The organism is Pseudomonas boreofloridensis, assembly GCF_030580795.1.
GTDB classification, from domain to species: Bacteria; Pseudomonadota; Gammaproteobacteria; order Pseudomonadales; family Pseudomonadaceae; genus Aquipseudomonas; species Aquipseudomonas boreofloridensis.
Map to the genome: position 1 here is coordinate 1 of NZ_JAUQOQ010000019.1, position 54,126 is coordinate 54,126.

56 protein-coding genes and 1 pseudogene are annotated in these 54,126 nt (G+C 65.5%); 23 read left to right on the forward strand and 34 right to left on the reverse strand.

What is annotated here, in order from left to right; translation table 11 throughout:
- Positions 1-272: 272 nt before the first annotated feature.
- Positions 273-1,172 (reverse strand): lipid A hydroxylase LpxO, encoded by a 900-nt coding sequence (gene lpxO / locus Q6A47_RS19250; protein ID WP_029614357.1) that lies wholly within the window; start codon positions 1,170-1,172, stop codon positions 273-275.
- Positions 1,173-1,376: 204 nt separating this feature from the next.
- Between lpxO and thpR the strand changes: the two genes are divergently transcribed.
- The gene (gene thpR, locus Q6A47_RS19255; RefSeq protein ID WP_304485095.1) at positions 1,377-1,925 is read left to right on the forward strand and encodes an RNA 2',3'-cyclic phosphodiesterase; all 549 of its coding nucleotides are present in this window, start codon (positions 1,377-1,379) and stop codon (positions 1,923-1,925) included.
- On the opposite strand, the gene Q6A47_RS19260 is transcribed toward thpR, so the two are convergent.
- Entirely contained in the window at positions 1,886-2,512 is a 627-nt protein-coding gene (locus tag Q6A47_RS19260) for an NAD(P)H-dependent oxidoreductase (RefSeq protein WP_029614358.1), read from the reverse strand. The genes thpR and Q6A47_RS19260 overlap by 40 nt on opposite strands.
- Positions 2,513-2,600: 88 nt before the next feature.
- On the opposite strand from Q6A47_RS19260, the gene Q6A47_RS19265 reads away from it, so the two are divergent.
- Positions 2,601-3,200, forward strand: coding sequence for a TetR/AcrR family transcriptional regulator (locus tag Q6A47_RS19265; protein WP_039577405.1), 600 nt, complete (start codon positions 2,601-2,603; stop codon positions 3,198-3,200).
- Between the two features lie 9 nt (positions 3,201-3,209).
- Here the strand turns inward: Q6A47_RS19265 and Q6A47_RS19270 are convergent, their stop codons facing one another.
- Complete coding sequence (locus Q6A47_RS19270) at positions 3,210-4,115, reverse strand: AraC family transcriptional regulator (RefSeq protein WP_039577408.1); 906 nt, start codon at positions 4,113-4,115, stop codon at positions 3,210-3,212.
- A gap of 180 nt (positions 4,116-4,295) precedes the next feature.
- Between Q6A47_RS19270 and Q6A47_RS19275 the strand changes: the two genes are divergently transcribed.
- Complete coding sequence (locus Q6A47_RS19275) at positions 4,296-5,348, forward strand: NAD(P)-dependent alcohol dehydrogenase (protein ID WP_304485096.1); 1,053 nt, start codon at positions 4,296-4,298, stop codon at positions 5,346-5,348.
- Between the two features lie 202 nt (positions 5,349-5,550).
- The gene (locus Q6A47_RS19280; protein ID WP_295485319.1) at positions 5,551-6,777 is read left to right on the forward strand and encodes a sugar transporter; all 1,227 of its coding nucleotides are present in this window, start codon (positions 5,551-5,553) and stop codon (positions 6,775-6,777) included.
- On the opposite strand, the gene Q6A47_RS19285 is transcribed toward Q6A47_RS19280, so the two are convergent.
- Both Q6A47_RS19285 and Q6A47_RS19290 read right to left on the reverse strand, forming a co-directional pair.
- Entirely contained in the window at positions 6,760-7,350 is a 591-nt protein-coding gene (locus tag Q6A47_RS19285; RefSeq protein WP_304485097.1) for a LysE family translocator, read from the reverse strand. The two genes, Q6A47_RS19280 and Q6A47_RS19285, sit on opposite strands and share 18 nt — an antisense overlap.
- Before the next feature lie 48 nt (positions 7,351-7,398).
- Positions 7,399-8,229: an AraC family transcriptional regulator gene (locus tag Q6A47_RS19290; RefSeq protein ID WP_304485098.1), complete on the reverse strand. Its 831-nt coding sequence runs from the start codon at positions 8,227-8,229 to the stop codon at positions 7,399-7,401.
- A 206-nt stretch (positions 8,230-8,435) separates the two neighbouring features.
- Between Q6A47_RS19290 and Q6A47_RS19295 the strand changes: the two genes are divergently transcribed.
- On the forward strand, positions 8,436-9,236 hold the full coding sequence (locus tag Q6A47_RS19295; protein ID WP_304485099.1) for a glycoside hydrolase family 16 protein: 801 nt from the start codon (positions 8,436-8,438) through the stop codon (positions 9,234-9,236).
- On the opposite strand, the gene Q6A47_RS19300 is transcribed toward Q6A47_RS19295, so the two are convergent.
- Positions 9,218-10,132, reverse strand: coding sequence for a LysR family transcriptional regulator (locus Q6A47_RS19300; protein ID WP_039577423.1), 915 nt, complete (start codon positions 10,130-10,132; stop codon positions 9,218-9,220). The two genes, Q6A47_RS19295 and Q6A47_RS19300, sit on opposite strands and share 19 nt — an antisense overlap.
- Positions 10,133-10,234: 102 nt before the next feature.
- Between Q6A47_RS19300 and nfsB the strand changes: the two genes are divergently transcribed.
- On the forward strand, positions 10,235-10,885 hold the full coding sequence (gene nfsB / locus Q6A47_RS19305; protein ID WP_116888110.1) for an oxygen-insensitive NAD(P)H nitroreductase: 651 nt from the start codon (positions 10,235-10,237) through the stop codon (positions 10,883-10,885).
- 45 nt (positions 10,886-10,930) lie between these two features.
- On the opposite strand, the gene Q6A47_RS19310 is transcribed toward nfsB, so the two are convergent.
- The 4 genes from Q6A47_RS19310 to Q6A47_RS19325 form a co-directional block, all read right to left on the reverse strand.
- Positions 10,931-11,476, reverse strand: a complete 546-nt coding sequence (locus Q6A47_RS19310; RefSeq protein ID WP_039577429.1) for a cupin domain-containing protein — start codon at positions 11,474-11,476, stop codon at positions 10,931-10,933.
- Between the two features lie 88 nt (positions 11,477-11,564).
- Positions 11,565-12,779 (reverse strand): MFS transporter, encoded by a 1,215-nt coding sequence (locus Q6A47_RS19315; RefSeq protein WP_304485100.1) that lies wholly within the window; start codon positions 12,777-12,779, stop codon positions 11,565-11,567.
- A 76-nt stretch (positions 12,780-12,855) separates the two neighbouring features.
- Positions 12,856-13,389: a cytochrome b gene (locus Q6A47_RS19320; RefSeq protein WP_039577434.1), complete on the reverse strand. Its 534-nt coding sequence runs from the start codon at positions 13,387-13,389 to the stop codon at positions 12,856-12,858.
- Positions 13,386-14,432, reverse strand: coding sequence for a catalase family peroxidase (locus Q6A47_RS19325; RefSeq protein WP_304485101.1), 1,047 nt, complete (start codon positions 14,430-14,432; stop codon positions 13,386-13,388). Before Q6A47_RS19325 ends, Q6A47_RS19320 begins: the two co-directional genes overlap by 4 nt.
- A gap of 129 nt (positions 14,433-14,561) precedes the next feature.
- Here Q6A47_RS19325 and Q6A47_RS19330 point away from each other — a divergent pair, with 129 nt between their 5' ends.
- Genes Q6A47_RS19330 through Q6A47_RS19340 form a run of 3 tightly spaced genes read left to right on the forward strand, consistent with a single transcriptional unit; the run spans position 14,562 to position 16,300 of the window.
- Positions 14,562-15,083 (forward strand): sigma-70 family RNA polymerase sigma factor, encoded by a 522-nt coding sequence (locus tag Q6A47_RS19330; RefSeq protein ID WP_039577439.1) that lies wholly within the window; start codon positions 14,562-14,564, stop codon positions 15,081-15,083.
- Entirely contained in the window at positions 15,080-15,832 is a 753-nt protein-coding gene (locus Q6A47_RS19335; RefSeq protein ID WP_304485102.1) for an anti-sigma factor family protein, read from the forward strand. Before Q6A47_RS19330 ends, Q6A47_RS19335 begins: the two co-directional genes overlap by 4 nt.
- A gap of 51 nt (positions 15,833-15,883) precedes the next feature.
- A complete protein-coding gene (locus tag Q6A47_RS19340; RefSeq protein WP_304485103.1) occupies positions 15,884-16,300 on the forward strand; it encodes a hypothetical protein in 417 nt (138 codons plus the stop codon).
- A gap of 3 nt (positions 16,301-16,303) precedes the next feature.
- On the opposite strand, the gene Q6A47_RS19345 is transcribed toward Q6A47_RS19340, so the two are convergent.
- From Q6A47_RS19345 to Q6A47_RS19355, 3 genes are all read right to left on the reverse strand, one after another.
- Positions 16,304-17,572: a carbohydrate porin gene (locus Q6A47_RS19345; RefSeq protein ID WP_039577444.1), complete on the reverse strand. Its 1,269-nt coding sequence runs from the start codon at positions 17,570-17,572 to the stop codon at positions 16,304-16,306.
- 107 nt (positions 17,573-17,679) lie between these two features.
- Positions 17,680-20,097 (reverse strand): glucose/quinate/shikimate family membrane-bound PQQ-dependent dehydrogenase, encoded by a 2,418-nt coding sequence (locus Q6A47_RS19350; RefSeq protein ID WP_304485104.1) that lies wholly within the window; start codon positions 20,095-20,097, stop codon positions 17,680-17,682.
- A 218-nt stretch (positions 20,098-20,315) separates the two neighbouring features.
- Positions 20,316-21,230, reverse strand: coding sequence for an AraC family transcriptional regulator (locus Q6A47_RS19355; protein WP_304485105.1), 915 nt, complete (start codon positions 21,228-21,230; stop codon positions 20,316-20,318).
- A 101-nt stretch (positions 21,231-21,331) separates the two neighbouring features.
- Here Q6A47_RS19355 and Q6A47_RS19360 point away from each other — a divergent pair, with 101 nt between their 5' ends.
- Genes Q6A47_RS19360 through Q6A47_RS19380 form a run of 5 tightly spaced genes read left to right on the forward strand, consistent with a single transcriptional unit; the run spans position 21,332 to position 25,767 of the window.
- Positions 21,332-21,892, forward strand: coding sequence for a carboxymuconolactone decarboxylase family protein (locus tag Q6A47_RS19360; RefSeq protein ID WP_029614370.1), 561 nt, complete (start codon positions 21,332-21,334; stop codon positions 21,890-21,892).
- Positions 21,893-21,937: 45 nt separating this feature from the next.
- Positions 21,938-23,002, forward strand: coding sequence for an acyl-CoA dehydrogenase family protein (locus tag Q6A47_RS19365; RefSeq protein WP_295485288.1), 1,065 nt, complete (start codon positions 21,938-21,940; stop codon positions 23,000-23,002).
- Positions 22,999-23,820 carry an ABC transporter ATP-binding protein gene (locus tag Q6A47_RS19370; protein WP_029614372.1) on the forward strand — a complete coding sequence of 274 codons (822 nt, stop codon included), beginning with the start codon at positions 22,999-23,001 and terminating at the stop codon, positions 23,818-23,820. Before Q6A47_RS19365 ends, Q6A47_RS19370 begins: the two co-directional genes overlap by 4 nt.
- On the forward strand, positions 23,807-25,012 hold the full coding sequence (locus tag Q6A47_RS19375; protein ID WP_304485106.1) for an ABC transporter substrate-binding protein: 1,206 nt from the start codon (positions 23,807-23,809) through the stop codon (positions 25,010-25,012). The genes Q6A47_RS19370 and Q6A47_RS19375 overlap by 14 nt, the downstream gene beginning before the upstream one ends.
- Entirely contained in the window at positions 25,012-25,767 is a 756-nt protein-coding gene (locus Q6A47_RS19380; protein WP_116888118.1) for an ABC transporter permease, read from the forward strand. Before Q6A47_RS19375 ends, Q6A47_RS19380 begins: the two co-directional genes overlap by 1 nt.
- A gap of 3 nt (positions 25,768-25,770) precedes the next feature.
- On the opposite strand, the gene Q6A47_RS19385 is transcribed toward Q6A47_RS19380, so the two are convergent.
- Positions 25,771-27,036, reverse strand: a complete 1,266-nt coding sequence (locus tag Q6A47_RS19385; RefSeq protein ID WP_304485107.1) for a D-amino acid dehydrogenase — start codon at positions 27,034-27,036, stop codon at positions 25,771-25,773.
- A gap of 47 nt (positions 27,037-27,083) precedes the next feature.
- Positions 27,084-27,938 (reverse strand): EcsC family protein, encoded by an 855-nt coding sequence (locus Q6A47_RS19390; protein WP_116888120.1) that lies wholly within the window; start codon positions 27,936-27,938, stop codon positions 27,084-27,086.
- Between the two features lie 201 nt (positions 27,939-28,139).
- On the opposite strand from Q6A47_RS19390, the gene Q6A47_RS19395 reads away from it, so the two are divergent.
- The 4 genes from Q6A47_RS19395 to Q6A47_RS19410 are packed head-to-tail and all read left to right on the forward strand — an operon-like array spanning position 28,140 to position 30,775.
- The gene (locus tag Q6A47_RS19395; RefSeq protein WP_029614377.1) at positions 28,140-28,361 is read left to right on the forward strand and encodes an MbtH family protein; all 222 of its coding nucleotides are present in this window, start codon (positions 28,140-28,142) and stop codon (positions 28,359-28,361) included.
- Between the two features lie 3 nt (positions 28,362-28,364).
- On the forward strand, positions 28,365-29,084 hold the full coding sequence (locus Q6A47_RS19400; protein ID WP_304485108.1) for a thioesterase II family protein: 720 nt from the start codon (positions 28,365-28,367) through the stop codon (positions 29,082-29,084).
- A gap of 60 nt (positions 29,085-29,144) precedes the next feature.
- Complete coding sequence (locus Q6A47_RS19405) at positions 29,145-29,696, forward strand: hydrolase (RefSeq protein ID WP_304485109.1); 552 nt, start codon at positions 29,145-29,147, stop codon at positions 29,694-29,696.
- Positions 29,693-30,775: a DUF1615 domain-containing protein gene (locus Q6A47_RS19410; RefSeq protein ID WP_304485145.1), complete on the forward strand. Its 1,083-nt coding sequence runs from the start codon at positions 29,693-29,695 to the stop codon at positions 30,773-30,775. Before Q6A47_RS19405 ends, Q6A47_RS19410 begins: the two co-directional genes overlap by 4 nt.
- Positions 30,776-30,877: 102 nt before the next feature.
- On the opposite strand, the gene Q6A47_RS19415 is transcribed toward Q6A47_RS19410, so the two are convergent.
- The 6 genes from Q6A47_RS19415 to Q6A47_RS19440 all read right to left on the reverse strand — a co-directional run bounded on the left by Q6A47_RS19415 (position 30,878) and on the right by Q6A47_RS19440 (position 37,792).
- Positions 30,878-32,392 carry a DHA2 family efflux MFS transporter permease subunit gene (locus Q6A47_RS19415; protein WP_304485110.1) on the reverse strand — a complete coding sequence of 505 codons (1,515 nt, stop codon included), beginning with the start codon at positions 32,390-32,392 and terminating at the stop codon, positions 30,878-30,880.
- The gene (locus Q6A47_RS19420; RefSeq protein ID WP_304485111.1) at positions 32,382-33,524 is read right to left on the reverse strand and encodes an HlyD family secretion protein; all 1,143 of its coding nucleotides are present in this window, start codon (positions 33,522-33,524) and stop codon (positions 32,382-32,384) included. Before Q6A47_RS19420 ends, Q6A47_RS19415 begins: the two co-directional genes overlap by 11 nt.
- Positions 33,521-34,966, reverse strand: a complete 1,446-nt coding sequence (locus Q6A47_RS19425) for an efflux transporter outer membrane subunit (protein ID WP_304485112.1) — start codon at positions 34,964-34,966, stop codon at positions 33,521-33,523. The genes Q6A47_RS19420 and Q6A47_RS19425 overlap by 4 nt, the downstream gene beginning before the upstream one ends.
- A 104-nt stretch (positions 34,967-35,070) precedes the next feature.
- Complete coding sequence (locus Q6A47_RS19430; RefSeq protein ID WP_116888125.1) at positions 35,071-35,796, reverse strand: AraC family transcriptional regulator; 726 nt, start codon at positions 35,794-35,796, stop codon at positions 35,071-35,073.
- Positions 35,797-35,941: 145 nt separating this feature from the next.
- A complete protein-coding gene (locus Q6A47_RS19435) occupies positions 35,942-37,165 on the reverse strand; it encodes an MFS transporter (RefSeq protein ID WP_304485113.1) in 1,224 nt (407 codons plus the stop codon).
- 186 nt (positions 37,166-37,351) lie between these two features.
- Positions 37,352-37,792 (reverse strand): hypothetical protein, encoded by a 441-nt coding sequence (locus tag Q6A47_RS19440; RefSeq protein ID WP_304485114.1) that lies wholly within the window; start codon positions 37,790-37,792, stop codon positions 37,352-37,354.
- Positions 37,793-38,142: 350 nt separating this feature from the next.
- On the opposite strand from Q6A47_RS19440, the gene Q6A47_RS19445 reads away from it, so the two are divergent.
- On the forward strand, positions 38,143-38,343 hold the full coding sequence (locus tag Q6A47_RS19445; RefSeq protein WP_304485115.1) for a hypothetical protein: 201 nt from the start codon (positions 38,143-38,145) through the stop codon (positions 38,341-38,343).
- A gap of 837 nt (positions 38,344-39,180) precedes the next feature.
- Here Q6A47_RS19445 and fapF read toward each other — a convergent pair.
- The 8 genes from fapF to pnuC form a co-directional block, all read right to left on the reverse strand.
- Positions 39,181-40,473 carry a fibril amyloid transporter FapF gene (gene fapF / locus Q6A47_RS19450; RefSeq protein WP_295485262.1) on the reverse strand — a complete coding sequence of 431 codons (1,293 nt, stop codon included), beginning with the start codon at positions 40,471-40,473 and terminating at the stop codon, positions 39,181-39,183.
- A gap of 46 nt (positions 40,474-40,519) precedes the next feature.
- On the reverse strand, positions 40,520-41,266 hold the full coding sequence (gene fapE / locus Q6A47_RS19455; protein WP_304485116.1) for a fibril amyloid subunit FapE: 747 nt from the start codon (positions 41,264-41,266) through the stop codon (positions 40,520-40,522).
- Between the two features lie 38 nt (positions 41,267-41,304).
- A complete protein-coding gene (gene fapD, locus Q6A47_RS19460; protein WP_029614381.1) occupies positions 41,305-41,985 on the reverse strand; it encodes a fibril amyloid maturation endopeptidase FapD in 681 nt (226 codons plus the stop codon).
- Between the two features lie 60 nt (positions 41,986-42,045).
- The gene (fapC, locus tag Q6A47_RS19465; protein WP_304485117.1) at positions 42,046-42,981 is read right to left on the reverse strand and encodes an amyloid-like fimbrin subunit FapC; all 936 of its coding nucleotides are present in this window, start codon (positions 42,979-42,981) and stop codon (positions 42,046-42,048) included.
- 51 nt (positions 42,982-43,032) lie between these two features.
- Positions 43,033-43,605: a fibril amyloid subunit FapB gene (fapB, locus tag Q6A47_RS19470; protein ID WP_369811562.1), complete on the reverse strand. Its 573-nt coding sequence runs from the start codon at positions 43,603-43,605 to the stop codon at positions 43,033-43,035.
- A 10-nt stretch (positions 43,606-43,615) separates the two neighbouring features.
- The gene (gene fapA / locus Q6A47_RS19475; RefSeq protein WP_304485119.1) at positions 43,616-44,065 is read right to left on the reverse strand and encodes a functional amyloid chaperone FapA; all 450 of its coding nucleotides are present in this window, start codon (positions 44,063-44,065) and stop codon (positions 43,616-43,618) included.
- Between the two features lie 295 nt (positions 44,066-44,360).
- Entirely contained in the window at positions 44,361-44,885 is a 525-nt protein-coding gene (locus tag Q6A47_RS19480; protein WP_304485120.1) for an AAA family ATPase, read from the reverse strand.
- Positions 44,882-45,448, reverse strand: a complete 567-nt coding sequence (gene pnuC / locus Q6A47_RS19485; protein WP_304485121.1) for a nicotinamide riboside transporter PnuC — start codon at positions 45,446-45,448, stop codon at positions 44,882-44,884. The genes Q6A47_RS19480 and pnuC overlap by 4 nt, the downstream gene beginning before the upstream one ends.
- A gap of 161 nt (positions 45,449-45,609) precedes the next feature.
- On the opposite strand from pnuC, the gene Q6A47_RS19490 reads away from it, so the two are divergent.
- The gene (locus Q6A47_RS19490) at positions 45,610-46,893 is read left to right on the forward strand and encodes a DUF2599 domain-containing protein (protein WP_304485122.1); all 1,284 of its coding nucleotides are present in this window, start codon (positions 45,610-45,612) and stop codon (positions 46,891-46,893) included.
- Positions 46,894-46,944: 51 nt separating this feature from the next.
- Here the strand turns inward: Q6A47_RS19490 and Q6A47_RS19495 are convergent, their stop codons facing one another.
- The 3 genes and pseudogenes from Q6A47_RS19495 to Q6A47_RS23105 form a co-directional block, all read right to left on the reverse strand.
- Positions 46,945-48,690: a DUF2599 domain-containing protein gene (locus Q6A47_RS19495; RefSeq protein ID WP_304485123.1), complete on the reverse strand. Its 1,746-nt coding sequence runs from the start codon at positions 48,688-48,690 to the stop codon at positions 46,945-46,947.
- A 91-nt stretch (positions 48,691-48,781) separates the two neighbouring features.
- Complete coding sequence (locus Q6A47_RS23100; protein WP_369811563.1) at positions 48,782-49,516, reverse strand: methyl-accepting chemotaxis protein; 735 nt, start codon at positions 49,514-49,516, stop codon at positions 48,782-48,784.
- Positions 49,517-49,654: 138 nt separating this feature from the next.
- A pseudogene (locus Q6A47_RS23105) lies at positions 49,655-50,704 on the reverse strand (cache domain-containing protein); the annotation flags it as partial.
- A gap of 12 nt (positions 50,705-50,716) precedes the next feature.
- Between Q6A47_RS23105 and Q6A47_RS19505 the strand changes: the two are divergent.
- Together Q6A47_RS19505 and Q6A47_RS19510 are read left to right on the forward strand one after the other, a co-directional pair.
- Positions 50,717-51,550, forward strand: a complete 834-nt coding sequence (locus tag Q6A47_RS19505; protein ID WP_304485124.1) for an undecaprenyl-diphosphate phosphatase — start codon at positions 50,717-50,719, stop codon at positions 51,548-51,550.
- Positions 51,547-51,972 carry a DUF1294 domain-containing protein gene (locus tag Q6A47_RS19510; RefSeq protein WP_304485125.1) on the forward strand — a complete coding sequence of 142 codons (426 nt, stop codon included), beginning with the start codon at positions 51,547-51,549 and terminating at the stop codon, positions 51,970-51,972. The genes Q6A47_RS19505 and Q6A47_RS19510 overlap by 4 nt, the downstream gene beginning before the upstream one ends.
- 25 nt (positions 51,973-51,997) lie before the next feature.
- Here the strand turns inward: Q6A47_RS19510 and Q6A47_RS19515 are convergent, their stop codons facing one another.
- Positions 51,998-52,360: an MmcQ/YjbR family DNA-binding protein gene (locus Q6A47_RS19515; RefSeq protein ID WP_304485126.1), complete on the reverse strand. Its 363-nt coding sequence runs from the start codon at positions 52,358-52,360 to the stop codon at positions 51,998-52,000.
- Positions 52,353-53,255: a LysR substrate-binding domain-containing protein gene (locus Q6A47_RS19520; RefSeq protein ID WP_039577497.1), complete on the reverse strand. Its 903-nt coding sequence runs from the start codon at positions 53,253-53,255 to the stop codon at positions 52,353-52,355. Before Q6A47_RS19520 ends, Q6A47_RS19515 begins: the two co-directional genes overlap by 8 nt.
- A gap of 132 nt (positions 53,256-53,387) precedes the next feature.
- Here Q6A47_RS19520 and Q6A47_RS19525 point away from each other — a divergent pair, with 132 nt between their 5' ends.
- A complete protein-coding gene (locus tag Q6A47_RS19525) occupies positions 53,388-53,996 on the forward strand; it encodes an FMN-dependent NADH-azoreductase (protein ID WP_039577502.1) in 609 nt (202 codons plus the stop codon).
- Positions 53,997-54,126: the final 130 nt, after the last annotated feature.

Here is a 54,126-nt window from a genome sequence, read left to right on the forward strand (position 1 = left end):
CAGGAGGCCGAGCATAGGCGTTGCGCAGGGAGGTGACGGGCATGGATGCCCGTCAAGCGCTTGGGGCCAGGACGGCCCCTAAGCGCGGTCCTCCCGGAGCGACGCCGGCGCGAGGGAACCCCTGCGCGCAGCGCAGGGGCCGTATGCGGGAGCAAGCGGTTTTTGCCCCTCTTTTTTCCAAGAAAAAAAGAGGGTCGCCGTAAGGGCGAAAAGGTGACTAAGCATCACCCCAAAATCCGGATAATCCCCCAGTCCCCCAATCCCCCAACAAGTCAAATATAAATAAACACCAAAACCAACCCAGCCACCACCGCCCACTTCTCCAGGTAATACCGCGTCCGATTCCGCTTCTTCAGCGCCTTCCCCCGCTCCCGAATCCTGTAAATCCGAGTAAAGAGCCGGTTGATCCCCCCAGTCTTGTCATTCGCATCATTAGGCGCCGCCGCCGCCGCCATGACATTACGACTGAACCACCGGTTGAACGCGCCGGCCCAGCGATACTTCAGAGGCCGCTCCACATCACAGAACAGAATGATCCGATTCTGTTCGGTGGTATTGGCCGCATAGTGGATATAGGTCTCGTCGAACACCACCGCCTCACCATCGCGCCAGGAATACTTCTCCCCGTCGACGTCGATGTAACAGCCATCGTCGTTAGGCGTTTGCAGCCCCAGGTGATAACGGTACGACCCCGCATAAGGATCGCGATGACGCACCAGCTTGGCCCCAGGGGGCAGGGTGGCGAACATCGCTGCCTTCACCGTGCCGATGCCTTGCAGCAACTCGGTAGTACGCGGGCACAGACTCATCGCCGACGGATGACTTTCGCCATACCACTTCAAGTAAAAGCGCTTCCAGCCCGTCTTGAAGAACGAATTGAAGCCAACATCGTCATAGTTATCGGACTTCTTGATCTCCCCCGCCTGCAGCAGTTGCACCGCCTCTTCACGGATTTCCTGCCAGTGGTCCTTCAACGGTTGCAGTTCCGGGAACGACTCGACCGGCAAATAGGGCTTGGCTGGTAGCTTGGAGAACAGGTAGAGAAAGCTGTTCACCGGCGCCAGGAAGCTGGAGTGATCGCCCAACTGACGGGTCAGCTTGTGACGGACCCGGCCGCGCAAGTGAACATAGGCGATCGAGAGGACGAAGATCAGTACGAGAGCAATTTTCATGGACGGTTACTTGTCGAATAAAAATGGCCATGCGCCATGGCCGTAGCCTGCCAGCATAAACAATCGTGCAGACGGTTTGTACCTATTGTTGTTGCGTGACGTGGCTGCCTGGCACGATTCGCCACTGTCAGCGCAAACGATTCAACCTCGCGCGTTTCTCCCTGTTAGTCAGCCGAAGCGCTTCGAGCCAGGAGGCCATTGTCAATGATTCAGGATATCCGGTCGGGGGGCGAGCCCTTCAAACGACTGTTTTTCGCATTCTCCTTGGCTGAGCCGCAACGCCGTGCCATAGCCCAATGGCGGCGTGCGCTCGGACTGCGGGCCGGTAAACCGGTGCCCGTTGAGAACTTCCATGTCACGCTGCTGTTTTTGGGCGATGTACCGGCCGCCCAGGTGCCGGCACTGTGCGCGGTGGTCGACGGTCTGAAACGCCCGGCAGCGCCTGTGCGTCTACTGCTCGACCGCCTCCAGACCTGGCGACGCCCAAGCGTGCTGGTACTCGAGCCGAGTGACACGCCCGTTGCACTGCGCCAATGGGTCTACGCCCTGCACCAGGCATTGCTGCCGCTGGGCATCGCCGACCAGGCCCGCGATTACCGTGCACACCTGACCCTTTCCCGCGACTACCCAGGCGAGCCGCCCGAAGCAGGCGTCGCGCCCGACTTCCACCTCAATGTACGCCAGTTCGGCTTGTACGAGTCGCGCAAAGGGCGCTATCTGCCGCTGGCCGAATGGCCGCTGAGCGGCGCTTGAGCCCCGAGGTCGAACAGCGAGCGACCCAACTGATGGGCCTGCTGCTGATGCCGCGCGGCCTCGGGGCCTTCACTGTCATCGAGCAGCAGCGAAGTCGAGACCTGCGCGCCGCACCAGTCGAAGATGCCGTGCTCGATTTGCGTGCGCATGGCGCGGTCATAGCCGTGCCGCGCGAACAGGCCCTGATCGGCGCCACCGAGGGCGAGCAGATGCACGTTGAGGTGCCCGAGTCGCTTGGTGGTTCTGCCCTCGGCATCGTAGTCGAAGGCCCAGCCGTTGCTGAACACACGGTCGATCCAGCCCTTGAGCAAGGCCGGAAACGACCACCAGTAGACCGGGTACACCAGTACCAAGGCGTCCGCGCCTTCGATGCGCCGTTGCTCGGCGACCACTGCAGCGCTGGGTGGGCCCAGGCGACGATGTACGGCCAGGTCGGCGGGGGTGAAACGAGGATCGAAGCGTTCGGCGGCGAGATCGGCGATCTCGCTGCTGTGACCTGCGTAGGTCAGGCCCTCGGCGACCTGTCGGGCGAGGGTGTGGGTCAGCGCGTCGGGTTCTGGATGAGCGACGACGATCAGAGCGTGCATGGCAGAATTCCTGAACGGATGAAGAACGAGGGCGAGTGCGGTACACTCGTTAAGTTACGATTGGTAAGTTACTTTTGGTAGGTAATCGATGTCAAGCGAAGAACAGGCTCGCCCGCGCAAGCGATTGAGCCGCTCCGAACGCCGACGCCAACTGATAGCCGTGGCGTGGCAGATGGTTCGAGAGGAAGGCACCGACGCCCTGAGTCTGGGGCGATTGGCTGAACTGGCGGGCGTTACGAAACCGGTGGTGTACGACCACTTCGATACCCGAAACGGCTTGCTGGTCGCGCTCTACGAGGAGTACGACACGCGTCAGAGTGCGCTGCTCGACAGGCTGCTGGCCGACTGTGAAGCGACGCTCCAAGCGCGTGCGGCAGTGATTGCCGCCGCCTACGTCGATTGTGTGATGACCCAGGGCCAGGAGATGCCCGGGGTGGTGGCGGCACTCGCCGGCTCACCCGAGTTGGAGGCGCTCAAGCGCGGCTATGAAGATCCTTTTCTGGACAAGTGCCGCCAGGCGCTGGCGCCGTTCGCGCCGACTGGCGATATTGGCGTTGCGGGCCTGCGCCTGCTGGTCGGAGCCGGCGATGCCTTGGCTCAGGCAGCGGCCAGCGCAGAGGTCGAGCCGGGGCTGGCGAAGGAGGAACTGAGTGCGGCGATCAGCGCGATGGTGCTTCGCCAGAAATGACCAGGGTCGTTACACCGGCAGACTCTGATAAGGCAGTTCATCGCCCGGGCTGCGGGCGAACTGGCGCTTGTACTCGCGGCTGAACTGCGAGGTGCTCTGGTAGCCCACACGATGCGCCACCTGGGCCACGCCCAGGCGCTCGCCGATCAGCATCTGCTGCGCCTTGAGCAGGCGCAGGCGCTTGAGGTACTGCATCGGTGCAAGCTCCGTGCAGCGCTTGAAGTGGTCGTGGAAGGTCGACACGCTCATGTTGGCGCGGCTGGCCAGCGCCTCCACGCTCAAGGGCTCGGCATAATGTTCACGCAGGTAGGCCAGCGCCGAGCCGATGCGGGCGAAATGGCCCTGCTGTTCCACCAGCGCCCTCAGCACGCCCGCCTGGGGACCGCGCAGGGCGGTATAGAGCACTTCGCGCACCCGGGTCGGGCCCAGCACCTTGGCATCCATCGGGTCTTGCAGGCATTCGAGCAGGCGCTCCACGCTGGCGCGCATGGCGGCGTCCAATGCCGCCGAGCTCATCGACTGTGGCGTCTGCACCTGCACCGCCGGATCCGGCGGCAGCGCCATGCTTTGCACCAGTTCGCCAAGCACCGCGCGGTCGATGTCCACCGCCACGCCGAGCATCGGCGCCTGCGCGGTGGCGAAGGTCTCGCACATGAACGGCACCGACAGCGCCTGGATCAGGTAATGCCCTGCGCCGTATTCCAGCGTGCGCGGGCCCAGGCGCGCCAGCTTGCTGCCCTGGGCGAGGATGATCAGGCTTGGCTCGTAGATCTGCGGGCTGCTGGCCACGTAATGGTCCCAGGACAGGACCTGCACCTGCGGCAAGTGGGTGGCAACGAAGCCGGGGCGCGAGGCGAGGGCGCGAATCAGTGCGCACAGGGGCGCATTGGCATCAACGTGGTGGGTCAGGTGCATGGCAAACCGCAGGCAGAGGATCAGACAGTTGGATGATCGCAGATTGACAGTCTAGCGCCAGATCGCGGTGAGCAGGTTCGGAGAATCAGGCACGAATCCCGGAGGATCGACCGTGGCCCGCGCGGTCTGAGGTGCGCAAAATGGCACGCCTGAATCGTTTCAATCTGCGAGGTCCAGAGCATGTACACCGCCATCGGCTACGCCGCCCAATCCTCCACTGCGCCCTTGGCGCCCATGACCTTCCAACGCCGCGCCCTGCGCGCCGACGACGTCGCCATCGACATCCTTTACTGCGGCGTGTGTCACTCCGACCTGCACCAGGCCCGCAACGAGTGGGGTATCGCTGTGTATCCGCTGATGCCGGGCCATGAAATCGTCGGCCGCGTCACGGCGGTGGGCGACAAAGTGGGCAACTATCAAGTCGGCGATCTGGTCGGCGTCGGCTGCATGGTCGACTCTTGCCGTCAGTGCGAAGCGTGCCACAAGGATCTCGAACAGTATTGCCTTGAAGGCCCGACCATGACCTACGCCACGCCCGACCGCGTGGACGGCAGCAACACCATGGGCGGCTACTCCAGCAGCATCGTGGTCAGCGAGCACTTCGTCCTGCGCATGCCACAGGGCCTCGACCTGCCGAGCGCAGCACCGTTCCTCTGCGCTGGCATCACCACCTATTCGCCGCTCAAGCACCACGGCGTCGGCCCTGGCCACAAAGTGGGTGTGCTGGGCATGGGCGGTCTGGGCCACATGGGCATCAAGTTCGCCAAGGCCCTGGGCGCTGAAGTCACCGTGTTCACCCGTTCCCAGGCCAAGGCCGAAGAGGCGCGTCGTCAGGGTGCCGACCAGGTGATCGTGTCCACCGACGAGGCGCAGATGTGCGCGGCAGCCGGGCGTTTCGACTTCCTGCTCGACACCATTCCGGTGCAGCATGACCTCAACCCCTACCTGGAAACCCTGAAGTTCGACGGCGTGCACATCCTGGTCGGGCTGATCGAGCCGATCGACCCGCCGGTGCACGCGGCCAACCTGGTGCTCAAGCGTCGCGTGGTCGCAGGTTCCTTGATCGGCGGCATCGCCGAAACCCAGGAAGTGCTGGATTTCTGCGCCGAGCACGGCATTACCTGCGACATCGAGATGCTCGACATCCGCAACATCAACGAAGCCTTCGAGCGCATGCACAAGGGTGACGTGAAGTACCGCTTCGTGATCGACATGGCCACGTTGCACGCCTGATCCGGGCTGTCCGACCGGCCTTCGGCGCTACGCCACTGCCCTGTGTGGCGCCGCAGTAGACTCCCGCGGTTGTGGCGCCTGGCCACGCCGCGTACCATGGCCGTCATTCCCCCTAACAAGAAAAACCGTGCAGCCGCCGCCCTGAACCTCGGGCGGCGCTGTGCGTCCTATCGCTTTGCCTGCGGAGAATGCAGTGGCCTCCATGAATGCACCCCTACCCGAATCCCTGCCTGCTCCAGCAGGCGGCGGCAGCTGGCTGAGCGTGATCGCGCTGGCGCTGGCGGCCTTCATCTTCAACACCACCGAGTTCGTTCCGGTGGCACTGCTCAGTGACATCGGCCGCAGCTTCGACATGACCACCGCGCAGGTCGGCTTGATGTTGACCATCTATGCCTGGGTGGTGGCCCTGGCCTCGTTGCCGCTGATGCTGCTCACCCGCAACATCGAACGGCGGCGCCTGCTGCTGCTGGTGTTCCTGGTGTTCATCGTCAGCCACTTGATGTCATGGCTGGCGCAGAGTTTTGCCATGCTGTTGCTGAGCCGCATCGGCATTGCCCTGTCGCATGCCGTGTTCTGGGCCATCACCGCCTCGCTGGCGGTGCGTGTGGCGCCGGCCGGCAAGCAGGCCAAAGCGCTCGGGCTGCTGGCGACCGGTACGACTCTGGCCATGGTGCTGGGCATTCCACTGGGGCGGGTGGTAGGCGAAGCGCTGGGTTGGCGCGTGACCTTCCTCAGCATCGCCGGCGTGGCCCTGGCCACCATGTTGTGCCTGATGAAGTCGCTGCCGCTGCTGCCGAGCCAGAACTCCGGCTCGTTGCGCAGCTTACCTGTCCTGTTCCGGCGTCCGGCACTGGTCATCACCTACCTGCTGGTCACCTTGGTGATCACCGCGCAGTTCACCGCCTACAGCTACATCGAGCCGTTCGCCCTGCACGTGGCGCAGATCAGTGGCGACCACACCACGCTGGTCCTGCTGCTGTTCGGCGGCGCCGGTGTGTTCGGCTCGGTGCTGTTCAGCCGCTACAGCGATCGCTTCCCCCAGGGCTTCCTGCTGGGTTCGATCGCCTGCCTGGCGCTGTGCCTGCTGTTGTTGCTGCCGCTGGCCGGCAGCTTCACGGCGTTCGCCGTGCTCAGCATGTTCTGGGGTGTGGCGATTCTCAGTTTCAGTCTGGCGCTGCAATCGAAGACGCTGAAACTGGCGTCCGATGCCACCGATGTGGCCATGGCGCTGTTCTCCGGGATCTACAACATCGGTATCGGCGGCGGCGCACTGCTGGGCAGCATCGTCAGCAGCCAAGTGGGCGTGGCCTATATCGGCCTGACCGGCGGCGCGGTGGCGTTGATCGGCCTGGTGATCGCGGTGACCAGCGCCCAGCGGTTTCGCCAGGCCTTGGCGGCGCCTACGGCGGCGTCAGGCTCCGCTCAGTAGTGCCGACCACGCCGACACCAGCAGCACGAGCGCCAGCAGCTGGTTGAACCGCCGCCATTGCGGCGCTGCACCCAGCCAGCGGGCGCTGCCAACGCCGAGCAGCGCCCAGGCGCCCATGCAGGGCAGGGCGACCAGCAGAAACACCAGCGCCAATTGCCATACCGGCCACTGCGGTGCGGCGAACACCCCGATCACCGCCACCGCCATCAGCCAGACCTTGGGATTGACCAGTTGCAGCGATGCCGCGCTGCCCGCGCCGAAGCGCCGGGTAGTCGAAGCCCGAACCGGCTCGCCGGCAGCGCGAAACAACTGCCAGGCCAGCAGACTCAGCCACAGCGCACCGCCCCCACTCATCACGTGCTGCGCCAGTGGATGACGCAGCAGCACCTCACCCAAGCCCAGCCCGACCAGCCAGACGATACCGGCCGCCGCCGCACAGGCCGAGACGATCGGTGCCAGGCTGGCGCGCAGGCCATGTTGCGCGCCGTGGGCGAGGATCAACAGGTTGGTCGGGCCAGGGCTGATGCTGGCGACCAGGGCGAAGAGTATGAAAGGCAGCAACGAGGGCGACATGAGTGAACTCCAGAAAGACCAGTCGCCAGGGTGCAGGGTGAGCGCGGTTCAGTCTGGAAGGTTTGAGCAGCGTCGGCGGTAGTCGGCCGGGGTCAGCCGGTAGGCGCGGCGGAACCAGCGCCCCAGGTGGCTCTGGTCGGCGAAGCCCAAGGCCATGGCCACCTCGCTGGGCGTGTCGCCTCGGGCCAGCAGGCGCCGGGCGCGGGTCAGGCGCAACTGGATCAGGTAGGCGTGCGGGGCCAGGCCGAACGCCGCCTTGAACGCGCGCGTCAGGCGGAAGCGGTCGACACCACAGGCCTGCGCCAGGTCGCTCAGGCCGACGTCGCTGTCCATATGAGCGTGCAGGTAGTCCCGCGCGCGCTGGGCGCTCAGCGGCAACCGTGGGTCGGGGTTGAGCCGCTTGCGCCAGTGCAGGTGGCGCGTCAGGCAGGCCAGTAGATCGTCCAGGGCAGTCTGGCGCACGATGCGCAGTTCCCCGCCGTGCAGGGCCTGAAAGGCGCGGCTGGTCGCCCCGGCCAGGCGCGGGTCGGTGCACAGAGTGTCGGCAAACGAGGGCAGGCACCCGGCCGGTGTGCTGTCGAACAGCGCATGCACCTGGTTTTCCAGCCAATGGCCGTCCAGGTACAAGGTGCAGTAGGTGAACCCCTCGTGCGTGGGCGCCTCGCCGTCATGCAGATCACCGGGTTCGAGCAGGAACACCTGTCCCGGTGTGCTGCAGTGCCGCACCCGGCGGCAGTTGAACTGTTGCACGCCTTGTTCGGTGACGCCCACCAGAAAACTGTCGTGCCAGTGCGGGTCGTAGGCGTGGCCGGTGAAATGCGCGCGGACCGACTCGATGCCCGTGTCGGCGTCCTGCTTGAGGTCGATCCAGTTGCTCATGGCTGTGGCTGTCCGGAGGCGTGGTGAACTAGCGTAACTCAGCGCCGAGGGCGGCGCTTAGAACGCCTGTGCAGCGCGGCGACCTGTGGGCCTTTGCAGATTTTGTACGGGCTGTCATCTGGTAATTCTGTCAGTTTCCAACGCCTCGGTCCGGTACATAGATTTCCGCTACGGCCTTGCATCTTCAAGGCAGTCAGGGGAATCGCATGAAAAAGCTCGTTTCGCTAGGCGTTGGTGCAGCCTTCGTCCTGCATCTGGACGTTGGATCGGCCCAGGATTATTTCGTCCCACCGGGCGTGTCGCCGACACCGATCTTCGTCGAAGATTTCGAGGGTGTCGAACTGGACGCGCAGCGTTGGAGTCAGCGCGTGCCAGGCCGAAAAGACCAGTGCATCAACGAGCCTTCGGCGGTGACCGTTGACAGCGGCTACTTGACCATCCGCACCTATTCGCTGACACACGCCGACGGCGAGGTCCGACACCACTGCGGCATGATCAGCACCCAAGACGAGTTCATGGCCACTTACGGCTACTGGGAGGCAGCGGTGAGGTTCAAGCACGCCCCGGGCGTGAGGGTGGCGTTCTCGGTGCAATCGCCAACGATGGGCAGCGTGATCGGTGAGGCCGAGAAATCCGGCGTAGAGATGGGTGTCTTCGAGCATCTTTCCGACGTCGAGCAGAGTCAGTACGCGCATGCGCTGCAGTGGGATGGCTACGGCGCCGAACATAAGGCCTGGTCGCACCTCGACCAACTCCCGACCCTGGCAGACGGTGAGTTTCACACCTTCGGCCTGTTGTGGGCCCCGGACCGCTATGAGTTCTACGTCGACGGTCAACTGAGCCAGCGCGTTTCCGCCAACGTGCCTATTTCACGCACCCCGCAGGCTATCAGGTTGAGTTCGGACATTGCGCGAGCCGATGCCCCGCAAGCCGGCTACGGCGACCGGCACACCGCACAGACCGACTTCGACGTCGACTACGTCCGGGTCTATCCGTTGCTGCGCTGATCTGCGTTGCACGGGCGCATCTGCGCGAACCTGTCATAGAGCCACTGGTGCAGCCTCGTCACTGCCGCAGACAACTGCTTGCGGTGGGGGCAGACCAGCACCAGCGGCCGCAGATCCCCCGGAAAGTCCGGCATCAGCACGTCGAGTTCGCCAGCCGCCACATTGGCACTGACATCCAGCCAGGACTTGAAGGCGATGCCTTCGCCGGCCACCGCCCAGCGCCGGACCACGTCGGCATCGTCACAGAACAGCGGCCCACTGACCTGCACGGTCTGCTCGCCCAACTGCCACCGATCGAACACCCGCGACTGCTGCAGGTACAGCAGGCAGTCGTGGCGCTTGAGGTCCTCCGGGGTGTGCGGGCGGCCGCGCCGCGCCAGGTAGGCTGGCGAGGCCACCACCACCCGGCGATTCCACGGCACCAGCGGCAGGGCGATGTAGTTGGCGTCTTCCTCGACGCCGTAGCGGATACCGACATCCACCGGGTCGCGGAAAAAGTCGGCCAGTTCATCGGAGAGAAAGAAGCGCAGGTTCAGGGCTGGGTGCTCGCGGCGAAAGGCGCTGAGCCAGGGCAGCAGCAGGTTGCGCCCGACGTCCGAGGGCGCCGACACCTGCAGCACCCCGCGCAGTTCGCTGTGGTCGCCATGCAGGCTTTCGCGGCCCTGGCGCAGGGTTTCCAGCACGCTGTGCGCGGTCGGCAGGTACAGCTCGCCCTCGGCAGTCAGGCGCAGGCTGCGGGTGGTGCGCGCGAACAGACGCACGTCCAGTTCGCGCTCCAGGCGCTTGATCGCCGCCGCCACCTGGCCAGGCAGCACACCCGCCTCCTGGGCGGCCGCGGTGAAACTGCCGAGCACGCTGGAGCGAATGAACAGATGGAGGTCGTCGAGGCGCAGCATTTTCACTCCAGTGATGAAAGTGTTGCTGCATTCTGCCGGTTTTTCTGGCTGACAGAAAAGATAAGATACACACCATCACTCTCCCAGACTGGAGCCGTACCGATGGATACCGTCACCCTGGCCAAGCGCCGCTACACCACCAAGGCCTATGACGCCAGCCGCATCATCCCCCAGGCCACCCTCGATGCCTTGCTCGAACAACTGCGCCATAGCCCGTCTTCGGTCAACTCACAACCCTGGCACTTCATCGTCGCCGGCAGCGCCGAAGGCAAGGCGCGCCTGGCCAAGGCCACTGAGGCGTTTGGCTACAACACCGGGAAGATTCTCAACGCCTCGCACGTGATCGTGTTCGCCACCCGCACCTCGATGAGCGAAGCGCATCTGAACGCCGTGCTGGACCAAGAGGCTGCCGATGGTCGTTTCCGCGATGACCAGGCGCGTGTCGGTCAGGACCAGACCCGCCGTGGCTACGTGAACCTGCACCGCTACGACCTCAAGGACGAGCAGCACTGGATGGAGAAGCAAACCTATCTGGCCCTGGGCACCGCCTTGCTCGGCGCTGCGGCCCATGGTCTGGATGCCACGCCGATCGAGGGCTTCGACAGCAAGGCGCTGGATGCCGAGCTGGGCCTGCGCGAACAAGGCTTCACCAGCGTGGTGCTGCTGGCGCTGGGTTATCACAGCGAAGACGACTTCAACGCCGGCCTGAGCAAGTCGCGCCTGCCGGCCGAGACCGTGTTCACGTACCTCTGATCGACCGCGCCGGGCCCGGTGTGCCAGGGCCCGGCGCCGCATCGATCAGAAGTTGGCCGGGGTATTGGCGCTGATGATTTCCGCCTCGTCCGGGCCGATGTTCTTGAAGCTGTGGGGCAGGGTGGTGGGAATGTAGTACCCATCGCCGGCGTTGAGCACACTGACCTGGCCATCGACCCACAGCTCGACCGTCCCGCGCGTCACCAACCCGCATTCCTCGCCTTCGGCGTGCACGATCGGTTCGCCCGAATCGGCGCCCGGTGCGTACAGCTCGCGCAACATGCGCATCTGCCGGCCTTCGACGCTGGCGCCCACCAACAGCATGCGCAGCCCATTGCGGCCCAGATCGGGCTGTTCACTGCCGCGAAATACATAGCGTTCTTCGCGCGCCGGCTCATCGAAGCTGAAAAACTCGGCGAGGCTCATGGGGATGCCTTCGAGGAGTTTTTTCAGGGAACTGACCGAAGGACTGACGCGGTTCTGTTCGATCTGCGAGATCGTCGAGTTGGTCAGGCCACTGCGGCGGGCCAGCTCGCGCTGGGAGAGGTTGTTGCGTTCACGCACCAGTTTGAGTCGTGTCCCCGTGTCCATAGCCGCCTTGTGAAGTGAGTGATCGGAGGTGTCAAAAATAATGGGCAGCGCATTAGAACACACTCTGATCCGCCGCGCGCTTGGCGCGTCAATCGCTGCGCGCAGCGGGTGCTGGCCAGAGCCCGACCAACAGCAACAACGCCGCCACGGCCAGGAACGGCAGGCGTGGATCGAGGGCGTAGACCAGCGTGCCGGCCAGCGGGCCGATCACCGCGCCCATGCCTTGCGCGGCGCTGATCGAGCCTGCCGTGGCGCCTTGCTCGCTCGGCCCCATGGCGTTGGCCGCCAGCGCTGAGAACGCTGGGAAAACGAAGCCCATGCCGCCTGCGGCGATGAAGAAGCAGGCCCACAGGGTCGGCGCGCTATTGGCCAAGGCGGCTGCCGCAAAGCCGATGGCGCTGACGCTGGCGCCGACACGAATCATGCGCAGCGGCGGCCACTGCAAACGACGCAGCAGCAATTGCGCGCCGATCAGCGCCACGCCGACCATCGTCAGCGCGATACCGGCGGCCTGGGCGGCATCGGTGCTGTTCAGTTGCAGGCGGTCGAGGGCGAAGAACCCTACGGTGATCTGCGACACGGTCACGCTCAGCATCGCGCTGAAGGCCACCAACAAGGGGCGACGCAAGCGTGGATCGCCCAGGCGCACCGCACTGGACACGTGGTTGTGCGGCAGCGGCCGAGGCTTGAGCTTGAGCAGCAGGACCACGAAGGCGCAGGCTGGCAGCAGCGACAGGGCGAAGAACGGCAGGCTCAGACTGTAGCGGGCGAGCAGGGCGGCGAGCGCTGGGCCGAGCACCAGGCCGACTGCGTTGGCAGCGCCCAGCAGGGCCATGGCTCGAGCCCGCTGCTGCGGCTCGACATGGTCGGCGATCAAGGCATTGCCGCCCACCGGCAAGGCGGCGTAGAAGGCGCCGATCAAGCCCCGGGCGAGCATCAGCCCGATGAACGCCAGGGTCGCGCCGGGCAGCAGGCGCAGGGCGCTGTCGATGAATAGGCACAGCAACCAGTAGGCCACCGTGAAGCCGGCACTGCCCAGCAACAGGATGCGCCGTCGGCCCAGGCGGTCGGCTGCCCGGCCCCAGGGGCGGGCGAGCAGCACCCAGACCACGCCGGACACGGTGACCGCCGCGCCGGCCTGCCAGGTGGCCATGCCCAGCAGGCGGGCAATGGGGCCGATCAGCACGACGAAGGCCATCATCGCCATGGTGCAACCCATGTTCGCCAGCAGTAGCGGTCGAAGGTCGAGCGTCTCCCCTGCGCTGTGCGGTGAAGCGGAGGCGGTATCCTGTGCAGTTGTCATCGGTACAGTCCATTGGCAAGTGAAAAAGTCGGCAATGGTAGTAAGAACGAATTAGCCACGCCGACCGTCACATGCGTCAGTCGCCGCGACGCAAAGGCCCAGGCCACATGCTGCGCATCACCCCGTCGCGGCGCACCAGCGCGTGCATCAGCGCTGCAGCGATATGCACCAGGACGGTGGCGAACAGCAGATAACCGGCCCAGCCATGGGCCTGCCGCAGCACGGCATACAGTTGCAGGTCATGCGGTGCGATGGCCGGCAGTTGCAGTGGCCGGGGATAGCCGCCCGCCGAGAGCATCGCCCAGCCCAGCAGCGGCATGGCCAGCATCAGGCCGTACAGCGCCAGGTGCGAGGCCGCCGCAGCGAAACGCTGAAGCGGCGGCAGATCCGCCGGTAAGGGTGGGTGCGGCAGGCTCAGGCGCAGGGCAATACGCAGCACCACCAGCACCAACAGCGCCAGGCCGGTGGCCTTGTGCAGTTCGATCAGCAGCGGGTGGCGGGTGGACAGGTCGCCGACCATGCTCACACCGATGAACAGCATGGCCAGGATCAGCACGGCCATGAGCCAGTGCAACGTGCGCGCCAAGGGGTGAAAGGCAGCGGGTTTCATGGGCGGGCTCCTGCGCCGAGGGTTTCCCGGCTGCGACGGTTGAACGATTCCGAGTAGGCGGCCGAGCGTGCGGCCAGGATCGGGTCGGCGGAGGGCTGAATGCCGTCGGGCAGGATCAGCGGGTCGAAATTCAGGTCGCGGCAGGCACCCTGTTCGGGCGCATCGACCTGGTCGATCACCAAGGTGCCAGCGTCCACGCTGCGTCGTGTCTCCGGCCACTGACTGGCCGGGTCGTCCACCGCATCGCCGGGCTCGGCAAGGGTCAGGCGCAAGGTCCAGCGCAGCGGTGCCCGGCTCAGACGGTGTTGCAGGTCGTGCTGCAGGTAGAGGTTGTCCTCGACCTTTGCCGGCAGTGGGCTGAAGGGCGTCTGCGCGACCATGCGCCAGCGTACGGCCTGGCGCTTGCCCTGGGCATCGACCAGGTAGAACGCGTTGAGGCTGTTGTAGTCGGTGTTGGCGAAGCTGTCGCTCGGTTTGGCGCTGCCGGCCCATTGGCGGAATGCCGCGCTTTCCGGGTGGGCGGCAAAGAACGCCTGGAGCTTGGCCGGGTCCGGCTTGCCGGTGCCGGGTGCCGGACCGCTGGCCAGCACCAGGTCGTAGAACCCCTGTGGATCGCTGACCGCCAGTACTGGCGGGTTGTTCATGCCGGTTCGCCACACCTGGCCATCATCGCTGCTGAACTGCACCGCCAGGCTGCGCGTCGGCACGCCGGCGTCGGGGCTGTAGGGGTTGGCGCCGCCGATGGCGAAGCGCCCGATCACCGGCACCCGCGCCTGGCTGAACACCCGTGCCGTGGACAGTGCCTGGGCCTGACCGCTGCTTTCGAACCAGCCGCTGACGCACAGGCCTTTGGCGTGGTTCTTGCGATAGCCGGGGTGATGACCGGCTTGGGCTTCAAAGGTGTCGATGATGCGCTGTGGCGTCAGGCCGGGGCGGCCGATCCAGCCGGCGGCATAGGCGAAACCTGCGCCCAGCGCGGCCACCGTGGCGGCGATGGCCGCCAGGCGCAGGGCCTTGGCCGAACCTTGCAGGGGAGTGTTCATGGTGACGTTCCGGGTCAGTGAATGAGCCGGTATGACGCAGGGCGCGAAAATTTATTCCCGCGACGGGAATAGATTCGTTCCAGCCCCGTCTGATCCTTACACTGACAGCCCGCGGGCCCGGAATCCGATATGCACGACCTGGACGAACGACAATGGCGCGATCTGCTGCAGCGTTTGCGGCGCTTCGCCCTGTGGTTGACCCGCGACAGCGCGGCGGCCGACGATCTGGTCCAGGCCACCGTCGAGCGCGCCCTGGCCCGCAGCGGGCAGCGGCGCGCGGATGAAAACCGCCGGGCCTGGCTGTTCACCATCCTCTATCGGCTGTTTCTCGACGGCAAACGTCGCGAACGTCTGCACGCGCGCTGGCTGGGTTGGTTCGGCCGTGGCGCCCAGGCTGACGAGCCGCTGGGCTACGACACCGAAAGCATCGTACTGGCCCAGGCCGACCTGCAGGCCTTCGCGCGGCTGCCCAGCGAGCAGCGCGCGCTGTTGCTGCTGGTCAGCGTGGAGGGCCTGAGTTACAAGGAAGTCGCCCAGGCCCTGGCCATTCCCATCGGCACGGTGATGTCGCGCCTGTCGCGCGCCCGCGCCGCGTTGCGCGAACTGACCGAGGGCACGCCTGCATCCCCGGCCTTGCGGAGACTCAAATGACCGACCTGATTCCCACCGAGCACGAGTTGCACGCCTATGTCGATGATCGTCTGACACCTGCACGGCGGGTCGAGGTCGAGGCGTGGCTGACGGCCCACCCGGACCAGGCGGCACGCATCGAAGCCTGGCGCCAGGACGCCCGGCGCTTGCGTGCGGCCTTGGCAGGCTTCAGCGACCTGCCGCCTAACCCGCACCTGGAGCTGGCGCCCTTGCGCCGACGCCTGGCTCGGCGCCGCCGTCAGCGTCTGGCCTCGGCGGCGGTGCTGGTGCTGGCGTTGGGGCTGGGTGGGTTCGGCGGATGGCAAGCCCGAGAGTCGACCTTGTTCGCCGGCCTGCTGCCGATGGCTGATGCGGTCGAGGCGCACAAATTGTTCGCCCAGACCGCGCAGTTGGATATCGCCGCCAAGGACCCGGCGCAGTTGCAAGCCTGGCTGGGTCGCCATTTCGCCCGCGTCGGTCAACTGCCGGACCTGAGCAGCTACGGCTTGCAGCCAGTGGGGGCACGGCTGCTGGCCAATGAGGACGGTCCGGCGGCATTGCTGGTGTTCCAGGATGCCGGTGGGCAGCGCATCAGCCTGTTCCTGCGCTCGCCGGGCGCGCACTACGGGCAGATGCCCAGTGGGCAGCGCGTGGATGGCCAGCTCGAAGCGCGGTACTGGTCCCATGGCGCCTACAACTTTGCCTTGGTCAGCGCCGCCGACGACAGTCGCGGCGAGCCTGTGCGTCAGGCGCTCGGCGTGAGCCTTTGAATGCGCGTAGGGGTGGGTGACGCCAGCGCTGAAAGCGCTATGCTTGCCGGCATGTCCAGCACACCACCCCTGCGTCAGCCCTGTCCTCCCGGCGCCTGCGATTGCGGCCGCGAGCAACTGCACGGGCAATCGCCCAAGGCCCAGCGCATCCTCTTGCTGACGCGGCAGGAGGAAAAGCGCCTGCTCGAACGCCTGGAGAATCTCAAGAGTCTCGAAGACCTGCAGCACTTGCAGACCAAGCTGTACGAGCAGTTGGGCATTCGTGTGCAGGTGGCGCCAGGCTACAACGAAGTGCGCACCATGCGCGGCTTCGTCATCGAGCTGCAGGACCAGCCGGGCCTGTGTCGCAAGACCCGGCAGGCGATTCCCGCCGCTATTCGCCGGGGCCTGGAGCGCAACCCGCAGGTTGCTTACCGCCTGCTCGATGCCCATGACTTGCTCGGCGGTGGCGGGGACAGTCCGGTCTGAGCCTCAGAAGCTCGCTTTGACCTGCAAGCCGACGATCAGCGCGTTATCGATCGCTTTGCCGGAGAAGGCGCCCGGCTCGATGATGTATTGCACATCGGGGCGCAGGTTCAGCCAGGGCGTGGCCTGGTAGCCATAGCTCAACTCGATCAACTGCTCGGCGCTGTCCAGGTCCGGGAAGTCGCGACCGGCCTCGAACGCCGAGGCCTCCAGCACCTCACGGCTTCGCGGGTTGGGCACGGCACGGCCGTAGCCCAGCGCCAAGGTGTCGCGTGGGCGACCCTCGAAGGGCTTGTATAGCACCACGCCCGCGCCGTACCAGCGGGTGAAGGGCGAGGCCGCCTTGCTCGACGCCGAATACTGCCCGAAGGCATGCAGGCTGCGCCCGGCCGAGGTTGAATCGTTCCACAGGGCCTGGTCGATCAACAAGTAATGGCCACCGCGCCCGGCCACTTCGCGGTCGCTGCCGATGCGCCGCACATTCGAGCTGTCGTAGTAGTAGCCCAGTTTGTATTCGCCCGGCAGTTCGCCCTGGAGCTTGTACACCAGTTCCACCGGTAGCACGGTACCGGTGGTGTGCTTGGGCCCCAGGTGCCAGGCGCGGCTGGAATTGCCATTGCTCTGCGGGTCGACGTTGAAGGCGGCCACGCGCAGTTGCCAGGACGGCGAGAAGTCGTACTTCAGGCGTGCCCCCAAATGTGCGTTGGGGTAGTTGGTCCAGCCGCTGCCGCCGGACATGTTCAGCGGGTGACCGCAGAAACCGGCGTTCATGAAGTTGCACAGGATGCCGCTGTCCAGGCCGCCCAGGTCGTTGCCCATGGCCATGTAGCCGAGTTTCACGTTCAGTGCCGGGGTGAACAGGCTGCGTTCGTAGCTCAGTTCGGTCAGGCGGGTGTACAGACCACCGTAGTTTTCCTGGATCGGCAGGCGGTTGCCCACCAGGTCCGCGGAGGCGCTGTTGCCGCGACGGTCATTGATCGTCAGTTGGACCTTGCCGCCATTGTCCAGGCCGTACAGCTTCGACAGGTCGAACTGCACGCCGAGCTTGACGTTTTGCGAGTAACGCGCCGAGCGGCGCAGGCCGCCATGGGCGTTGTAGGCGGTTTCGCCGCTGTAGTCGCCCGTGAAGCGGATGCCGTCGGCTTCGAGCTGGGAGCGCAGGCCGCCCCAGTCGCCGCTCAGGGTGGTGCGCTGCATCAGGTCGCCGTCGGCCAGGACGGCAGTGCTGGCCAGGGCCAGCAGCAGGGTAGGGGTCATGCGGGTTGCGGATGGCATTGCGGGGTCTCGGGTAGTCTTTCAGGGCCTGTCTGCGGATAAACCCACACCTACAGCAGTTGCGCGACTGCAGGTGCGGGTTCACCCGCGAAACAGGCGACGCGGTCTCAAGGCAAGGCGTAGGAAATCACATAGTCGCCACGGTCAGTGGACTGCCGCGCCCCACCGGCGGTGATCACCACGTACTGCTTGCCGGTCTTGGGCGAAACGTAGGTCATCGGCCCGCCCTGGCTGCCGACCGGCAGACGCGCCTTCCAGATTTCCGCGCCGTTGCTGCTGTCGTAGGCGCGCAGGTAGAAGTCCTGGGTGCCGGCGATGAACACCAGCCCGCCCTGGGTGGACAGGGTGCCGCCCAGGGTCGGCAGGCCGATCTTGATCGGCAGGTGCATGCGGATACCCAGGGGACCGGTGTCCTCGACGGTGCCCACCGGCACCTGCCAGGCGATCTTCTGGGTCTTCATGTCGATGGCGGTGAGGGTGCCGTAGGGCGGAGCCTGGCACGGAATGCCGGCCACCGACAGGAAGCGGTTCTTGTTCACCGCATACGGCGTGCCCTTGAGCGGCACCGCGCCCATGCCGGTGTTCAGTGCTTCGCCGCCGGAGGTGGCCTGGCCTTTGTTCTGCGACGGGATCATCTGGATCCACAGGCCCAGGCGCATGTCGTTGACGAAGATGAAACCGTGCACCGGGTCGGTGGACAGGCTGCCCCAGTTCATGCCGCCCAGCGAGCCGGGGAAGCTCAGCGACAGGTCGGTGCCTGGCGCGGTGTACAGGCCGTCGTAGCGCATCTTCTTGAAGTCGATGCGGCACAGCAGTTGGTCATACGGGGTGGCCCCCCACATGTCCGACTCGGTGAGGGTCTGCGCGCCGATCTGCGGCATGCCGACCGATTTGGGCTGGGTCGGCGAGTACGGCTCGTTGGGGATGTTGCTCGGCTTGACCGGTACTTCGTCGACCTGGGTCAGCGGTTTGCCGGTGGCGCGGTCGAGCACGTAGATCTGCCCGGCCTTGGTGCCGATCACCACGGCGGGTACGGTGCTGCCGTCGGGCTTGGTGAAGTCGATCAGGCTGGGCTGCATCGGCAGGTCGAAGTCCCAGAGGTCGTTGTGCACGGTCTGGTACACCCACTTCTCGTTGCCCGTGGTGGCGTCCAGGGCCAGCACCGAGGCGCCGTAGGTGTGGTCGAGCTTGCTGCGTTCTACGCCGTAGATGTCGGTGGACGAGGAACCCATCGGCAGGAACACGGTGTTCATCGCCGGGTCGTAGGACATCGGCGCCCAGCTGTTGGGTGTGCTGCGCACGTAGGTGCTGCCGTCGGCCGGGGCCTGGCGGTCTTGTGGGTTGCCCGGGTCGAAGGCCCAGCGCATCTGCCCGCTGATCACGTCGAAGCCACGGATCACGCCGCCGGGCATGTCGGTCTGGACGTTGTCGGCCACGCGGCCGCCGACCACCACGGTGGTGCCGGCCATCAGGGGCGCCGAAGAGAGCTGATAGTAGGAGTCCGGCACGTCGCCCAGGCCGGCCTTGAGGTCCACTTGGCCGTTGTTGCCGAAGCCCTGGCAGAAGGCGCCGGTGTCGGCATCCACCGCGATCAGGCGGCCGTCGATGGTGTTGGTCAGCAGGCGGCGCTGGCAGTTGGCGCCCGCCGGTACGCTGGCGACAGTGACCGGCGTGCTGTTGGGCTGGCTCGGCTGGGCGGTCGGCACGGTGGCGTCGAAGTAGGCCATGCCACGGCAACGCTGCCAGACTTTGGACTGGGCGTTGATTTCGTTCTTCCACAGCTGTTTGCCGGTGTCGGCATCCAGCGCGATCAGGTTGTTGTGCGGGGTGCAGATGAACACCTTGTCACCGACCTGCAGCGGGGTGAGCTGGTCTTCGGCGCCGTTGCCGTCGCTCACGGCCACGTCACCGGTGTGATAGGTCCAGGCGACCTTGAGCTGGTCGACGTTGCTGCGGTTGATCTGGTCCAGCGCTGCGAAGCGGCTGCCGCCTTCGGTGTTGCCATAGTGCGCCCAGTCTTTCTGCTCGGTGCCTGGCTTGACGGCGGTCAGGCCCGGACCGTTACCGGTGGGGGCGACACTGGGGTGAGCGACGAACATGTTGCCGGCAGCGATGACCACCACCACCGCCAGCACCGCCGCCACGCCGAACGCGCCACGGCCGGCGCGGGCGCCAGCGGCGCTCACCAGCAGCGGGTAGATCAGCGCCACCACGACGCCGATCACGGCGAACATGAACAGACGCGAGAACAGCGGCCAGAACACCAGGCCGACGTCAGCCAGCGCCCAGATCAGGGTGCCGATCAGGAACGCCGCGTACAGCCAGGCGCCCGCGGTCTTGCGGCGGGCGATCAGCAGCCCGGACAGGGTCATGGCCGCGCCGCCGATCAGGAAGTACCAGGAACCGCCCAGGCCGGCCAGCTTGATGCCGCCGGCGGCCAGCAACAGGCCGAGCAGGGCGATGATCACGCCCAGTCCTAGAAGGATGAAGGTTGAGGCGCCGGAGGCGCGGGGTGAGTTGTTCATGCCAGGGATCTCGCAGGTGGAATGTGCGAAGTCTAAGCCCTTAGCAAGCTAATTAACAAGTTGGTACATTTTGTTTTGTGACGGATTGTCGCAGGGCTGGCAGGCGTCATTTGAGAGAGTGTGTCGACATCGAGTCGATAAAAGAGGCGAAATACGGGTAAACGCCTCAGCAGCAGGATTCGACCAAAGTCGAGGCGCAGATCCCTCTCGGCGGCTATTCAACCTTTGAGTTCATGCTGCTTTCGATAGGCACCCGGTTGCACCCCGACCGCCTTGGCGAAGGCTCGGGTAAAGGCCGCGACCGACTGATAGCCGGCCTGCGCGCCGACCTGTTCCACGGTATTGCCCGCGCGCAGCAACTGGCAGGCATGGCGCATGCGCAGCGCCAGCAACACTTGGCCTGGCGACTGTCCGGCCAGTTCGTTGAAACGCTTGAAAAAGGCCGAGCGCGACAGACCGGCGCAGGCCGCCATGCTTTCCAGGGTCCAGGCCTGGCCCGGCGCATCGATCAGGCGTTCGAGCAGTCCGGCGAAGGCCGGCTGGCGGGCGAGGGCGATCAGGCCGCCCAGCGAGTCTGCACCTTGGCCATGCTGGCGCAGCACGTAGAGGAACAACAGGTGAGTGAGGCGTTCGAGCAAGGTCTGCGACGGCGCGGGTACCCGTCGGCACTCTTGCAGGATCAACTCGAACAGCGCCCGCCCAGCGCTTCCGGCAGGGTCTTCGGCGCGCAGCACGATCCAGTCGGCCAGCCCCTCGACGATCAGCGACGACAGCCCGGACTGGAACTGGAAGAAGCCGCACACCAGGCCCACACCGTCGCCGGCCTCCAGGTCCAGGGGCTGCATGCTGCGTCGCGGCTGGGCGCAGGCGTCGTGCGCATCGGCGTCGCTGGACAGCCGGTAGGGCAAGTCGCGCAGCAGGAACACCGCATCGCCGCTGTCCAGGCGCAGCGGCTCGGGCTGGCCGTCCAGGTGCAGCCAGCAATGCCCCTGGACCACCAGGTGGAAGCTGGCGCGGCCCATCCCCTGCGTGCTGGCGTGCCAGCCGCCGCAGTAACGGCCCACGTGGAACAGGCTGGCATCGAACTCCAGGCCCTCTAATAACCAATCGACGAGATGGCAAGACGAAATCATCTAATGCAAAGACTCAGGAGCAAGGAAAGGCGACTGATGAATATGGATGCGGCTTCTTATAACCAACAGACTGTAGGGACACTGTCAAAGGAGACCCCTCCATGTCCTCGCGCATTACTCTACACACTCTGCAGAGCGCCCCGGAAGCGGCGCGCCCGTTCCTCGAGAGCGCGCAGAAGAATTCCGGCTTCATCCCCAACCTGCTGGGCATCCTGGCCAACGCCCCTGCGGCGCTGGAAACCTATGTGACCGTGTCGGCACTCAATGGCAAGTCCGAACTGACCTTGGCCGAGCGTGAAGTGGTGCAGTTGATCGCCGCGACCAATCACGGCTGCGATTTCTGCGTGGCCGGCCATACCGCCGTGGCCCTGAACAAGGCCAAGCTGCCGCCCGCCGTGGTCGATGCCCTGCGCGCCCGTGGCGAGCTGCCCGATGCGCGCTATGAAACCCTGGCCGCATTCACCCGCGAAGTGATCGCCACCCGTGGCAACGTCAGCGACGCCACCTACCAGGCCCTGCGCGACGCCGGCTTCACCGAGGGCAACGCACTGGAAGTCATCTTGGGCGTGAGCCTGGCGACGCTGTGCAACTTTGCTAATGTGTTCGCCCAAACACCGCTCAACGACCAACTGAGCCAATACCGCTGGCAGCCCGAGGCGTAATCCGCGCCCGTTGCCGGCACCCGGCGTGATCAAAGGAGTAGGGACATGCTTGATACTGCATTTCGTCACTGGCTGGATGCCAATGCCGAGGCAATCGACCAAGGCCAGTGCGACCCGCACCGGGTCCTGGCGCACATCGCCGAATCGCAGGTGCTGCGTGTCGGCATCGCGCCGGCGCTGGGCGGCAGCGGTGGCGATGTCACTGATGCGGTGGAGGCCATCGCCGCCATCGCCAGCCGTTCGCTGGCCTCGGCGTTCGTCTGCTGGGGGCAACGCGCCTTCATCGAATACCTGTTGCACAGCCCCAACGAGGCGCTGCGCGAGCGTCTGCTGGCCGACCTGCTGAGCGGTGAATTGGCCGGTGCCACCGGCTTGTCCAACGCCATGAAGTTCCTCTCGGGCATCGAGGCCCTGCAGGTGCAGGCGCGTGCCCAGGCCGATGGCTGGACGCTCGAGGGCCGCCTGCACTGGGTCACCAACCTGCGCCAGAGCGGTTTCGTGGTGGCCGCCGCGATCGAGGCCGAGCAGGGCCAGGCACCCTTCGTCATGGCCATTCCCTCCGCCAGCGTGGGCCTGGAGCGCTCCGACGACCTGCAACTGATGGGCCTGCAATCGAGCAGCACGGCTGCGCTGGCGTTCCATCAAGTGCAACTGGACCGCAGTTGGCTGCTGCACGACAACGCCCGCGAGTTCCTGCCGCGCGTGCGCCCGGCGTTCCTGGCGCTGCAATGCGGCATGTCCATCGGCCTGGCGCGACGTGCCCTGGATGAGGTGCGCGAGCACCTGCAGGGGCGTGGCTCGTTCCTCGCCGAGGCCGAGCAGGTGCTGCGCGAGCGCCTGGAAAATACCGTCGGCGAGCTCAAGCAAGGCCTGCTCGATGGGCGTTTCCTGGCCCAGCCCGCGGCGCTGTTCAAACTGCGCATCACCTTGGCCGAAAGCGCCGCCGATGCTGTGCAGATGGAGCTGCAGGCCAGCGGCGGCAAGGCTTACCTGACCGCCTATGGCGAAGGCTTCGCCCGCCGCTGGCGCGAGTCGGCGTTCGTGCCGATCGTCACCCCGAGCCTGGTGCAACTGCGCGCCGAGCTGCAGCGCCAGGCGGCCAGTGTATGACCGACGTGCTGCTCGAAGCCCGCGCCATCAGCCTGGGCTACCCGCGCGACGGCGGCTGGCAGGCGGTGCTGGAACATTTCGACCTGCGCCTGGCGCCTGGCGAGGTGGTGACTATCCTGGGGCCCAGCGGCGTTGGCAAATCCAGTCTGTTGCGGGTGCTAGCGGGGCTGCAGCAGCCTGGCGGCGGCAGCGTGTCGCTGCATGGCCAGCCGCTGCAAGGACCGCACCCGCGCCTGGCCGTGGCCTTTCAGGACCCGAGCCTGCTGCCCTGGCTGAGCTTGGAGAAGAACGTCGCCTTTGGCCTGGATTTCGCCCGCCAACCGAAGCTGGCCGCTGATCAGCGCCGGGCGCGGATCGACCATGCCATCGAGGCGGTGGGCCTGAGCCATGCGCGCAACCAGTACCCGGCGCAACTCTCCGGCGGCATGGCCCAGCGCACTGCGTTGGCCCGCTGCCTGGCGCGTCAGCCCGAAGTGCTGCTGCTCGACGAACCCTTCGGGGCGCTCGACGAAGTCACCCGTGCCGACATGCAGCAACTGCTGCTGCAATTGATCGCCACGCACAATACCGCGGCGGTGCTGATCACCCACGACATCGACGAAGCGCTGCTGCTGTCGGACCGCGTGCTGCTACTGGGCAATCACCCGGCGCGCACCTTGGGCCAATGGCACATCGACCTGCCGCAGCCGCGTGCACAGCGGGTCGAGGAACTGGGCGCGCTGCGCATCGACATACTGAAAACCCTACGGCAGGCGAGCCGCCCCACCTCACATCCTTCCTCACCCCTGTCGTCGGAGTCCGTTCATGTGCATGGATGATTGCTGCTCTTCCTCTTCGCGTCGCGATTTCATCAAGCTCAGCGCCATGCTCACTGCCGCCGGCGCCCTGCCGATGCTGGCGAGCCTGCAGGCGCGCGCCGCCGCCGAGCCCGATGCGCCGGTGCGCATCGGCTATTTGCCGATCACCGACGCTACCCCGCTGCTGGTGGCACACAACAACGGCCTGTTCGAGGCCGAGGGCATCAAGGCCGAGCGTCCGGTGTTGCTGCGCAGTTGGGCGCAGGTGATCGAGGCGTTCATCTCCGGGCAGGTCAACGTGATTCACCTGCTGTCGCCGATGACCGTGTGGGCGCGCTACGGCAGCAAGGTGCCGGCCAAGGTGGTGGCCTGGAACCATGTCGGCGGCTCGGGCCTGACCGTGGCACCGGACATCACCGACATGAAGCAACTGGGCGGCAAGACCGTGGCGATTCCGTTCTGGTACTCGATCCACAACGTGGTGCTGCAGCAGATGCTCGCCGACAGCGGCCTTACCGCGGTCTCCAAGCCGGCCACTGCGGCGTTGGCGGCCAACGAAGTGAACCTGCTGGTGCTGCCGCCGTCGGACATGCCACCGGCCCTGGCCAGCAAGCGCATCGCCGGCTACATCGTTGCCGAACCGTTCAACGCCCTGGCCGAGAACCTCAAGGTCGGGCGCGTGCAGCGCTTCACCGGTGATGTCTGGCGCAACCATGCCTGCTGCGTGGTGTTCATGCACGAGCACGACCTGAACAACCGTCCCGAGTGGTCGCAGAAAGTGGTCAACGCCATCGTCAAGGCCCAGCAGTGGACCCGCGAGCACCGCGCCGAGGCGGCTGCGCTGCTGTCCAAGGCCGGCCCGAACAAGTACACCCCGCACGAACCGGCCGTGCTGACCAAGGTCCTGGCACCCTCGGCAGAGGACCGCGCCGCCTACCTGGCCAGCGGCGCCATTCGCCATGCGCAGTGGGATGAACGGCGCATCGACTTCCAGCCGTACCCGTTCCCCAGCTACACCGAGGAACTGGTCAAGCGCCTGAAAAACACCCTGATCGAGGGCCAGAGCGATTTCCTCGCAGCGCTCGATCCTGCGCAGACGGCCCGTGACCTGGTCGACGACCGCTTCGTGCGCAACGCCATCGCCGCAGTGGGCGGGCCCTCGGTGTTCGGCATCGCCGACAGCTTCGAGCGCAGCGAGGAGTTCGCGGACTGATGCGCAAGCCTGTGATCCATGCTGCCCTGGGCCTGGCCGGACTGGTGGCGTTGTTGCTGTTGTGGTGGGCCGGGGTGCGGGTGTTCGGCGAGGCCGATGGTTTGTCGGCGCGTTTCTCACCCCAGGCCACCTTGGCCAGCCTTGCCGAGTTGCTGGCGCACGGGGAGGTCTACGGGCACATCTGGGTGAGCCTCAAGCGCATCCTCATCGGCCTGCTGCTGGCGTTATTGATCGGCGTGCCGCTGGGGCTGCTGGTGGGCAGCTACCGGCACCTGGAGGCGGCGACCACGCCGGCCTTCCAGTTCCTGCGCATGATCTCGCCGCTGTCGTGGATGCCGGTGGTGGTGATGCTGATGGGGGTGGGCGATCAACCGATCTACTTCCTGCTGGCCTTCGCCGCGCTGTGGCCGATCCTGCTCAACACGGCGGCGGGGGTGCGTCAGCTCGACCCGCGTTGGCTGCAACTGTCGCGCAGCCTCAGCGCCACGCGCTGGGAAACCCTGTGCAAGGTGATCGTCCCCGGCGTGATCGGCCATGTGCTGACGGGCGTGCGCTTGGCCATCGGCATCCTGTGGATCGTGCTGGTGCCGTGCGAGATGCTCGGCGTCAGCGCCGGGCTGGGCTATTTCATCCTCGACACCCGCGACCGCCTGGCCTATTCGGAACTGATGGCGATGGTGCTGTTGATCGGTGCGCTGGGCTTTTTACTCGACGCCCTGGCACGTGGGCTGCATCGGCGCTGGGTGCATGCCTGAGCGTCAGTTACCCGCGCCATGGGCTGCCAGGCTGAAGGGCGCCAGGTCCACTGGCGGCTGCGTCTGGACGATCAGTCGAGCGAGGCCCTCGCCGCTGGCGCAGGCCAGGGTGAAACCCAGTGGGCCGTGACCGACATTGAGCCACAGGTTGTCCAGGCCCGGCGCCCGGTCGATGATCGGCTTGCCCAGCGCAGTGGCCGGGCGCAGGCCCGCCCAGGCTTGGATCTGGCGCAAGTCCAGGGCGGGAAACACTTCGCCGACCTGCCGCTTGAGCAGGGCGATGCGGCGCTCGGGGGCGTGCGCTGTGCGTGCGCCCAGATCCACCATCGCAGCGATGCGCAACGAATCCCCGAGCGGCGCGTAGAGGATCTTGCGGCTGGCATCGGTGATGCTGATTTTCGGCAGGCTGAGGTTCTCGTTCAGCTGCACGCTCAAGGTGTAACCGCGCAGGGGGTAGAGCGGCAGGTCGATGCCCAGCGGCTTGACCAACGGGACGCTGGCGATACCGCAGGCGATCACGAAACCATCGGCCGGCAGGCGATCCTCGCCCAACCTCAATGCGGCAAGCCGCGAACCGCGCCGCTCGAAGCCGCTGACCGCTTCACCCAAGTGCAAACGCACGTTGCGCATCCCCTGTAATTGCCGTTTCACACCCTCGCAGAACAGACGGCAGTTACCGACCGCATCCCCTGGCGTGAAGATCCCGCCCGCCAGACGTTCAGCCACCGCGGCCAATGCCGGCTCCAGTACGGTGCACTCGCTCGCGCTGAGCACCTGGTGACGGGCGCCGGCTGCCTGCTGACGTTCGAGCAGTCTCGCGGCAGCGCTCAATGAGGCGGCGCTGCGATGGATGATCAGCTTGCCGCTGTGGCGCAGGTCGAAGTCGATGGGGGTGTGCTGCAGCAGCTCGGTCATCAGCGTCTGGCTGCGCAACGACAGGCTGAGCATTTCGCCGAAGGTCTGCTCGACCCGCGATGCTCGGCACGCTCGCAGGAACGCCAGGCACCAACGCCACTGCCGAGGGTCCAGGCGCGGTCGCAGGTGCAGGGGGGCTTCGCGCGACAACAGCCAGCGGGGCAGGTGGCCCAGCACCGACGGGTCGGCCAGGGGCGCGACGTTGTTGTAGCTCAACTGCCCGCCATTGGCGAAGCTGGTTTCCAGCGCCACGTCCTGGTTACGCTCGACCAGCGTGACCTCGAGCCCGGCCCGCGCCAGGTACAGCGCGCTCGATAGGCCAATGACGCCTGCCCCCACTACCACGACGTGCATGCCATGCCCCCTGATCCGTGATCCGCTCCCGAGTATGGCCGGGAATCTCAATGGGTGCGTGGTCGGCTCTGACTCAACGCGGTATACGCCGCCCTGACCTCATCGAACCCGTAGCGCGCCTCCAGCCGCTTGACGATGAAATGGCCGCGCGCCATGTCCTGGTAGAAACGGGTGAACAGGGTATTGATCGTTGCCCCGGTCACCGCGCCGATGACCGGCACGGCCTGGGCGGCGAACTTGCTGGAAATGGTCACTCCGAAGCGCGTGGCGACTTTCTCGATCAGCAGCGCCAGCCACTTGCCGGCCTGCGCCGGATTGAGGTTCTTGACCGCCGAGGCGCCCTGGCGGGCGGCGATTTCAGCCAACTCGCGGGACACATGCTGCAAGGTGCGGCTGGTGAAACTGCGGGTCAGGTAGTAGCCGGTTTCGGCGGCGTCGTCGCTGTCGCCGGGACCGCCCAAGGCGAACACTTCGATGCACGCCTGCTTGGTGCTCAGCTCGCTCAGGTCGAAGCCTTCGCTGCGTGCCACGTCCGCGACGGCGCGCATCATCAAGGTGGTGGACACCGGCAGTTCGACGAACAGCGCCGGAGCACCGAAAGCGCCGCCAAGCGCGCCGCAGGTGGCGGCGTAGAATTTATGCAGGCGTGTCGAGGCGGCCGTGTGCGGACGATTGTCCAGGCTCCACAGCGCCGCCTCGGCCGACGTGTGCAGCGCGGCCTTGACCGCGCCGTTGATGCGCTTGGCCACCGGGCCGGGCAGGGCCTTGACCGCGCCTTCGATGGGCGAGCCGATCAAGGCCGAGAGCTTGGCGGTGAGCGAAGGCGACTCGAGCAGGGCGACGGCGCGCTTGAGGTCGTTGTAGTCTTCGGGGTGGTCTTGGATAGGCACCAGAGTCTCCAGGGCGTGTCGGGCATTAGGTCGGCGGGATAGTCTTCTGACCCTCGCGTGGCGCTGATTTCACCCGCAGCGGACAGATGGATTATTTTTGCCGCAGACCGTGGCGGTCAACACGGCATAATTTTCTGCGCGCGGCTTTCGTTACCCTCAAAGCTGCCCTGGGTCCAGAAGGACCGGGCCACCATCATCCCAAGGAGATTGCCAATGACTTCCGTATTCGACCGCGACGACATCGTGTTCCAGGTTGTGATGAACCATGAGGAGCAGTACTCGATCTGGCCGGACTACAAGGCGATTCCCGCCGGCTGGCACGCTGTGGGCAAGAGCGGGCTGAAAAAAGAGTGCCTGGCCTACATCGACGAGGTATGGACCGACATGCGTCCGCTGAGCCTGCGCCAGAAGATGGCCGAAGCGGCGGCGCAGTAAGCGGTGAGCGCACTCAACCTGCTGTGCCTGCCGTACTCCGGTGCCAGCGCCATGGTCTACAGCCGCTGGCGGCGCAAGCTGCCGGCCTGGCTGCAGGTGCGTCCGGTCGAGCTGCCGGGGCGTGGTGCGCGACTGGCCGAGCCTTTGCACACCGACATGCAGGGCCTGGCCCGGCAACTGGCCAACGAGCAGCGCCTGGCCGCCAGCACGCCCTACGCGTTGCTCGGCCATAGCCTCGGTGCGCTGCTGGCCTTCGAGCTGGCCCATGAGCTGCAAGCCCTGGGCTGTCCGCCACCGGTGGCGCTGTTCGCCTGCGGCACGGCCGCGCCCACGCGCCGCGAAGGCTATGACGGTGCCAACTGGCGCGAGCCCAGAAGCGACGCCGAGCTGATTGACGAACTGCGTGAGCTGCAAGGCACGCCCGAAGACGTGCTGGCCAACCAGGAGCTGATGAGCCTGACCTTGCCGGTGCTCAGGGCCGATTTCCTGCTGTGCGGGCGCTACGCCTACCGCCAGCGCACGCCGCTGCGTTGCCCGCTGCACGTGCTCGGCGGCACGGACGACCGCGCCACCGAGGAGCAACTGCTGGCCTGGAGCCGGGAAAGCCTGGGCGAGTTCTCGCTGGAGCGATTCCCCGGTGGGCACTTCTTCATCCATGAGCATGAGGACCGCGTGCTGGCCACGCTGACCGCAGCCTTGGAGCCCCATCGCCTGACCGCGTGATTGACGCGGCCGTTGTCCTGCGGGAGGCTGGGCGCTTTCTTCAGGACAAGGGCCGTCCCCATGCTCATCGATCCCCGCCAGGCCACGCTGCTCGTGGTCGATATCCAGGAACGCCTGATCGGCGCCATGAGCGACCCGCAGGGTATGCGTGAGCGCGCCCGCTGGCTGCTGGCCGCCAGCGCCGAGCTCGAGGTGCCGACCGTCATCTCCGAGCAGTACCCCAAGGGCCTTGGCCCGACCCTGAGTGAGCTCAAGGCCGCTACCCCCCAGGCCGAGGTGGTGCAGAAGCTGCATTTCTCGTGCGTGGCTGCCGACTGCCTGCCGCCCAGCCTGCTGGCGCGCGAGCAGGTGATCGTCTGTGGCATGGAAACCCATGTCTGCGTGCTGCAGACCGTCTTGGGCCTGCTGGCGCTGGGCAAGCAGGTGTTCGTGGTCGAGGATGTCTGCGACAGCCGCACGCCGGCGAGCAAGGCGGCGGGTCTGGCGCGCATGCGCGATGCCGGGGCGCAGATCGTCACCGGCGAGATGGTGCTGTTCGAGCTGTTGGGCAGTGCCAGTCATCCGCTATTCCGCCATATCAGCAAAACCTACCTGGTGGGAGAGCGCTCCTGAACCGCGTGTGGTTGGCCAGCGCGGTACTGCTGCTGGCCGTGCTCCAGGGCTGCGCCGGGCGTCGGGAGCAGGCGCCGAGCGCCGACCCGGCCCAGGTGCGCGCCGAGCTTCTGCGTCTGTTGCCCACCACGCTCAAGGATCGCCAGGGCTGGGCCGAGGATATTCAGGTGGCTTTCGCCGCCCAGCGCCTGGAGCCCAGCCGCAGCAACCTGTGCGCGGTGCTGGCGGTGACCGAGCAGGAGTCGACGTTCAGCGCCGATCCGCAGGTGCCGAACCTGGGGCGCATTGCCCGTGAGGAAATCGACCGCCGCGCCGCACGCTTGCACATTCCCGGTCTGCTGGTCGACGGTGCGCTCAATACCCGTTCGGCCAATGGCCAGACGTACCAGCAACGCTTGCAGGCAGTGCGCAGCGAAGGGCAGCTCAGCGCCCTGTTCGACGACTTCCTCGCCGGCCTGCCGTTGGGCGAGTCGCTGCTCGGCGGTTTCAACCCGGTGCGCACCGGCGGGCCGATGCAGGTCAGCGTCGATTTCGCCCAACGTCATGCCCAGGACTACCCCTATGCGCACGAGGGCAGCCTGCGTCAGGAGGTGTTCACCCGCCGTGGCGGCCTGTACTTCGGCATCGCCCATCTGCTGGGCTACCCGGCCCATTACGAGCGGCCGCTGTATCGCTTCGCCGACTACAACGCCGGCTGGTATGCCAGCCGCAACGCGGCGTTTCAGGCGGCGCTGAGCCGGGTGACGGGCACTGCGCTGGCGCTGGACGGCGACTTGATCGCCCCGGGCGCGTTGCTGCCGGGCACCACGGAGCGCGCCGCACGCCGCCTCGGCACGAAGCTGGGGCTGCGCAACCCGCAGATCCGCAGCCAGTTGGCGCTGGAAAACAGCCTGGCGCTGGAAGACAGCGCGCTGTATCGCGGCGTGTTCGCCCTGGCCGATGCCCAGGCCGGTAAGCCGCTGCCGCGCGCGGTGTTGCCTGGGATCGTACTGCAGAGCCCGAAGATCACCCGCACGCTGACCACCGCATGGTTCGCCGAACGGGTGGATGGGCGCTACCAGCGCTGTTTGCAGCGCTGAGGGGCAGGGGCGGACTTGGCCTTGTACGCGTGTGATCCATGAGCGGGCTTGATGGGTACGAGCAACGCAGGGCGCTGAACGTTGAGCCCTGAGCGCAACCTTTCAGGCGCCCCCAGCCCGTCTACCGCGCAGCAGCAGCGAAGCCAGCGCGCAGCCGGTGAGCGCCAGGCACGCCAGGAAGAACGCGTCGCTGTAGGCCATCAGGTAGGCCTCGCGACGGACCGTCGTCGCCAGCATTTCAAGCATCTGCTGCGGATGGGCCAGCCAGGTCTGCTGGCCGATCCGCTCTTGGACGCCTGCGGAAAACACCGTCACATGCTCATGAATACGCTCGCTGTGCACCCGCTCGCGGGTGGCGACGATCTGCGTCAGCACCGCCGTGCCAATGGCGCCGCCGAGGTTGCGCAGCATGGAGAACACCGCCGAAGCCGAGCCCGCCTCGCGTTTGTCCAGCCCGGCGACCGCCAGCACCGACAGCGCGACCATGATGAACGGCTGGCCAATGCCGCGCACCACGGTCGAGGGGATGATCACGTTGTCGGCGCTGTCGGCCGTGAGGCTCGCACCCAGCCAGCAGCCCAGCGCCATGATCAGAAACCCGCTGGCGACCATGAACTTGGCGCTGGTCCACTGCATCAGCCTGGGCATCAGCGGCGCCAGCAGCAGTTGCACCAGGCCATAGGCGATCAGCGCCACGCCCACGTCGCGGGCGCTGAAGCCCTGCAACTGCGACAGGTAGTTGGGCACCAGGAACACCAGCCCGAAGGTGGCCGCGCCGAAGATGAACATCGCCACGCTGGCCACGCCGAAGTTGTAGTGCCCCAGCAGGCGCAGGTTGATGAAGGCGCGCTTGCCCAATAGCTGGCTGAGCACGAACACCACCAGGGCGATACCCGCCATCAGGCTCATGCCGAGGATGTAGGACGAACTGAACCAGTCCAGACGGCCACCTTCCTCCAGCACGATCTGCAGCCCGCCCAGGCCCAGCACCATCGCCGCGATGCCCAGCCAGTCGCCCTTGCGCAGCAGTTCCAGGCGCAGCGCACGGGCGTCGATGGACCAGGCGATGGCTGCCAGCAGCGCCACCCCGGGAATCAGTTGCAGGTAGAAGATCCAGCGCCACGAGTAGGCGTCCGTCAGCCAGCCGCCCAGCGACGGACCGGCGGCCTGGGCCACGCTGTTGGCCAGGCTGAACAGCGCCATGCCCATGGGCATGCGGCTGGGCGGCAGCTCGGTGATGATCAACTGGAACGACAGCGGGATCAGCACCGCCCCCGCGGCGCCCTGGATCACGCGCAGGAGGATCATCGCCTCCAGGTTCGGTGCCCAGGAGCAGGCCACCGAGGCCAGCAGGAAAATGAACGAGCCGGTCCACATCACGCGGCGCAGGGCGAACACCTCCACCAGCCAGGCCGTCAGCGGAATCATGACGATTTCCGCCACCAGGTAGGCCGTGGAGATCCACGAGCCTTCCTCGAAGCTGGCGCCCAGCGAGCCGCGGATTTCCGGCAGCGCCGCGCTGGTGACGTGCACGTTCATCCCGGCCATGAAGCAGCCCAGCAGCCCGCCCAGTACCGCCACCCAGGCGCGCAGCGAGACCGTGCGTTCAGTGCTCATCGCCAGGCTCCGCGCGGGTGTCGACGCTGGTCAGCACCGACATGCCGGGCAACAGGGTGATGCCCTCGGCGGGATTGTCGAGCAGGATACGCACGGGAAAGCGCTGGACGATCTTGGTGAAGTTGCCGGTGGCGTTGTCCGACGGCAGCAGGGCGAAGACATTGCCCGAGGCCGGCGATAAGCTGGCGACCCGGCCATGCAGGCGCGCCTCGGAAAAGCTGTCGACGCGGATCTGCACCGGTTGTCCGGGGCGCATGCGCGCCAATTGGGTTTCCTTGTAGTTGGCCACCACGTAGGCCTGCTGCACCGGCACCACTGCCAGCAGCGGTTGGCCCGGCACCACGTATTGACCGGCACGCACGCGGCGCTGGCCGACCACCCCGGCGATGGGCGCGCGGATCAGCGTGTCCTGCGCGTCCTGCTCGGCCAGCGTCTGCCGCGCCTGGGCCTGGACCAGCGCCGCCTGCTGCTGCTCGAGCACTGCGCCCGCCTCGGTGGCGCGCGCCTGGACCATGGCCAGGGTCGAGCGCGCCTCGCGCCACGCCGCCTGTGCGCCTTGCCAGTTGGCCTCGGCCTGGTCCGCACTGGCACGGGCGCTTTCCAGGCGCTGGGCGGTCGCGGCGTGGTCGCGCACCAAGCCACGATAGCGCGTGAGGTCCAACGCACTGCGGCGACGTTCGGCGGCGGCACTGCGTTGCGTGGCCTCGGCCTTGAGGATCGCCTCGCGCTGCTGATGGATGCCCTCGGCGGCGATCTGCTGTCTGGCCTTGGCGACGTTCAGCGCGGCCTGCGCTTGCGTCACCGCCGCCTGCGCCTGGTCGAGACGGGCGCGGTAATCGTCGCTGCGCAGCTTGACCAGCACGTCGCCGGCGTGCACCGGCTGGTCGTCTTCGACCATGACCTCGGCCACATAGCCGGCCACCCGTGGGCTCAGGGCCACCCAATCGGCGCGCACGTAGGCATCGTCGGTGGTTTCCAGATAACGCCCGGTGCTCCACCAGTGGCCACCGTAGGCCAGCACGGCGAGGCCCGCCAGGCCGGCCGCACCGACCCAGAACAGGCGGCGACGGGCGGCCTGACGCTTGGCATGGGCGGTGGCAAGCGCATCGTCAGGGGTTACGGCAGTGTTCATGGTCGCACGTCCATTTCGGTGGTTTGCCAGCGCCCGCCAAGGGCGCGGAACAGGTTGACCTGGGCCTGGGCCAGGCGACCGCGCGCCAGCACTTGCGTGGCGCGCAGGGTGATCAGCTCGCGTTCGCTGTCGAGCAGGGCGAGGCCGTCCAGGCTGCCGGCGCGGTAACCGGCGTCAGCCAGGGCGTAGCCGCGCTGGCTGTGCTGCAGCGCCGCATCCAGGCCCTGCACGTGGCGTCGTTCGCCGTCGTAGCGAGCCAGCGCCTCACGCACGTCCTTGAGGGCGGCCAACGCCACGCTGCGGTAGTGCGCCACTTGGCCGTCGGCCAGCGCCCGGGCCTTGTCGAGGCGGGCGCGGTTGGCCTTGAGGTTGGGAAACTGCCAACTGATCAGCGGGCCGATGGCGAAGGTCATGGCGCGGCTGCTGCCGAGCCGATGCGGGTGTGAGTCGGCGGCGGTGAATGCGGCGCCGAAGCTCACCTGCGGATACAGGTCGGCCTGGGCGATGTCGATCTGCAGCCTGGCAGCGCGCAGTTCGCGCTCGGCCTGACGCACGTCGGGGCGACGTTGCAACAGGTGCCAGCCATCGCCCACGGGCAAGGGTGCGGACAGCGTGGGAATGACCGTGCAGCGATCGAGCGGGCGGGCATTGGCCTGGCCGCTGAGCAAGGCCAGCTCGAAGCGGGCGATCTGCTGCCGGGCTTCGAGCATCGGCATGCGCGCGCGCACCTGCTCGCGCAGGCCCAGCAGCCGCTCGCTGTCCAGTTGGGTGGTCACGCCGGCCTGCACTTGGCGCTCGCTCAGGCGCACGCTGCGTTCGAGCGAGTCCAGGGACTGCCGGGCCTGGACCAGGCTGGCGCTGGCCACGCAGTGGTCGAGGTAGGCGCGGGTCGTCTGGGTGGCCACTTGCAAGCGCACCTGTTCGAGGGCGGCGCGGCCGGCCTGGGCCTGGGCGCGTGCCCGTTGCAGGCTGGCCTGCACTTGGCCCCACAGGTCGAGCTGGTAAGCCAGTTCGATGCCGGGGCTGAACTGCCACTGGCTCGGCGCGTGGCGGTCGTTGACCTCGGCCAGGGTCTGCTCGTCGCTGCGCTTGCCGTAGGTGGCGCCCAGGGTCAGCTCGGTCGACGGCCAGCGCCTTGAGTCGATTTCGCCAATGCCGGCCAGCAGGGCCTGGACGTTGGCTTCGGCCTGGGCCAGGTCCTGGTTGTGCGCCAGGGCCTGCTCGACCCAGCGGTTGAGCTGCGCATCGTCGAACAGCGCCCACCAGCGTTCGGGCAACGGGCGTTGCTCAAGACCGGCTGGCAGATCACGCAATGGCCCGTCTGGTATCACGGCAGGCGGGTCTTGCGGCGCAGGTGGCCCGGCGCAGGCGGCGAGCAGGACGAGCGCGCCAAGGGTCAGCCCGCAGCGGGCAGGGTGGCGCAAGGGAAAAGGTGGAAACATCGCATCGTTCGCTTGAAAGGTCGTGCTGCAAGCTTAAGGAGCCCGACCCCCAGGGTGCTGTCGCCAACGGGACAAGTCCGCGCGCGCTAAGGCCAACCTGGGGCTCAGCGATCCTGCGCCTGCGCACCGCCCAGCACGCCAAGCTGCCAGTCGCTGGGTGCATGCCCGAGAATGCGTTTGAACATGGCGGCAAAGGCGCTGGCGCTCTGATAGCCATGCTCCAGCGCCACGGCCAGGATCGGCCTGCCAGCGGCCAGGTGCTGCTGACTGAGCATGACCCGCGCCCGCGCGCGCCATTCGCCGCAGGACATGCCCAACTCGCGCTGAAACAGCCGCGCCACGTTACGGGCGCTCATGTTCAACTGCGCACCACAAGCCTCGAGGCTCAGTTCCTGGGAAGGCTCTTCGAGGAAGCGCTCGCACCAAGCGCGCAGACGGGCATGCTCGGGCATCGCCACGAACCCTTCGACGCGCCGGGCATGGGCCAGTTCACGGCGGATCAGCGCCCGCACATGTTCGCCTTCCTGCGCGCCGAGCATGCGCGAAGCGGCGAGGATCAGCTCGCGCAGCAGCCCCGATACCACGATCAGTTGGCAGCGCTCGGCCTGGCCGTCGAGCAGCAAGGTCCGCAGGCACACCGCACCTTGCATGTGCAGGGCGTGGCTGACCCCGGCCGGCACCCACAAGGCGTGGCCGCCGGGAATCACCCAGTTGCCGCGTTCACTGCTCACGCGCATCACGCCGCAGGCGGCGTAGAGCAGTTGATCTTCGGCGTGACAGTGGCTGGCGATGTGTTCGCCAGATCGATAGTCCATCTCCAAGGCTTGCATGCACGAGGCTCCAATTGATTGGATCCAATCATACGTGGGCGCAGCGCGCATGGCTTGCTAAGAGTGGCGTGGATTTGAGATCAATTACCTTTGTATGCCGTCCATGGCGCATAGAAAGGTGAATTATTGCGTGATAGAGGCAAGTTCAAGCAGATTGCGTGGCAGCGCTATTGCTCACGTGGCGCCCAAGCACCAGCACGGTGACGAAGCCGCAGCCGACCAGAGCCGTGGCCAGGCTCAGCAGCATCGGGCTGCCGAACTGATCGACGATGCGCCCACCGAAGAACGAACCCAGGGCGATGATGACCTGGAACATCGCCACGAACAGCGGCATGCCGCGCTCCACGTCCTTGGGCGCGACCACGAACATCCAGATGTTGGCGCAGGCTGGAAACGCGCCGAAGGCGAACCCCCACAAGGCAATCAGCATCAGCGCACCGGTCAGACTGGTGGCAAAGGCGGGGAACAGCGCGGTACTGGTGCCGATCAGCAGGGCCACCAGCAGCAGGGTGTAGCGCACGCTGCGACTGGCAGCATAGCCGGCGAACAGGTTGCCGATCACTCCGGCCACACCGTAGAGCAGCAGCAGCGAGCCGATGGTCGGCCCGTCGAAGCCGGCGCGTTCCTTGAAGAACGGTGCGACGTAAGTGTAGGCGGCGAAATGTGCCAGGCCGATCAGCAGCACGGCGATCAGGCCCACCCGGGCCAAAGGATTGAGGAACAGGGCCGGCAGGTCGCTGACCCGAATGGCCTTTTCCGGGGTCAGCCGTGGCAGCAGGAACACCTGGGCCAGCAGCACCGGTACGCCCACCAGCGCCGTGACCAGGAAGGTCATGCGCCAGCCCATGAGGCCGCTGAGCCAGGTGCCCACCGGCACCCCCAGCACGGTGGCGAGGGTCACGCCGGCCATGATGATCGAGTTCGCCTGGCCGACGCCGACGCCCCGTGGCGCCAGGCGCCCGCTCAAGGCGATGGCGGTGGCCCAGAAGCCGCCGATGCTGATGCCCAGCAGCACGCGGCCGAGCAGCAGCAGATTGAAGTCGCTGGCGTACGCCACCACGGCGTTGGCCACGATCATGTTGAACGTCAGGCCTACCAGCAGGTAGCGGCGATCCAGCGCGCCGATGCTCACCGACAGCAGCGGCGCAGCGAGGGCCGCCATGATGCCGGGCAGGGTCACCATCAGCCCGGCGTGACCGGCGCTGATACCCAGGTCGGCGGCGACATCGTTGAGCACACCGACCGGGAGGAATTCGCTGGTCACCAGGGCAAAGGCGCCGACGGCCACCGAGAGGATCGCCAGCCATTGCTGGAGCAGGCTTTGTTGCGCATGTTCGGGACGGCCCTGATGGGCCGGGTTCGGCGGCATGATACAGATTCCAAGAAGAGGTCGCCTGGGGCAGGCGAGTGAGGCGGGGAAAAATGGAAGGCGATTATAGGAGGGCCTGCGGCCTGCTCCATAAGCAGGCCGTTCGATAGTGATCATCAGTCAGATCGATGGTGCGTGCCGCGCTTCAGCGCGTTGAGACGACAGGCGTCGGCCGACAGGAGGCGTTCAGTGGGTGAGGACTTTGGCCAGGATACGCCAACCCTTGTGCAAGGTTCTGCCGCATGTGGGTGATGCCAAGGATAGAGGGTCGCAGCAGACGGTGGCATGAACTGCGGGATTCGACCTGACCGTGAGTTGTCTTGGAGGCATGGCGGGTTCGCAGGTCATGGCCGGCCACTGGGGCGTCGGCTGATCGATGTGCAGCACTTTGAATGAAGCCCTGCCGTGCTCCACGTTGGGGATGGCAAGTTCGACGGTCATTCCAGTCAATGTAGTGAGGGTAATTCGGACATCGATAACTTCGTCATGAACGCCGTTGCACAGCAAACGAGTGATTTCATTACCGAACAAACCGGCGCCCTCGTTTTGCCCCCAGACATCGCCGTTATGTAGAGATGCCGTGACCTTGATAGTGCCTCTCGTATCCTTGAGTTTCAATGCAGACATACTCCTGTCAATGGCAAGGGACCCAGTGGCTCGTCTCGATGACCCCGGTAAGGTATCAGTTAAAAAAGGTCGAATGACTCCAACTCTGGAGCATTGGGTCAAAGGGGAGAGTCATTCGACCAAAGCACAGTTGGGAGCAACTGAGGATGGAACCGTCACAATTATGGCGGTAGCGCTTTCACGGGCCAATTGAAATTAATAACCGCGCTATTGGAAAAAACTATAGGGTTGCGAGCGTGCGATGCTCAGTTCTATAGTGACTGCCACTTGACGTTCTGTCGGGTGAGTGCTGAAGTCAGGTGAAAATGTGCCGTATTCCCACGGTACCCTAATTGAGAGGCGGTGATGAAATGAGTAAATATACGGTGACCTGTTTGCACTTGCACAGTCTGGCCCTTGGGCAGTTTGGTAAATTGACTGCCGAGATTCAATTGCCAGCGGGTTCGACGACCAACTATTCAATCCCCGCACCGGTCAAGTTGGAGCACATGAGTATCGCCGAACTGAAAGCGTACATCCTCAGGGATTTCGAGATGGCTAATCAGGATTGACCGCCCCCCTGATCGGCCTCTGAAGAGCGAACGTCATGCGCATACTCGGGCTATCTGCAGCAAGGGATTTGGCACAAGATTGTGTTCATAGATGCGTATCTTGGCGCCTGTCGGTGCGGCACAGACATCGATCACTTCACCGGCATGCACAGCACTCGGCACGATATTTTTTCGTGTCGAGAAGCCTGTGAACGTTGCGCCAACTATTATTGTTGAGTGTAACTTCGACATCAGGCAGGTGCTGTAAGTGCGTGGTGTTTTGTCCATGTTCAATGCCAGTGATGGTGTGTGCGGTGTTCACGAAAAGTCCGTCAGAATTGCTATGATCATGCCGGCGCTTAAAGGGGGCTAATTTGATTCGCTTGTTCATGGTCGGCTTGCGCTGAAGTACTATGGGTTTGGCAATGATTATTCCCTTCGGTGCTGATTTTGAAGCGGTTAGAGATGATGTTCATCATTGCCGTGAGCCATAGAATTGGTCTAATGCTCCTACTGCAGTGCCATGTATGGGCCTGCTGAGCGTCGCTCGGGGTTGTCAGCCCGCTGTGCGCCTCGGCATTAAGTGCGTTGTATCGAAATAGGTGATAGTTGCTAGCACTCGATTGAATTTTCCGGTGCTGTGCGTGGCGCGTAGTGTGAGCCCAAGACCCCGAAACTTGACGAGACGGGGAGGTCATCAAGGTGAACATCATGGGACTTATGGATGCGCTTCACGGTCTGGCTGCCATTGGTTTGGCCGGAGCGGTCATTCTGGCATTGGACTTTCCGTGGTTGGGCTTTCTGCCATTCTGAAAAGGATTGAAAAGCCTCGTCTGAGACGAGGCGAGGTGACAGTCATCAGAAGTAGTACGGGAATTTCAGGCTGAAGGTGAAGTCCGGCGCGTCCTCGGTGAGGCCGATCGAAAGGTTGGGCACGATGGTCAGGTGATCGCTGGCCGCCAGGGTCATGCCGACGTTGAAGTAGGCCGCGTTGGCGTCGCTGCTCTTGACGTCGGCCCAACTGTCGCCGGTTTCCGCGGATTTGATCCGCGAGCGCTTGGCGATCAGGTCCGAGACCGAGAACGACATCGACATCTTCTCGTTCAGCGCAAAGGCCACACCGGCCCCGACCTGGAAACTGTCGCCGATCTTCACCTTGCCCGGCACTTTCTGGTTGAGTGTGGAACTGACGTCGCCGAACGATTCCTCGAAGGTATGGGTATACGACAGGCTGCCGAACAGCACCGCCGGGTCGAAGGTCTTGACCAGCGAAATGCCTGGGCTGATCGACCACACGCCGTTGCCAGTGGGCAGGTCTTCGGGGTAGCTGAGGCTGTCGTTGGCAGTGTCGCGGCGCAGCTTGATGCCGAACGGGTCTTTGCCGGTCGGCGCCTTGACCCGCAGGCTGAACACCGCATCCGGGGTGTTCTCGGACTCGTCGAGGAACTTGTAGGCGACCCCGAAGTTGACGTCGCCCAGGGTCGGGTCGCGGGTCACGCTGCGTTCGGAAATGCCCTGGGCATTGTTGCCGACGCCGCCGGACTGGTAGGTCGATTCGCGGTAGATGATCGGGGCGTTGACGTCGAACTGCCAACGGTTGTCCAGGTTGTAGCGGGCGGTGAGGTCCAAGGTCCAGTTGTCGGCCTTGATCCGGTCCAGGTTGATGTTGCCCAGGAAGATCGAGTCCAGCGCCAGGAAGCCGTTGAGGATCAGTTGGCGGGTGTCGTAGCGGGCATAGCTGATGCCGGTCTCGACGCTGAAGCGGCCGCCGCCGAAGAATCCGCTGGCTTCGTCGTAGAGGTTGGAGACGCTTTGCGCCGGCGCCGAATCGTCCTTGAGCGATTCGCCATAGGACGCGCCACTGGCGCTGCCGGTGCTGCCTGCAGCGGCGATCGCCTGGTTGTTGCGCGGCGCTGAAGCCGGTGAGCGGGTCAGGCGCTTGGGAGGCGGCGCTGCCGGTTGCTCCTCGACCTGGCGCACGCGCTGCTCCAACACCATCAGCGCTTGTTGCTGCGCGTCGTAACGCTGCTTGAGCGCGGCCAATTCAGCCTTGAGCGCTTCCACCTGGGGATCGTTCGCTGCATACAGCAGCGACACCGGCAGCAAGGTTCCCAGGCACACAACTGCCCCCAACGACAACGATCGATGCATATGTCAGCCGTCCCTTCCAACCCCGTTGATTGAAGCGAAGCGTAGATCAGTATCCGGTGACTCGAAGGCCTTTGAGTTGGTCGAGATTGCAGTTCAAAGCGCCCGAGGACGGCAGGTTGTCGCGCAGCACCACATTGAGCTGGGTCAGGTTGCTGACGGCGTTGTTGCCACCGAGCAAGGTGGTGGCCTGGAGCATGCCGCCATTGGCCAGGCGTTGCAGGCTCTGGCCCTGGTTGTCATTGGCCTGGATGGCCATCTGGATGCCGTTGCCGCTGTTGGAGACGCTGAGCGTGCCGGCCGCATTGCTGTTGCTCAGCGTGGTGCCGGCAGGCAGCGGCTGGCCTTGGGGCAGGGCGGCGTCGCCCACCTGGCTGGCTTCGCGGACAGTGATCGCCACGTCGTTGTAGGCACTGTTGTTGTCCCCGGCGGCGCGCACCGACTGGGTCACGCCCTGGGTGCCGTTGAGCAGCCCGGCGCCACCTTCCACCAGACCGTTGCCGTGGGTGGGCAACTGCCCGGTGCCTTTCTCGCCGGTCATGGACACGTAGAACTGCGGCTTGATCACGCTTTGCTGCACCTGCAGACTGGTGGTCGCGCCGATGCGGTCACCCGCGGCGTTCTGCCAGGTGCTGCTCATGACGATGCCGAAGCTGATGATGCGCCCCGGCATCACGTATTTGCCCCGCAACTGCGCCAGTTCCTGGTCCTTGACCTCGACGGGCTTGAACACCTGTGCGTGGACGGGAAGGCTGGTCGCCAGGCAGGCGGCGACCAGCCAGTTGATCGTCTTCATCGCTGCTCCCGGGGACTTGGCGCCCCTTGTGTTGATGGTCAGAAGAAATCGCTCTGGATGAAACCGAACTCCATCAGTTGCGCGTCCTCGACCGGGTAGAAACCGTCGATGCGCCGCTTGGCGGTCAACGGCGCCGGAGGGTCGAGCAGGGCATTGGCCTTGTCGTAGCCGGGGCCGATCACGGCGAAGATGATGCCGTTCCAGCCTTTGCGGAAATCCTCGAGGGTGTAGCGCTTGTGGCCCAGCACCGGATCGCCGATGTAGACCCAGCCCCTGTCGATGCGCTGTAGCACCACGAAGTGCTTGTAGCCGCGAATGTCCATCAGCACGATCACCGGGATACTGAGTTTATCCAGGGTGTCGGCTTCGATTCGGTAGCCACGGGCACGCATGCCGATGCTTTCGACGTAGCGCTTCATGTCGAGCATGGAAAAGCCCTGGACCTTGACCGTGTCCTGGTCGGAGTGGGCAAGCATGCCCTCGATCACCTGGTGTTCATCGACATCGAGCCAGTAGGCCTGCTTGAGCACCGTGGCCAGGGCGGCGGCGCCGCAACTGAAGTCGGTCTTCTGCTGCACCAGGTCGGCGAAGCGGCGTTCGCGCAGGCTCTGCACCGGCTTGTAGACCAGCGTGCCGCCGGGTAGGGCAGCGATGGGCATCTGCGTCGCTTCGGCGTGGCCGGCAAGCAACAGCAGTGTGGCAATCAGCACAACGCGCATGACGTTCTCCACCGCATCCACACACGCAAAGGGGCCCCGCAGGGCCCCGTACCACAGGCGTTACATGCAGGCTTTGCACCCTGCGGCGATGGACAGCGAGTTGGTCTGCTGGTTGCCGACACCCGCCGAGACGTTGGCGCCGACGTTGCCCGAGACGTTGTTCAGCGAGTTGTTCAGGTTGGCGTTGTTGGTGACCGGGTTGCGCCAGCCGGTGGGGGTCAGCACTTGGTAGGAGGCGACGCCGGCCAGGTCGAACGTGCCTTCTTCGTGGAGTTTGACCGGGCTCTTCTCGACGCGGGTGTTGCCATACCAGTCGCGGCTGCTCTGCTCCACATAACCGGAACCGGTGCCTTTGTAGGTGCCGGTGGACGAGTAGCTGGAGTTGAGGGTTTCGGTGCTGTAGGTACGGTCGGCCTTGTTGTCGACGCTCAGGCCGCCGACGTTCTGGTTGGCCGCGCCGGTGGCGGCGGCGACCCGACCGCCGGACACGGCGATGGCCAGGTTGTTCTTCTGCTGGTTGAAGTCGCCGGCACTGACGTTGACGCCGATGTTGCCGGAGCTGCCGTTGGCCGAACCGTAGAGGTTGGCGTTGTTGGTCGCGGAAAGGTTCTTGACGGTATTGCCGGTGTTGCTCTGGGTGGCCTGGGACATGGCCACAGCACTGCCGAAGATGAACTTCTCATCGGCGGTGGCGATGGCGGCGACGTTGTCCTGCTGGTTGCCGGTACCGGCCGCGACGTTGGCACCCAGGTTGCCTTGGGAGCCGTTGGCCGAGTTGTCCATGCGCGCGTCGTTGCGAGTGCCCTGATTGAGCGACCGGTTGCCGGCGTTGCTCTGGGTGTCGAGTACGGTGGCGGCAGAACCGGCATTGGTCAGCAGTGAGCGCAGGCTTTCCTGGCCGGCGTTGCCAGTCGCGCTTTCGTCTGCCTGCGCCGCCACTGCCATGACCGCAGCGAGGGCGAATACCAGAGGCTTGAGTGCCATTTTAGGTTTCATGGTGTTTCTCCGCTTGTCGTTTGGTTGTCGAGTGTTGGGCTGTATCGAGGGTCAATCCGCGACCCGGACGCTCAGGGTGTTGGCCATTCGGTTGCCCACCCCGGCGCTCTGATTCAACTGGACCACGCCACGGCTGCCGGTGAAGGCCTGGTCACTGGTCGTGACCAGGCGACTGCCGGGTGTGCGATCCGTTGCCTCGGAGCTGTTGGCCAGCGCGACGTTCTGCTGGCTGAGAATGCTGTCGTCGATGCCTTGCGGTGCGGCGCTGATGCTGATGCGCACGGCGTTGGCCTGTTGCGTGGCGGCGCCGGCCGCCTGGTTGATGCCGAGCATGCCGTTGCCTTGGCTGAAGGCAGCGCCGTCGATCCGTACCTGGGCATCGTGGCCGGCATCGGCGCGCGCATTGCTGCGCTGGTCGATCTGCGTGCGCGCCTGGCCCTGGGTGCCGATGGCGATGGCTTTCACCGTGGCCTGCTGCAGGGCATGTCCGGCGGCCTGGTTGATGTCGAGGTTGCCCTGGTAAGCGCGCCCGCTGCTGTCGAGGGTGGCGTTGTCGATCACCGGCGAGGCCGCCAGCGCAGCGCCGCTCACGGCCAGGCCGAGACACACAAGGCACAAGCTGATGCTGCCCATGTCATTGGCCTCGGGTCAGGATTTGCAGGGGCGCCAGGCCACGCTGGACGTTCTGGTTCACCGTGCCGGCCAGGCTGCCGGTCGCCGATGCGCCGGCACTGGAGCCGCCGGCCATGCCCGGCAAGGGCGATGAATGGCCACCCAGGCCGCGCAGGTTGTTGCTGTTGTTGGGCAGCAGTTCGCGGCTGACGCGGGTGCCACTGGCCACCTGGGCGAAGTCGCCGTCGGACAGCTCGTTGGTCTGCGCTTGTACGCGCGCCGAGGGGTTGGTGTTGACGGTGGTCGGGTAGGGGTCTGGGGTGACGGTGCGGCGGTCCGCCTGGCGGGGCTGGACATCGCGAGTCAGCACCACCACGCCGTTGCCCGCCGCGAAGGCGGGGAGCGTACAGGGGATGGCCAGGAGTCCGGCCAGCGCGAGCAGTGCAGGTATTGTTGTGTGCTTGATCCCCACGGCATCACTCCTTTGCTATGCGCTGGCCTTTGGGCGTTGCGCGAACAGAGGGAGCGAAAGCTGTGCCGCTTTTGGCTTTACCCGCGAAATCAGGTACTTGAGCGGTGCGTTCGATGACAAGGCAGTGACGCTGTCTCACGGTCGAGACAGGGAGGGCGGCAGCAGAGCTTGTAACGCGCTCAGCAGCGCCAGGTGGCAGGGCGCTGCATGTGTATCACCACTGATACAACTGCCGTGGGCGCGTCGAAAGGCCTTGAACGGTGCGGATTTGCGAGGAAGGAGATGTATCGCCGACTTAACAGTCGAGCAGTGCCGCAACCGCCGTGAAGGCTTCCTCGCGGCGGTGCGACCAGTCGCCGCCGATCACTTTGAAGGGCTGGTTGTGCGAGCGCAGCCAGAGCAGGCTGTCGTCGAAGAACGCCTGGCGCTCTTCGAGCCGCGGTTGGCAGCGCTGACCGTCGGCGATCCACTCCACGCCTTCGGGGCTCAGTAGCAGGTGCAGGTCGTAGTGGCGTTGCAGCAACGCCTGCTCCAGCCAAGTCGGGCAGTCACCGAACAGCGCGCGGCTCCAGAGTATGTTGCTCAGCAGGTGGGTATCGAGGATCAGCAGCCGCGGGGCCAGGGCGCGCGCCTGATCTTCCCAGGCCAATTGCCCCTGGGCGATGGGCGCAATGTCGGCGTAGCAAGTATCGCGCTGCTCGACATCGATGAAATGGCGCACGTACTCGCCCACCGTCACGCCGCCGAAGCGTCGTTGGATCTCGCCGCTCAGCCAGCTCTTGCCGCTGGACTCCGGGCCGCACAACACCAGAACCTTCATGCGCTCGCCAGCGCCGGGTCGCGCCGCCACTCCACCCAGCCGCGCACGGCGATCAGGGTGAACAGGGCATAGAGTGCCGCCGTCAGGTACAGGCCCTTGTACAGGAACAGGCCGACGAAGATCACATCGACCACGAACCACAGCGCCCAGCACTGCAAACGCTTCTGCGCCATCCACACTTGCGCCACCAGGCTGAAGCCGGTGAGCGCCGCATCCAGCCAGGGTTGCGCGGCATCGGTCCAGTGCGCCATGGCGGCCCCCAGGGCGATGCTGGCCAGCAGTCCCACGCCCAGGCCGCGCATGAGTGTCGGTGTATCCAGGCGCGAGACCTGACGCGCCTCTTCGACTCGATCAGGGCGTGTCCACTGCCACCAGCCGTACAGGTTGAGCACGGCGTAGACCAGTTGCAGGAGCATGTCCGAGTAGAGCTTCACGTCGTAGAAGATCCAGCTGTAGAGCACCACCATCACCAGGCCGATCGGCCAGCACCAGATGTTCTGCCGGACGGTGAGCCAGACAGCGATGACGCCGAGCACGGCGGCGAACAGTTCGAGGCCGGACATCGGCGCTCCTTGGGGAGGGGAAAGGGCGCGATTGTAACCTGCAAATGCGTGGCCGGTAACGGGCGCGTCAGGTCGGGCAAAACTGGTATTTCTGCCAGTAGTGAGGCGTGCAGGTGGGCCATAGGATGACTTGACACCTGATCAACCGAGGGTTGTCACCCATGAAACGATCACGATTTCCCTTCATCCTCGTCTGCGCATTACCCCTGTGCGTGTCTACCGGTGCGATATCGGCCGACCAGTGCGAGACCGTCGCCAGCGAGGTGACCCAGTGGTACAACAAGACGGTCGATGCCTGCGGGCGCAACCCGGCCGTCGATTGTTCCGGCGTGATGATCCGCGGCACCAAGCGTGCCGATGCCCACAAGGGCGAGCGCTACGATGTGTGGAATCCCAGCCCGGCCTCCGAAAAGTCGGGAGGCGTGTCGGTGTCGTGGATGCGTGCCGACAAGATCGGCTACGAGGATCCCGGCCTGGGCTATACCGATGGCATGATCTTCACGCCACGCGATTATGTGGGCAAAGGACAGAAGAAACTCGACGTCTACTGTGCCTTTCCGGTCGATGCCTGGACCGATGACCGCGACAGTCGGGGTTGCGGCGACAACCGCACCACTCGACGGACCGAGGCCAGTTGTCAGTCGGCCAAGCTGATGAATGCCCAGGATTGGCGCAAATACTTCGACGCGCTGTACGAAGACAAGGGCGGTCGGCATCGTCGCCAACGCCAGTGCTCGTTCGACATGAACGGACGCCTTGATGCCAGCGCCCGGCGCGATGCGTTCGCCTCCTTCATCAAGGCGCGCCAGTCGATCGCCGATACTCGGACCGGGCGTGAAGTGCAGACCGAATTGCGTCTGGTGAGCTGGAAGGCCGATGAACCCGTACCGATCGCCGCCTTCTTCTACAGCGAGTCGCGAGGATTGGGCGCAGCGCAGCGCAACCAGCAGGACTATTACGCGAAGACCGGCAACTGGGTGCCGGTGATGCGGATGGACTTTCCCAAGGACGCTTCAGCCAAGACGCGGTTCGCCTGTGAGTCCAATGCCCAGTTCCTCAAGGCCGACGGCAGCCGCGCTAACGCTACGTGCAGCCAGTACGTGGAAAGTGCCGAGTGGATCCGCCGCTACGATCCGGGTTTCCGCAAGAATGTCTGGACCTTGTCGGTCAAGCCGACCCGTTGCGGCCGCAACGTCGAACGCGCTGAAATCGATGCGATGTATGCAGAGCTCAAGAGCCGGTACGGAGCCGACCCACGCTGGAAAGACTACGACCGTGGTTCACGGCGCAACTCCATGGCCACGCAACTGAGCTGCCATGTGTTCGGCAAGGACAAGGTCGGTAACCCCATCCGCTACAAGTCCACCTATAACCTGGAGCCGGTACGGCCTTTCGTGAGCGAGGAGCAGGCCGAGAAAGTCGGTTGCAATCCCGTTTCAGCGTGAATGACTCGGCCCACCGTCCGCCGTTTGCGCGGGCAGTGGGCCGATGCACGTTCACGGGTTGCACTTGGCCCGTTCGGTCTGCGCCGACGAGGTGGCCTTGCGATAGGGCTCAAGGTTCCAGTCGGCCTTGCGGTTGTAGAGTTTGTGCAGGCAGGCCAGTTGCAGGTCCATGCTGCCGGCAATGCCCTCCTGCCAGCGCGGATCGAGGCCTTCCTGGCGGTACAGCTCGGCGTACAAGTCCTGTGCACTGGCTTGCCGGCCCAGCGCGGTTGGCACCACCCGCAAGCCGAACAGCGCCTCGCCGCTGTCTTCGGATGTGAGCGGCTGACATTTTTCAGTCAGCACCGTCCAGCGGGTCGACTCGATCAGCCTGCGCACCGGGTTGCAGTTGGCCTTTTGCATGTCGGTGGACGAGAGCACCGGACGCCAGGGTTCGAGCTGCCATTGGGCATTGTTCGGGTGACGCACGGCCAGGCACTGCAGTTGCGCACGCATGCTGCCGGGATGGATTTCATCGTGCAGCCATTGCGGACTGTCGCCGTAGCGGTCTTCCAGGTCCGCATAGATGGCCTCGACATTGTCGGTGCTCAATTTCACCCCGGGTGCCAGCTTGAGGACCAAAGACTTCTCGGTACGTCCCATGCCCAGTTCGTCCGGCTTGCGCTCGACCCAATCGGCAGAGGCGATCAGCACGCCCGGCTGCGGCGCCGCAGGTGCAGGTGGGGTGGGCGTTGGCGCATCGCTCAGCGGCACCACTTGGTCCTTGGGCTCGTAGCTGAAGCGCTGGCTGGCGGGCTGGGTGAAGTCCAGGCGCAGGATCGGCACGGCGTAGCCTTGCGCGTACAGCTTGCGCTGGAACGCCTGGGCCGGCTTGAGGCCGACCGTGGGCCGGGCCTTGCGCGTATCGCCGCGGGTGCTGGCCACATAGGTGCTATTGACGTCCCAGACGAAGGCATCGATGTAGGGCAGGCGGGCACTGCCGTCGTCGGGCGTCTTGCCGGACTGGTCATTGCGCAGCAGGAACTCGTTGAGCAGTTCCTTGCGTGCGAAACCGTCCCGATGGCGGGTGCCGGGGGCCTGGTGGACGTCGATCATGGCATTCCAGTCTGCAGCCTGTTCGGCGTTCCACGAGCACTGCTGGACTTGGATGCGGTTCAGGTTGTTGGGCGCCAGTGCAGGTGGCCTGAGGTGGCCGAATTGGCTGCGCCACTGCGCCGCGGTATCGATCTTGCGCAGGTCGCACGAGCCCCAGGCCAGCGCGGCGTTGGCGTTGGGCGGAGTGGTTGCCGAACGCACTTGGTAGCCCTCGGGGCGGGTGTCGGACCAGCGCGTGCCTTTTACAGGCTGCTTGAGCGTGCCGCAGCCCCACGCTTGGCGATCCGGCCCGGTGAAGCCGTCGAAGGCGTAGATGCACATGAAGCCGGTTTCCATCACCGGTGCCTGCAACCGCCGGGCGTCCTCGGGCGTGCGCAGGATGAACCCGGCCGGGCGAATCAGGCGGCTGGTGCTCAGGTCCTTGCGGATCCAACTGAACGAGGTGGCGCCGGTGCTGATGGCGTAGGGGCTGTAGTCCCAGGGATTGAACGGTCCGTCATCGACCATGCGCAGGGTGACACCGCTGCAGTAGTAGTGGCCGCGCGGCGCGCCTCCCGGCTCCTTGCACGCGTTGTCGATGCGGTTGTAATTGTCGTTGATGCGCCGCAGCGTTTCCTGTGGTGTGCCCACCTCGATGGGCGCGGCGGCGAATGCGCTCGGCAACCCCAGGACCAGGGCTGCGGCCAGGCTGTACCTGAACATGTCGATCTCCAGTGGTGGCATGGAGGCTCAACGGTCTGCCAGGTCCGGCTGGGCGGTCTACTGGCAGAGTTGTCAGGTGGGACAGGGCCGATCAAACCCTGAACTGGCGCAGCAATTGTTCGAGCTCCTCACTCAGGCGGGCCAGTGCCGTACCGGCGTCGCTGGACTGGCGCGCGGCCTCGGCGGTCTGCTGGGACAGGCCGGCGGTGTCGAGCACGTTGCGGTTGATTTCCTCCACCACGTGGGTCTGCTGCAAGGTGGCGCTGGCGATCGAGGTGTTCAGCGTGGCCAGGGTGTGCAGCGCCTGCTCGATGGCGGTCAGCCGGCTGCCGGCCTCGCGGGCCTGGGCGACGGTCTGGCGCGAGGCCTCGCTGCTGGTGTCGATGGCCTTGACCGCCGCGTCCGACTGACCTTGCAGGTGCTCGATCATGGTCTGGATCTCGGCCGTGGACTGAGCCGTGCGCTGGGCCAGCAGGCGCACCTCGTCGGCCACCACGGCAAAGCCGCGACCCTGTTCGCCCGCCCGTGCGGCTTCGATGGCGGCGTTCAAGGCGAGCAGGTTGGTCTGCTCGGCGATCGAGCGGATCACTTCCAGTACGCCGCCGATGCGCGTGCTGTGCCCGGCCAGGTCGCGAATCACGCCCTGCGCCTGGTCGATGGTCGCCGACAACCGGTCGATCTGCTGCAGGCTGCCTTGAATCGCCTGCTGGCCCTGGTCCACTTGTTCCTGGGCGGTGCGCATCTCGCTGGCGGCCTGTTCGGCATTCTTGGCCACGTCCTGCACCGCGTAGGTCACTTCATTGACCGCAGTGGCCACCTGGTCCATCTGCAGCGATTGGCTGGCGCTGTGCTGCTGGGCACTGCCGGCATTGTCGCCGACCTGCCCGGCAGTCTGGGCCAGGGCATGGGCGGTGCCTTGCAACTGTCCGATCACGCCCTGCAGCTTGCCGTTGAAGCGGTTGAAGTATTCGCCCAGGTGGGTGATCTCGTCGCGGCCGTGGGTGTCCAGGCGCCGGGTCAGGTCGCTTTCGCCGCTGGCGATGTTGCCCATGGCCTGCACCGCTTCCTGCAACGGGCGGGCGATGCTGCGGGCGATCAGCCACACCAGCAGGCCCATCAGCGCGGCGATCGCCAGCCCCAGCAGCGAGGCGTCGCGCACCTGGCGGGCGAACTCGGCCTGGACGTCATCGACGTAGACCCCCGAGCCGATGATCCAGCCCCAGGGTTTGAACAACTCGATGTACGAGGTCTTGGCCACCGGCTCACTGGCACCGGGCTTGGGCCAGTGGTAGTCGACCGGTCCCGCGCCTTTGGCTTTGGCCAGGCTCACCATTTCGTTGAACACGGCGAAGCCGTTCGGGTCGCGGATCGCCGAGAGGTCCTGGCCGTCGAGCTTGGCATTGACCGGGTGCATGATCATCTTTGGCTGCAGGTCGTTGATCCAGAAGTAGTCGTCCTTGTCGTAGCGCAGCCCGCGCACCACTTGCAGCGCCTGCTGCTGGGCACTTTGCCGATCGAGCGTGCCGGCGGCTTCCAGGCCTTGGTAATAGGCCAGTACGCCCACGGCGGTCTCCACCACGTGGCGGGTCTTTTCCGCCTTGGCCTGGTACAGGTCGCCGTGGATCTGGCGCAGCAACAGCAACCCGAGCACCAGCAGCATGGCCAGCGATACCAGCAGGATCAGCCATAGACGGCGGCTGATCGACATCGATCTCAGTGTGTTCATCGAAAGCTCACTCCATTGCGTTGTTCTTTTTATACGAGCGACATCCAACCACGGTTGGCGTCCGGCAACCCAGTCGACCAACGTCGGGCGACCTTCCCTGTTGCATCCCGCACGCGTCTGCGCACGGGTCTCTGTTAGGATCTCGGCCGCGCAAGATGAAACCTTTAGTCTGCGCGAACTTTTTCGCTGGCGTCCGGACCAACAGACGCTGTAAAACAGCGACGCCGCGCGGGCGGTGCACATCTGTAATGGAAAAAAACTAGGATGCCGCCAACGAGCGGTATTCATTTGGGGGAGTTGATGGATTTTTGGAGTGCCTTTCAGGCAATCATTCTGGGTGTCGTCGAGGGCCTGACGGAGTTTCTACCGATTTCCAGTACCGGTCACCAGATCATCGTGGCCGACCTGATCGATTTCGGCGGCGAGCGCGCAATGGCGTTCAACATCATCATCCAGCTCGGCGCCATTCTTGCCGTGGTGTGGGAGTTTCGCAGCAAGATCTTCCAGGTCGTGCAGGGCCTGCCGACGCAGCCCAAGGCCCGGCGTTTCACCGCCAACCTGCTGATCGCCTTCATGCCGGCGGTGGTGCTCGGCGTGCTGTTCGCCGATCTCATCCATGAATACCTGTTCAACCCGATCACCGTGGCCGTGGCGCTGGTGGTGGGCGGTGTGATCATGCTCTGGGCCGAGCGGCGCGATCACCGCATTGCGGTGGAGCATGTCGATGACATGCGCTGGAGCCACGCCCTGAAAGTCGGCCTGGTGCAGTGCCTGGCGATGATTCCGGGCACCTCGCGCTCGGGCTCGACCATCATCGGCGGCCTGCTGTTCGGCCTGTCGCGCCAGGCGGCCACCGAGTTCTCGTTTTTCCTGGCGATGCCGACCATGGTCGGGGCCGCAGTGTACTCGGGCTACAAGTACCGTGACCTGTTCCAGCCGGCCGATCTGCCAGTCTTCGCCATCGGCTTCGTGGTGTCGTTCATCTTCGCCATGATCGCGGTGCGCGCCCTGCTCAAGTTCATCGCGCATCACAGCTATGCGGTGTTCGCCTGGTACCGCATCGCCTTCGGCCTGCTGATCCTGGCGACCTGGCAGTTCGGCTGGGTCGACTGGGCGACGGCGCACGCCGGATGAAACGTGATCCAGCCGCCGCCCGGCCTGGCCCTGGTCGGGCTGGGGAGGGCGGTGTTCGCTACCTGCGCCTGAAATTGTTGGTGTTGCTCGGCCTATGCCTGCTGCCAGGTGCAGGTATCGCACGCATGGCCTGGAACGGGCAGTCCTGGTTGCCGTTGGCGCTGTACCCCCTGGCCAGCCTGGTGTGCCTGGCGCTGTACTGGCAGGACAAGCGCCAGGCTCGCCAGCTGGGTCGACGCATCCCGGAGAAGGTGTTGCACGCCAGCGAACTGCTGGGCGGCTGGCCGGGGGCACTGGTGGCCCAGCAACTGTTTCGCCACAAGACACGCAAGGTGTCTTACCAGGTGGTGTTCTGGGGCATCGTGGTGGTGCACCAGGCGGTGTGGGCGGATTATCTGTGGCTGGGGTGGCTGGGGCGTTGAGGGGGGCTGACCAACTGCTCTGTACTCACTCGATCACCAACCCCACCTGCAACCGCTTGGCCAAGCGCCGCACCACCAACTGGTGGGAGCGGCGCAACAACTCAGTGAGTTCTTCGCGGCCGAGGGCGTAGGGCGGCATCACGCTGATCCAGTGAGCCCGCGCCAGGTAGGGCGCCGCCCGCACGCCGGGACGGTCGCAGTAGCCGAGAAAAAGTGTGTCGTCCACTTTGAACGACAGGCCGGCGCCCGCCAGGTCTTGCACGGCGAACATCTTGTTGCCCGCCACCGAGAACACCCGCACACCGCCCCATTTGTAATCCTCCCGTGCCCCGGGCAGACTCAGGCAAAAGGCCGCAGCCTGTTCGGTCGTCAAGTGTCGTTCAGACATAGCGCTCTCCACAGGCCTCGAACGAGGCCGCCAGATGATCGATCCATACCCGCACCGCCGGCAGCACGCCGCGTCGATGGGGGTAGACCGCTTGCAGGAACCCGCCGGGCAGCGACCAGTCTGGCAGCAGGCGGACCAGTTCGCCACGCGCCAGCTCCTCTTCGCAGTACATGCTCGGCAGTGCGGTGAAACCAAGGCCCGCGCAGGCCGAGGCCTTGCGCACGATGAAGTCGTCGATGGCCAGGCGCGGTTCCAAGGCGATGTCCTGCGCCTGGCCATGGGGCCCGATCAGGCGAAAGTGCACCAGCCGATCGGCTTCGGCGGCGCCCAGCACCGGCAGGCTCAGCAACTGTGAGGGGTGCTCCAGGCCGACGGCGAAACCCGGCGCGGCCACCAGGTGCATGCGCGCCTGGCGCAGGCGGCGGGTGGCCAGGGCCGGGTCTTCGTCGCCCACGTCACGCACGCGCAAGGCAACGTCGATGCCTTCGGCGATCAGGTCGACGCGGCGATTGAGCAGCACCATGTCCAGTTGCACCTGCGGATACTGCTGCAGAAAACGATTGATCACCGGTGGCAGGAACGCGTGCGCCAGCGCCACCGGCGAAGACACCCGCAGCCGCCCGCGCGGTTCGCTGGTCATGCTGGCCACCGCTTCGTCGGCCATCTCGGCCTCCAGCAGCATCGCCTGGCAATGGTGCAGGTAGCGCTCACCCACGGCGGTCAACTTCAATTGCCGCGTGGTGCGCTGCAACAGGCGCGTGCCCAGGCGCTCCTCGAGCTCGGCGATGCGCCGTGACAAGCGCGATTTGGGAATGCCCAATTGACGGCCGGCCGCAGCGAAGCCCCCGGCTTCGACCACGCGGGCGAAATAGAAAAGGTCATTGAGGTCTTGCATGTTCGGTCCCACCGTTCCACCAGTGGAACAAACTAATGCACTTTTGCTCACTATTCACCTATTCAACCCTTCTGTAGCATCCTGCCCATCCTGATCGCCTCACTGCGCGGTCGTCATTCACAGGAGATTCCCATGAAACTGTTGCACATCGACTCGAGCATCCTGGGCGACAATTCCGCCTCCCGTCAGTTGAGCCGCGAAGTGGTCGAAGCCTGGAAAGCGGCCGACCCGAGCGTGGAAGTCACCTACCGCGACCTGGCGAGCGATGCCATCAGCCACTTCTCCGCCGCGACCCTGCTGGCCGCCGGCACCGCCGAAGAAGCCCGTGACGCCGCTCAAGCCCATGAAGCACGCCTGAGCGCCGAGACGCTGGCCGAGTTCCTGGCGGCCGACGCCGTGGTCATCGGCGCGCCGATGTACAACTTCAGCGTGCCGACTCAGCTCAAGGCCTGGATCGACCGCGTGACCGTCGCCGGCAAGACCTTCCGCTACACCGAAGCCGGTCCCGAAGGCCTGTGCGGTGGCAAGAAGGTGATTCTGGTCTCCACCGCTGGCGGTCTGCACCAAGGCCAGCCGACCGGCGTCGGCCACGAAGAGTTCCTCAAGGTACTGTTCGGCTTCCTGGGCATTACCGATCTGCAGATCGTCCGCGCCGAAGGCCTGGCCTACGGTCCTGAGCAGCGCAGCTCGGCCATCGCTGCCGCACAGGCGCAGATCGCCGGCGAACTGTTCGCCGCCTGATTCAGCGCTGCTGAAAAAGCCGGCTGTCGTGGCGCACGACAGCCGGCTTTTTCATGGATCTTTCATCTGCACCCACGCGCTGCGCTTCTATGCTTGTGCTACTCGTCCACCTCCAGGGGAGAGCCGCTGC

Excerpts from the sequence above, each read along its gene's own strand:
- lpxO (WP_029614357.1), bottom strand. The coding sequence starts at position 1,172 with ATGAAAATTGCTCTCGTACTGATCTTCGTCCTCTCGATCGCCTATGTT.
- thpR (WP_304485095.1), top strand. The coding sequence starts at position 1,377 with ATGATTCAGGATATCCGGTCGGGGGGCGAGCCCTTCAAACGACTGTTT.
- Q6A47_RS19260 (WP_029614358.1), bottom strand. The coding sequence starts at position 2,512 with ATGCACGCTCTGATCGTCGTCGCTCATCCAGAACCCGACGCGCTGACC.
- Q6A47_RS19265 (WP_039577405.1), top strand. The coding sequence starts at position 2,601 with ATGTCAAGCGAAGAACAGGCTCGCCCGCGCAAGCGATTGAGCCGCTCC.
- Q6A47_RS19270 (WP_039577408.1), bottom strand. The coding sequence starts at position 4,115 with ATGCACCTGACCCACCACGTTGATGCCAATGCGCCCCTGTGCGCACTG.
- Q6A47_RS19275 (WP_304485096.1), top strand. The coding sequence starts at position 4,296 with ATGTACACCGCCATCGGCTACGCCGCCCAATCCTCCACTGCGCCCTTG.
- Q6A47_RS19280 (WP_295485319.1), top strand. The coding sequence starts at position 5,551 with ATGAATGCACCCCTACCCGAATCCCTGCCTGCTCCAGCAGGCGGCGGC.
- Q6A47_RS19285 (WP_304485097.1), bottom strand. The coding sequence starts at position 7,350 with ATGTCGCCCTCGTTGCTGCCTTTCATACTCTTCGCCCTGGTCGCCAGC.
- Q6A47_RS19290 (WP_304485098.1), bottom strand. The coding sequence starts at position 8,229 with ATGAGCAACTGGATCGACCTCAAGCAGGACGCCGACACGGGCATCGAG.
- Q6A47_RS19295 (WP_304485099.1), top strand. The coding sequence starts at position 8,436 with ATGAAAAAGCTCGTTTCGCTAGGCGTTGGTGCAGCCTTCGTCCTGCAT.
- Q6A47_RS19300 (WP_039577423.1), bottom strand. The coding sequence starts at position 10,132 with ATGCTGCGCCTCGACGACCTCCATCTGTTCATTCGCTCCAGCGTGCTC.
- nfsB (WP_116888110.1), top strand. The coding sequence starts at position 10,235 with ATGGATACCGTCACCCTGGCCAAGCGCCGCTACACCACCAAGGCCTAT.
- Q6A47_RS19310 (WP_039577429.1), bottom strand. The coding sequence starts at position 11,476 with ATGGACACGGGGACACGACTCAAACTGGTGCGTGAACGCAACAACCTC.
- Q6A47_RS19315 (WP_304485100.1), bottom strand. The coding sequence starts at position 12,779 with ATGACAACTGCACAGGATACCGCCTCCGCTTCACCGCACAGCGCAGGG.
- Q6A47_RS19320 (WP_039577434.1), bottom strand. The coding sequence starts at position 13,389 with ATGAAACCCGCTGCCTTTCACCCCTTGGCGCGCACGTTGCACTGGCTC.
- Q6A47_RS19325 (WP_304485101.1), bottom strand. The coding sequence starts at position 14,432 with ATGAACACTCCCCTGCAAGGTTCGGCCAAGGCCCTGCGCCTGGCGGCC.
- Q6A47_RS19330 (WP_039577439.1), top strand. The coding sequence starts at position 14,562 with ATGCACGACCTGGACGAACGACAATGGCGCGATCTGCTGCAGCGTTTG.
- Q6A47_RS19335 (WP_304485102.1), top strand. The coding sequence starts at position 15,080 with ATGACCGACCTGATTCCCACCGAGCACGAGTTGCACGCCTATGTCGAT.
- Q6A47_RS19340 (WP_304485103.1), top strand. The coding sequence starts at position 15,884 with ATGTCCAGCACACCACCCCTGCGTCAGCCCTGTCCTCCCGGCGCCTGC.
- Q6A47_RS19345 (WP_039577444.1), bottom strand. The coding sequence starts at position 17,572 with ATGCCATCCGCAACCCGCATGACCCCTACCCTGCTGCTGGCCCTGGCC.
- Q6A47_RS19350 (WP_304485104.1), bottom strand. The coding sequence starts at position 20,097 with ATGAACAACTCACCCCGCGCCTCCGGCGCCTCAACCTTCATCCTTCTA.
- Q6A47_RS19355 (WP_304485105.1), bottom strand. The coding sequence starts at position 21,230 with ATGATTTCGTCTTGCCATCTCGTCGATTGGTTATTAGAGGGCCTGGAG.
- Q6A47_RS19360 (WP_029614370.1), top strand. The coding sequence starts at position 21,332 with ATGTCCTCGCGCATTACTCTACACACTCTGCAGAGCGCCCCGGAAGCG.
- Q6A47_RS19365 (WP_295485288.1), top strand. The coding sequence starts at position 21,938 with ATGCTTGATACTGCATTTCGTCACTGGCTGGATGCCAATGCCGAGGCA.
- Q6A47_RS19370 (WP_029614372.1), top strand. The coding sequence starts at position 22,999 with ATGACCGACGTGCTGCTCGAAGCCCGCGCCATCAGCCTGGGCTACCCG.
- Q6A47_RS19375 (WP_304485106.1), top strand. The coding sequence starts at position 23,807 with ATGTGCATGGATGATTGCTGCTCTTCCTCTTCGCGTCGCGATTTCATC.
- Q6A47_RS19380 (WP_116888118.1), top strand. The coding sequence starts at position 25,012 with ATGCGCAAGCCTGTGATCCATGCTGCCCTGGGCCTGGCCGGACTGGTG.
- Q6A47_RS19385 (WP_304485107.1), bottom strand. The coding sequence starts at position 27,036 with ATGCACGTCGTGGTAGTGGGGGCAGGCGTCATTGGCCTATCGAGCGCG.
- Q6A47_RS19395 (WP_029614377.1), top strand. The coding sequence starts at position 28,140 with ATGACTTCCGTATTCGACCGCGACGACATCGTGTTCCAGGTTGTGATG.
- Q6A47_RS19405 (WP_304485109.1), top strand. The coding sequence starts at position 29,145 with ATGCTCATCGATCCCCGCCAGGCCACGCTGCTCGTGGTCGATATCCAG.
- Q6A47_RS19415 (WP_304485110.1), bottom strand. The coding sequence starts at position 32,392 with ATGAGCACTGAACGCACGGTCTCGCTGCGCGCCTGGGTGGCGGTACTG.
- Q6A47_RS19420 (WP_304485111.1), bottom strand. The coding sequence starts at position 33,524 with ATGAACACTGCCGTAACCCCTGACGATGCGCTTGCCACCGCCCATGCC.
- Q6A47_RS19425 (WP_304485112.1), bottom strand. The coding sequence starts at position 34,966 with ATGTTTCCACCTTTTCCCTTGCGCCACCCTGCCCGCTGCGGGCTGACC.
- Q6A47_RS19430 (WP_116888125.1), bottom strand. The coding sequence starts at position 35,796 with ATGCAAGCCTTGGAGATGGACTATCGATCTGGCGAACACATCGCCAGC.
- Q6A47_RS19435 (WP_304485113.1), bottom strand. The coding sequence starts at position 37,165 with ATGCCGCCGAACCCGGCCCATCAGGGCCGTCCCGAACATGCGCAACAA.
- Q6A47_RS19440 (WP_304485114.1), bottom strand. The coding sequence starts at position 37,792 with ATGTCTGCATTGAAACTCAAGGATACGAGAGGCACTATCAAGGTCACG.
- Q6A47_RS19445 (WP_304485115.1), top strand. The coding sequence starts at position 38,143 with ATGAGTAAATATACGGTGACCTGTTTGCACTTGCACAGTCTGGCCCTT.
- fapF (WP_295485262.1), bottom strand. The coding sequence starts at position 40,473 with ATGCATCGATCGTTGTCGTTGGGGGCAGTTGTGTGCCTGGGAACCTTG.
- fapE (WP_304485116.1), bottom strand. The coding sequence starts at position 41,266 with ATGAAGACGATCAACTGGCTGGTCGCCGCCTGCCTGGCGACCAGCCTT.
- fapD (WP_029614381.1), bottom strand. The coding sequence starts at position 41,985 with ATGCGCGTTGTGCTGATTGCCACACTGCTGTTGCTTGCCGGCCACGCC.
- fapC (WP_304485117.1), bottom strand. The coding sequence starts at position 42,981 with ATGAAACCTAAAATGGCACTCAAGCCTCTGGTATTCGCCCTCGCTGCG.
- Q6A47_RS19480 (WP_304485120.1), bottom strand. The coding sequence starts at position 44,885 with ATGAAGGTTCTGGTGTTGTGCGGCCCGGAGTCCAGCGGCAAGAGCTGG.
- pnuC (WP_304485121.1), bottom strand. The coding sequence starts at position 45,448 with ATGTCCGGCCTCGAACTGTTCGCCGCCGTGCTCGGCGTCATCGCTGTC.
- Q6A47_RS19490 (WP_304485122.1), top strand. The coding sequence starts at position 45,610 with ATGAAACGATCACGATTTCCCTTCATCCTCGTCTGCGCATTACCCCTG.
- Q6A47_RS19495 (WP_304485123.1), bottom strand. The coding sequence starts at position 48,690 with ATGTTCAGGTACAGCCTGGCCGCAGCCCTGGTCCTGGGGTTGCCGAGC.
- Q6A47_RS23100 (WP_369811563.1), bottom strand. The coding sequence starts at position 49,516 with ATGGACCAGGTGGCCACTGCGGTCAATGAAGTGACCTACGCGGTGCAG.
- Q6A47_RS19505 (WP_304485124.1), top strand. The coding sequence starts at position 50,717 with ATGGATTTTTGGAGTGCCTTTCAGGCAATCATTCTGGGTGTCGTCGAG.
- Q6A47_RS19510 (WP_304485125.1), top strand. The coding sequence starts at position 51,547 with ATGAAACGTGATCCAGCCGCCGCCCGGCCTGGCCCTGGTCGGGCTGGG.
- Q6A47_RS19515 (WP_304485126.1), bottom strand. The coding sequence starts at position 52,360 with ATGTCTGAACGACACTTGACGACCGAACAGGCTGCGGCCTTTTGCCTG.
- Q6A47_RS19520 (WP_039577497.1), bottom strand. The coding sequence starts at position 53,255 with ATGCAAGACCTCAATGACCTTTTCTATTTCGCCCGCGTGGTCGAAGCC.
- Q6A47_RS19525 (WP_039577502.1), top strand. The coding sequence starts at position 53,388 with ATGAAACTGTTGCACATCGACTCGAGCATCCTGGGCGACAATTCCGCC.